This is a genomic window from Streptomyces sp. NPDC058464 (genome assembly GCF_042721035.1).
Lineage (GTDB): Bacteria > Actinomycetota > Actinomycetes > Streptomycetales > Streptomycetaceae > Streptomyces.
The window spans coordinates 111739-168111 of sequence record NZ_JBHXMA010000021.1 but is presented as its reverse complement, the minus strand read 5'-3'; the positions used below and the strand labels follow the sequence as shown (position 1 = coordinate 168111).

52 protein-coding genes (2 of these 52 cut by a window edge) are annotated in these 56373 nt (G+C 71.3%); 17 read left to right on the top strand and 35 right to left on the bottom strand.

What is annotated here, in order from left to right:
* From ACFWPQ_RS26920 to ACFWPQ_RS26890, 7 genes are all read left to right on the top strand, one after another.
* Positions 1-432 carry the 3' end of a protein meaA gene (locus ACFWPQ_RS26920; RefSeq protein WP_384039774.1) on the top strand. It extends 1617 nt beyond the left edge of the window, so only the last 432 of its 2049 coding nucleotides appear in the window; its start codon lies off the left edge, out of view; its stop codon occupies positions 430-432.
* Positions 429-1394 (top strand): HpcH/HpaI aldolase/citrate lyase family protein, encoded by a 966-nt coding sequence (locus ACFWPQ_RS26915; RefSeq protein WP_384039771.1) that lies wholly within the window; start codon positions 429-431, stop codon positions 1392-1394. The genes ACFWPQ_RS26920 and ACFWPQ_RS26915 overlap by 4 nt, the downstream gene beginning before the upstream one ends.
* 5 nt (positions 1395-1399) lie before the next feature.
* Positions 1400-1912: a MaoC family dehydratase gene (locus ACFWPQ_RS26910; protein ID WP_089104113.1), complete on the top strand. Its 513-nt coding sequence runs from the start codon at positions 1400-1402 to the stop codon at positions 1910-1912.
* 3 nt (positions 1913-1915) lie between these two features.
* Positions 1916-3121: an acyl-CoA dehydrogenase family protein gene (locus ACFWPQ_RS26905; RefSeq protein WP_384039768.1), complete on the top strand. Its 1206-nt coding sequence runs from the start codon at positions 1916-1918 to the stop codon at positions 3119-3121.
* Between the two features lie 169 nt (positions 3122-3290).
* Positions 3291-3947 (top strand): phosphatidylserine decarboxylase, encoded by a 657-nt coding sequence (locus ACFWPQ_RS26900; RefSeq protein ID WP_384039766.1) that lies wholly within the window; start codon positions 3291-3293, stop codon positions 3945-3947.
* A 22-nt stretch (positions 3948-3969) separates the two neighbouring features.
* Positions 3970-4794, top strand: coding sequence for a CDP-diacylglycerol--serine O-phosphatidyltransferase (gene pssA / locus ACFWPQ_RS26895; RefSeq protein ID WP_384039884.1), 825 nt, complete (start codon positions 3970-3972; stop codon positions 4792-4794).
* A 230-nt stretch (positions 4795-5024) separates the two neighbouring features.
* Positions 5025-6257: an alpha/beta fold hydrolase gene (locus ACFWPQ_RS26890; RefSeq protein ID WP_384039763.1), complete on the top strand. Its 1233-nt coding sequence runs from the start codon at positions 5025-5027 to the stop codon at positions 6255-6257.
* Between the two features lie 10 nt (positions 6258-6267).
* On the opposite strand, the gene ACFWPQ_RS26885 is transcribed toward ACFWPQ_RS26890, so the two are convergent.
* Positions 6268-7404, bottom strand: a complete 1137-nt coding sequence (locus ACFWPQ_RS26885; protein ID WP_384039882.1) for a glycerate kinase — start codon at positions 7402-7404, stop codon at positions 6268-6270.
* Positions 7405-7560: 156 nt separating this feature from the next.
* On the opposite strand from ACFWPQ_RS26885, the gene ACFWPQ_RS26880 reads away from it, so the two are divergent.
* Both ACFWPQ_RS26880 and ACFWPQ_RS26875 read left to right on the top strand, forming a co-directional pair.
* On the top strand, positions 7561-8664 hold the full coding sequence (locus ACFWPQ_RS26880; protein ID WP_384039760.1) for an ADP-ribosylglycohydrolase family protein: 1104 nt from the start codon (positions 7561-7563) through the stop codon (positions 8662-8664).
* A complete protein-coding gene (locus ACFWPQ_RS26875; protein WP_384039757.1) occupies positions 8661-9155 on the top strand; it encodes an NUDIX domain-containing protein in 495 nt (164 codons plus the stop codon). The genes ACFWPQ_RS26880 and ACFWPQ_RS26875 overlap by 4 nt, the downstream gene beginning before the upstream one ends.
* Positions 9156-9217: 62 nt before the next feature.
* Here ACFWPQ_RS26875 and ACFWPQ_RS26870 read toward each other — a convergent pair whose 3' ends face one another.
* Positions 9218-9958 carry a hypothetical protein gene (locus ACFWPQ_RS26870; protein WP_384039754.1) on the bottom strand — a complete coding sequence of 247 codons (741 nt, stop codon included), beginning with the start codon at positions 9956-9958 and terminating at the stop codon, positions 9218-9220.
* Positions 9959-10148: 190 nt separating this feature from the next.
* Here ACFWPQ_RS26870 and ACFWPQ_RS26865 point away from each other — a divergent pair, with 190 nt between their 5' ends.
* Complete coding sequence (locus ACFWPQ_RS26865) at positions 10149-10886, top strand: NAD-dependent deacetylase (RefSeq protein ID WP_384039751.1); 738 nt, start codon at positions 10149-10151, stop codon at positions 10884-10886.
* Here the strand turns inward: ACFWPQ_RS26865 and ACFWPQ_RS26860 are convergent.
* The 4 genes from ACFWPQ_RS26860 to ACFWPQ_RS26845 form a co-directional block, all read right to left on the bottom strand.
* Positions 10883-11647, bottom strand: a complete 765-nt coding sequence (locus ACFWPQ_RS26860) for a DeoR/GlpR family DNA-binding transcription regulator (protein ID WP_384039748.1) — start codon at positions 11645-11647, stop codon at positions 10883-10885. The two genes, ACFWPQ_RS26865 and ACFWPQ_RS26860, sit on opposite strands and share 4 nt — an antisense overlap.
* A 117-nt stretch (positions 11648-11764) precedes the next feature.
* Positions 11765-12247 carry a methylated-DNA--[protein]-cysteine S-methyltransferase gene (locus tag ACFWPQ_RS26855; protein WP_384039745.1) on the bottom strand — a complete coding sequence of 161 codons (483 nt, stop codon included), beginning with the start codon at positions 12245-12247 and terminating at the stop codon, positions 11765-11767.
* 20 nt (positions 12248-12267) lie between these two features.
* A complete protein-coding gene (locus tag ACFWPQ_RS26850; RefSeq protein ID WP_384039879.1) occupies positions 12268-13734 on the bottom strand; it encodes an AlkA N-terminal domain-containing protein in 1467 nt (488 codons plus the stop codon).
* Between the two features lie 96 nt (positions 13735-13830).
* A complete protein-coding gene (locus tag ACFWPQ_RS26845; protein WP_384039743.1) occupies positions 13831-14721 on the bottom strand; it encodes an SDR family oxidoreductase in 891 nt (296 codons plus the stop codon).
* Between the two features lie 145 nt (positions 14722-14866).
* Between ACFWPQ_RS26845 and ACFWPQ_RS26840 the strand changes: the two genes are divergently transcribed.
* The gene (locus tag ACFWPQ_RS26840) at positions 14867-15772 is read left to right on the top strand and encodes a LysR family transcriptional regulator (RefSeq protein ID WP_384039740.1); all 906 of its coding nucleotides are present in this window, start codon (positions 14867-14869) and stop codon (positions 15770-15772) included.
* 39 nt (positions 15773-15811) lie between these two features.
* Here the strand turns inward: ACFWPQ_RS26840 and ACFWPQ_RS26835 are convergent, their stop codons facing one another.
* The 11 genes from ACFWPQ_RS26835 to ACFWPQ_RS26785 all read right to left on the bottom strand — a co-directional run bounded on the left by ACFWPQ_RS26835 (position 15812) and on the right by ACFWPQ_RS26785 (position 28411).
* The gene (locus ACFWPQ_RS26835; RefSeq protein ID WP_361301887.1) at positions 15812-16255 is read right to left on the bottom strand and encodes a hypothetical protein; all 444 of its coding nucleotides are present in this window, start codon (positions 16253-16255) and stop codon (positions 15812-15814) included.
* Between the two features lie 33 nt (positions 16256-16288).
* Positions 16289-16759, bottom strand: coding sequence for an SHOCT domain-containing protein (locus ACFWPQ_RS26830; RefSeq protein ID WP_384039736.1), 471 nt, complete (start codon positions 16757-16759; stop codon positions 16289-16291).
* A gap of 126 nt (positions 16760-16885) precedes the next feature.
* Positions 16886-17083 carry a hypothetical protein gene (locus tag ACFWPQ_RS26825; RefSeq protein ID WP_361301881.1) on the bottom strand — a complete coding sequence of 66 codons (198 nt, stop codon included), beginning with the start codon at positions 17081-17083 and terminating at the stop codon, positions 16886-16888.
* A gap of 111 nt (positions 17084-17194) precedes the next feature.
* Positions 17195-19849, bottom strand: a complete 2655-nt coding sequence (locus ACFWPQ_RS26820) for a LuxR C-terminal-related transcriptional regulator (RefSeq protein ID WP_384039733.1) — start codon at positions 19847-19849, stop codon at positions 17195-17197.
* Positions 19850-19953: 104 nt separating this feature from the next.
* The gene (locus tag ACFWPQ_RS26815; RefSeq protein ID WP_384039730.1) at positions 19954-20835 is read right to left on the bottom strand and encodes a YhjD/YihY/BrkB family envelope integrity protein; all 882 of its coding nucleotides are present in this window, start codon (positions 20833-20835) and stop codon (positions 19954-19956) included.
* A gap of 375 nt (positions 20836-21210) precedes the next feature.
* The gene (locus ACFWPQ_RS26810; RefSeq protein WP_384039728.1) at positions 21211-21720 is read right to left on the bottom strand and encodes an O-acetyl-ADP-ribose deacetylase; all 510 of its coding nucleotides are present in this window, start codon (positions 21718-21720) and stop codon (positions 21211-21213) included.
* Positions 21717-23126 (bottom strand): phytoene desaturase family protein, encoded by a 1410-nt coding sequence (locus ACFWPQ_RS26805; protein WP_384039725.1) that lies wholly within the window; start codon positions 23124-23126, stop codon positions 21717-21719. The genes ACFWPQ_RS26810 and ACFWPQ_RS26805 overlap by 4 nt, the downstream gene beginning before the upstream one ends.
* Positions 23127-23210: 84 nt before the next feature.
* Complete coding sequence (locus ACFWPQ_RS26800) at positions 23211-24059, bottom strand: inositol monophosphatase family protein (protein ID WP_384039722.1); 849 nt, start codon at positions 24057-24059, stop codon at positions 23211-23213.
* A gap of 131 nt (positions 24060-24190) precedes the next feature.
* Positions 24191-26011 (bottom strand): gamma-glutamyltransferase family protein, encoded by a 1821-nt coding sequence (locus tag ACFWPQ_RS26795; RefSeq protein WP_384039719.1) that lies wholly within the window; start codon positions 26009-26011, stop codon positions 24191-24193.
* A gap of 106 nt (positions 26012-26117) precedes the next feature.
* A complete protein-coding gene (locus ACFWPQ_RS26790) occupies positions 26118-27821 on the bottom strand; it encodes an LCP family protein (RefSeq protein WP_384039716.1) in 1704 nt (567 codons plus the stop codon).
* 227 nt (positions 27822-28048) lie between these two features.
* Entirely contained in the window at positions 28049-28411 is a 363-nt protein-coding gene (locus ACFWPQ_RS26785; protein ID WP_217547931.1) for a metalloregulator ArsR/SmtB family transcription factor, read from the bottom strand.
* Between the two features lie 257 nt (positions 28412-28668).
* On the opposite strand from ACFWPQ_RS26785, the gene ACFWPQ_RS26780 reads away from it, so the two are divergent.
* A complete protein-coding gene (locus tag ACFWPQ_RS26780; protein ID WP_361301855.1) occupies positions 28669-28938 on the top strand; it encodes a GlsB/YeaQ/YmgE family stress response membrane protein in 270 nt (89 codons plus the stop codon).
* 260 nt (positions 28939-29198) lie between these two features.
* Positions 29199-29882, top strand: coding sequence for a hypothetical protein (locus ACFWPQ_RS26775; protein WP_384039712.1), 684 nt, complete (start codon positions 29199-29201; stop codon positions 29880-29882).
* A gap of 37 nt (positions 29883-29919) precedes the next feature.
* Here the strand turns inward: ACFWPQ_RS26775 and ACFWPQ_RS26770 are convergent, their stop codons facing one another.
* From ACFWPQ_RS26770 to ACFWPQ_RS26730, 9 genes are all read right to left on the bottom strand, one after another.
* The gene (locus ACFWPQ_RS26770) at positions 29920-31440 is read right to left on the bottom strand and encodes an NCS1 family nucleobase:cation symporter-1 (RefSeq protein WP_384039709.1); all 1521 of its coding nucleotides are present in this window, start codon (positions 31438-31440) and stop codon (positions 29920-29922) included.
* Positions 31441-31571: 131 nt separating this feature from the next.
* On the bottom strand, positions 31572-32591 hold the full coding sequence (locus tag ACFWPQ_RS26765) for a TIGR03842 family LLM class F420-dependent oxidoreductase (RefSeq protein WP_384039706.1): 1020 nt from the start codon (positions 32589-32591) through the stop codon (positions 31572-31574).
* An 11-nt stretch (positions 32592-32602) separates the two neighbouring features.
* Positions 32603-34006: a dihydropyrimidinase gene (hydA, locus tag ACFWPQ_RS26760; protein WP_384039703.1), complete on the bottom strand. Its 1404-nt coding sequence runs from the start codon at positions 34004-34006 to the stop codon at positions 32603-32605.
* Between the two features lie 120 nt (positions 34007-34126).
* Entirely contained in the window at positions 34127-34969 is an 843-nt protein-coding gene (locus tag ACFWPQ_RS26755; protein WP_384039700.1) for a nitrilase-related carbon-nitrogen hydrolase, read from the bottom strand.
* Between the two features lie 170 nt (positions 34970-35139).
* Positions 35140-36720 (bottom strand): PucR family transcriptional regulator, encoded by a 1581-nt coding sequence (locus tag ACFWPQ_RS26750; protein ID WP_384039697.1) that lies wholly within the window; start codon positions 36718-36720, stop codon positions 35140-35142.
* 190 nt (positions 36721-36910) lie between these two features.
* The gene (locus ACFWPQ_RS26745) at positions 36911-38194 is read right to left on the bottom strand and encodes an aspartate aminotransferase family protein (RefSeq protein WP_384039694.1); all 1284 of its coding nucleotides are present in this window, start codon (positions 38192-38194) and stop codon (positions 36911-36913) included.
* Positions 38191-39033, bottom strand: coding sequence for a nitrilase-related carbon-nitrogen hydrolase (locus ACFWPQ_RS26740; protein WP_384039691.1), 843 nt, complete (start codon positions 39031-39033; stop codon positions 38191-38193). Before ACFWPQ_RS26740 ends, ACFWPQ_RS26745 begins: the two co-directional genes overlap by 4 nt.
* Positions 39034-39235: 202 nt before the next feature.
* Positions 39236-40867, bottom strand: coding sequence for a hypothetical protein (locus ACFWPQ_RS26735; RefSeq protein ID WP_384039688.1), 1632 nt, complete (start codon positions 40865-40867; stop codon positions 39236-39238).
* Positions 40868-40993: 126 nt separating this feature from the next.
* The gene (locus ACFWPQ_RS26730) at positions 40994-41245 is read right to left on the bottom strand and encodes a helix-turn-helix transcriptional regulator (RefSeq protein WP_361301825.1); all 252 of its coding nucleotides are present in this window, start codon (positions 41243-41245) and stop codon (positions 40994-40996) included.
* 44 nt (positions 41246-41289) lie between these two features.
* Between ACFWPQ_RS26730 and map the strand changes: the two genes are divergently transcribed.
* Together map and ACFWPQ_RS26720 are read left to right on the top strand one after the other, a co-directional pair.
* Positions 41290-42069, top strand: a complete 780-nt coding sequence (map, locus tag ACFWPQ_RS26725; protein WP_384039685.1) for a type I methionyl aminopeptidase — start codon at positions 41290-41292, stop codon at positions 42067-42069.
* Between the two features lie 635 nt (positions 42070-42704).
* On the top strand, positions 42705-45263 hold the full coding sequence (locus ACFWPQ_RS26720; RefSeq protein WP_384039682.1) for an ATP-dependent Clp protease ATP-binding subunit: 2559 nt from the start codon (positions 42705-42707) through the stop codon (positions 45261-45263).
* A gap of 88 nt (positions 45264-45351) precedes the next feature.
* Here ACFWPQ_RS26720 and ggt read toward each other — a convergent pair whose 3' ends face one another.
* A complete protein-coding gene (ggt, locus tag ACFWPQ_RS26715) occupies positions 45352-47145 on the bottom strand; it encodes a gamma-glutamyltransferase (RefSeq protein ID WP_384039679.1) in 1794 nt (597 codons plus the stop codon).
* A 143-nt stretch (positions 47146-47288) separates the two neighbouring features.
* On the opposite strand from ggt, the gene ACFWPQ_RS26710 reads away from it, so the two are divergent.
* Both ACFWPQ_RS26710 and ACFWPQ_RS26705 read left to right on the top strand, forming a co-directional pair.
* Positions 47289-48053, top strand: a complete 765-nt coding sequence (locus ACFWPQ_RS26710) for a hypothetical protein (protein WP_384039676.1) — start codon at positions 47289-47291, stop codon at positions 48051-48053.
* A 116-nt stretch (positions 48054-48169) separates the two neighbouring features.
* Positions 48170-49738: a CocE/NonD family hydrolase gene (locus tag ACFWPQ_RS26705; protein WP_384039673.1), complete on the top strand. Its 1569-nt coding sequence runs from the start codon at positions 48170-48172 to the stop codon at positions 49736-49738.
* Positions 49739-49781: 43 nt separating this feature from the next.
* Here ACFWPQ_RS26705 and ACFWPQ_RS26700 read toward each other — a convergent pair whose 3' ends face one another.
* The 8 genes from ACFWPQ_RS26700 to pcaC form a co-directional block, all read right to left on the bottom strand.
* Entirely contained in the window at positions 49782-50630 is an 849-nt protein-coding gene (locus tag ACFWPQ_RS26700; RefSeq protein ID WP_384039670.1) for an amino acid ABC transporter permease, read from the bottom strand.
* Positions 50627-51271, bottom strand: coding sequence for an amino acid ABC transporter permease (locus tag ACFWPQ_RS26695; protein WP_384039667.1), 645 nt, complete (start codon positions 51269-51271; stop codon positions 50627-50629). The genes ACFWPQ_RS26700 and ACFWPQ_RS26695 overlap by 4 nt, the downstream gene beginning before the upstream one ends.
* Positions 51272-51282: 11 nt before the next feature.
* On the bottom strand, positions 51283-52233 hold the full coding sequence (locus tag ACFWPQ_RS26690; protein WP_384039664.1) for a glutamate ABC transporter substrate-binding protein: 951 nt from the start codon (positions 52231-52233) through the stop codon (positions 51283-51285).
* 18 nt (positions 52234-52251) lie between these two features.
* A complete protein-coding gene (locus tag ACFWPQ_RS26685; RefSeq protein ID WP_384039662.1) occupies positions 52252-52995 on the bottom strand; it encodes an amino acid ABC transporter ATP-binding protein in 744 nt (247 codons plus the stop codon).
* Between the two features lie 136 nt (positions 52996-53131).
* A complete protein-coding gene (locus ACFWPQ_RS26680) occupies positions 53132-53539 on the bottom strand; it encodes a DUF6278 family protein (protein WP_384039659.1) in 408 nt (135 codons plus the stop codon).
* A 16-nt stretch (positions 53540-53555) separates the two neighbouring features.
* Positions 53556-54335 (bottom strand): exodeoxyribonuclease III, encoded by a 780-nt coding sequence (locus ACFWPQ_RS26675; protein WP_384039656.1) that lies wholly within the window; start codon positions 54333-54335, stop codon positions 53556-53558.
* A gap of 36 nt (positions 54336-54371) precedes the next feature.
* Complete coding sequence (locus ACFWPQ_RS26670) at positions 54372-55007, bottom strand: MBL fold metallo-hydrolase (RefSeq protein ID WP_361301792.1); 636 nt, start codon at positions 55005-55007, stop codon at positions 54372-54374.
* Between the two features lie 65 nt (positions 55008-55072).
* Positions 55073-56373: the 3' portion of a 4-carboxymuconolactone decarboxylase gene (gene pcaC, locus ACFWPQ_RS26665; protein WP_384039652.1), read on the bottom strand. It continues 43 nt past the right edge of the window; 1301 of the gene's 1344 nt are visible here — the last part of the coding sequence; its start codon lies off the right edge, out of view — the gene reads right to left on this strand; its stop codon occupies positions 55073-55075.

Sequence of the window (56373 nt, the reverse complement as noted above, 5' to 3'; positions counted from 1 at the left end):
GGCTCCGGCAAGCTGAGGTTCCTCGTCGGCAAGCCCGGTCTTGACGGCCACTCCAACGGCGCCGAGCAGATCGCGGTGCGCGCCCGGGACGCCGGCTTCGAAGTCGTCTACCAGGGCATCCGGCTGACGCCCGAGCAGATCGTGGACGCGGCCATCGCCGAGGACGTGCACGCGGTCGGCCTGTCGATCCTCTCCGGGTCGCACGCCCAGCTGGTCCCGGACGTGCTGGAACGACTCCGTGTGGCCGGTGCCACAGATATACCGGTGATCGCCGGTGGCATCATCCCGAATGGTGACGCCGCGCAGCTCAGGGAAGCCGGAGTGGCCGCGGTCTTCACCCCGAAGGACTTCGACATCACCGGAATCATCGGCCGCATCGTCGACGAGATCCGGAAAGCGAACAAGCTCGACCCCCTGGAGGTCCCCGCATGACCACGCCCGTCAACCGGCTCCGCCCGCGGCGCTCCTGCCTGGCCGTGCCCGGCTCGAACCCCCGCTTCCTGGAGAAGGCGCAGGGTCTCCCGGCGGACCAGGTCTTCCTGGACCTGGAGGACGCGTGCGCGCCGCTCGCCAAGCCCGGGGCGCGGCACACCATCGTCAAGTTCCTCAACGAGGGCGACTGGACCGGCAAGACGCGCGTGGTCCGCGTCAACGACTGGACGACCGAGTGGACGTACCGTGACGTCGTGACCGTCGTCGAGGGCGCCGGCCAGAACCTCGACTGCATCATGCTGCCGAAGGTCCAGACGGCCCAGCAGGTGGTCGCGCTCGACCTGCTCCTCACCCAGATCGAGAAGACCATGGGCTTCGAGGTCGGCAAGATCGGCATCGAGGCGCAGATCGAGAACGCGCAGGGCCTGAACAACGTCAACGAGATCGCCACCGCGTCTCAGCGCGTCGAGACGATCATCTTCGGCCCGGCCGACTTCATGGCGTCCATCAACATGAAGTCGCTGGTCGTGGGCGAGCAGCCGCCCGGCTACCCGGCGGACGCCTACCACTACATCCTGATGAAGATCCTGATGGCCGCCCGCGCCAACAACCTCCAGGCGATCGACGGCCCCTACCTGCAGATCCGCAACATCGAGGGCTACCGCGCGGTCGCCCAGCGCGCCGCGGCCCTCGGCTTCGACGGCAAGTGGGTGCTGCACCCGGGCCAGGTCGAGGCGTCCAACGAGATCTTCTCGCCGTCGCAGGAGGACTACGACCACGCCGAGCTGATCCTGGACGCGTACGACTACTACACGTCCGAGGCGGGCGGCAAGAAGGGCTCCGCGATGCTCGGCGACGAGATGATCGACGAGGCCAGCCGCAAGATGGCCCTGGTCATCTCCGGCAAGGGCCGGGCCGCCGGGATGACCCGTACGTCGAAGTTCGAGATCCCGGAGGCCTGAGCGCGATGCAGTTCGGACGCACGTACGAGGAGTTCGAGGTCGGGGCGACCTACAAGCACTGGCCCGGAAAGACGGTCACGGAGTACGACGACCATCTGTTCTGTCTCCTCACCATGAACCACCACCCGCTCCACATGGACGTCAACTACGCCGAGAACACGACGGACTTCGGCAAGAACGTGGTGGTCGGGAACTACATCTACTCGCTGCTGCTCGGCATGTCCGTGCCGGACATCTCGGGCAAGGCGATCGCCAACCTGGAGATCGAGTCGCTCAAGCACGTGGCGCCGACCTTCCACGGCGACACGATCTACGGCGAGACGACCGTGCTCGACAAGTGGCCCTCCAAGTCGAAGAACGACCGCGGGATCGTCTACGTGGAGACCAAGGGCTACAAGCAGGACGGCACGCTGGTGTGCACCTTCCGCCGCAAGGTGATGGTGCCGACCGAGACGTACATCAAGGAGCGCGGCGGCGAGCAGCCGGGCCGCCCCGAGCTGAAGGAACAGGGGAAGTAAGCGATGGCCCGTCTCGCCCAGACCGCCGGTCTGACCGACGTCCAGCAGGAGATCCTCTCCACCGTCCGCGACTTCGTGGACAAGGAGATCATCCCGGTCGCCACCGAGCTGGAACACCGTGACGAGTACCCGCAGGCGATCGTCGACGGCCTCAAGGAGCTCGGCCTCTTCGGCCTGATGATCCCCGAGGAGTACGGCGGCCTGGGCGAGTCCCTCCTGACGTACGCGCTGTGCGTCGAGGAGATCGCCCGCGGCTGGATGTCCGTCTCCGGGATCATCAACACGCACTTCATCGTGGCGTACATGCTCAAGCAGCACGGCACGCAGGAGCAGAAGGAGCACTTCCTGCCGCGGATGGCGGCCGGCGACATCCGGGGCGCGTTCTCGATGTCGGAGCCGGGGCTCGGCTCGGACGTGTCGGCGATCACCTCGAAGGCGGTGAAGGACGGCGACGAGTACGTCCTGAACGGCCAGAAGATGTGGCTCACGAACGGCGGTACGTCGTCCCTGGTGGCCGTCCTCGTCCGGAGTGACGAAGGACACCCCGAGGGCACGGCCCCCCACAAGTCGATGACGACGTTCCTGATCGAGAAGGAGCCCGGCTTCGGCGAGGTCCGCCCCGGCCTCACCATCCCGGGCAAGATCGAGAAGATGGGCTACAAGGGTGTCGACACCACCGAGCTGATCATGGACGGGCTGCGGATTCCGGCCGATCGGGTGCTCGGCGGCGTCACCGGCCGAGGTTTTTACCAAATGATGGACGGGGTCGAGGTCGGCCGCGTCAACGTGGCGGCGCGCGGCTGCGGTGTCGCGCAACGTGCGTTCGAACTGGGTGTCCGGTACGCCCAGCAGCGTCACACTTTCGGCAAGGCGATCGCCCAGCACCAGGCCATCCAGTTCAAGCTGGCGGAGATGGCTACCAAGGTCGAGGCGGCACATGCCATGATGGTCAACGCTGCACGCAAAAAGGACTCTGGAGAACGAAACGACCTCGAGGCAGGGATGGCGAAGTATCTTGCCTCCGAGTACTGCAAGGAGGTCGTGGAGGACGCCTTCCGGATCCACGGCGGCTACGGCTTCTCGAAGGAGTACGAGATCGAACGTCTCTACCGTGAGGCGCCGATGTTGCTGATCGGCGAAGGCACCGCCGAGATCCAGAAAATGATCATCGGGCGAAGGTTGCTCGAAGAGTATCGATTCCAGGGCTGATTATCCCGGTACGGGGTGTTTTCTTCGAGAAGAAGATCACACCCCGTCAACGGTCTTCGGCCGCCGACTCGGCTTCCTGGCTTGCCCAGTTGTGGCCCGCGACCGGTACGATCCCGGAAAGCCGCCGTCCCCATTTCCTGCGCGGCATCATCCGCTACGAAGGTCATCCATGCCCCACAGCCAAACCTCTGCACATCGAGACAGCCTGGCCGGCGTACGCCTCGCGCGCGGAGCATCGCCGTGGCTTCTCCCGACCGTCGCCACCGCAGCCGTCAGCCTGCTCCGCGCCCGTCGCTCCGGCGCCGCCAAGGCCGTCGCCCTGCCCGCCACCGCGCTCGCGGCGGGCATGCTGTGGTTCTTCCGCGACCCCGAGCGTGAGATCGCCCAGGGCCGTGTCATCTCGCCTGCCGACGGTGTGGTGCAGAGCATCATGCCGTGGAAGGACGGACGCACCCGCGTCGCCATCTTCATGAGCCCGCTCAACGTCCACGTCAACCGCGCGCCCCTCTCGGGCCAGGTGACGTCGGTGGAGCACATCCCCGGTGGCTTCGTTCCCGCCTTCAACAAGGAGAGCGAGAACAACGAGCGCGTAGTCTGGCATTTCGACACCGAACTCGGCGACATCGAGATGATCCAGATCGCCGGCGCGGTGGCCCGCCGTATCGTCCCCTACGTCCCGCAGGGCACGAAGGTCGAGCAGGGCGACCGCATCGGGCTGATCCGCTTCGGCTCGCGCGTCGACATCTACCTGCCCGAGGGCGTGGAGGTCGCGGTCGAGGTCGGCCAGAAGACCGTGGCTGGGGTGACTCGCATTGACCGTGATTGATCCTGAGACCCAGGCGGGCTGGGTGCCCGAGGCCGACGAGATCGGCGAGGACGAGGAGGAGATGCCCCTCTCTCTCCGCCTGTCGATAGCGGACACCCTCACGCTGGGCAACGCCACGTGCGGCTTCATGGCGGTGTACTTCACCACCACCGGCATCCTGATCCCGCACCTCACCGGGGACGACCAGTCGGCCGGCATGGCACGCCACAGCGCCGCCACCGCGGTCATCCTCATGCTCTGCGCGGCGGTCTTCGACCTGTTCGACGGCCTGGTGGCGCGCAAGCTGCGCTCCTCCCCCATGGGCGCCGAGCTGGACAACCTCTCCGACCTGATCAGCTTCGGCCTCGCGCCGGCGTACTTCGTGCTCGTCTACGGCATGGTGGCCGACGACGCGTACCAGAAGGTGGCCGCGGTCGGAGCGGTGGTCGTTCTGCTGGCGGTGGTGCTGCGGCTGGCGCGCTTCAGCTGCGTGACACCGCCGAACGGCATGTTCCAGGGCATGCCGTCGCCGTTCGGTGCGCTGACGGTGGTCTCCATCGTCCTTCTGGAGCTCCCCTTCGTGGCGACGCTTCTCGCCATCCTGGGCACGGCCTGGCTGATGGTGAGCCGGGTGGAGTACCCGAAGCCGCGCGGCCGCCTCGCGGTCGCGATGCTCGCCTGGATCGTCCTCTCGATGGGCCTCCTGGTCTCCTGGGCCTTCGACGCGCCCAGCGGCCAGCTGCTCCTCCAGACCGGCTGCGCGCTGCAGCTGGTGATGGGCGCGGTGATCCCGCTGTTCGCCACGGCCCGCCGGGTGAACAACTTCCGCGACAACAGGCGCGAGGCGCGGGCGGCGCAGCTGCCCTGACGTTCCGCGTACCGCCGACGGGTGTGGCCCGAGCCTTCGAGGCTCGGGCCACACCCGTTTCGCGTTCAAGGGCGTACGGCGTTGGCCATTGACCGGTCAACCACCCCTGGCCGGGGCCGAGTTGCGCAGGGCGAGACAGGGGAGGACGGTGGAATTGGGCTGAACTTTACGGGGATTTATCCCCATTCGGGGATGGGGATCACTCCCGTCTTACGGATCGGAGGACGACCATGACCGCTGTCACACCGCAGGACCACCTGGTTCAGCACATCTCGAAGATTCCGGCGAACGAGGGCGAGTCCGTGAACCTGTTCGTCCGTGAGTACGACGGAACCCAGAACAACCAGCCGCGCGAGCCCGTGCTGATGCTCCACGGCAGGAGCGTGCCGGTCCTCGCCGGATTCGACTTGGACGTCCCCGGGGCCGACATCGACTACAACTGGGCACACCAGCTGGCGGCCAAGCACCACTACGACGTCTTCATGATGGATCTGCAGGGCAACGGGCGGTCGCCACGTCCGAAGATGGACGACCCTCGGAACGCCAACCCGGCGCAGCGGGACATCCTGGTCCCCAACCCCCTGCCGGAGCCGTACACCGGCCTGCCCAATTACCCGCACCAGCTGAGCAACACCGGCAGCGAAGAAGCGGAGCTGGCCACGGTGGTCGACTACATCATGGCTCAGCCCCGCATGACCACGCCCATCGAGTTCATCGGCTGGTCCGCCGCGGCAACGGCCATGGGACCCTACGCCCTGCAGCACCCCGAGAACGTCAAGAGCCTGTTCCTGCTCGCCCCGATCTTCCCGCCGCAGGGGAGGTGGTCGGGAGACGCCTCGAACCCCTTCGACCTTCCGCCGAGGACGCAAATGCCTGTCTCCGACCCGGCGGTCCTGTACGGCTTCCCCATGTTCGTCAACAGCAAGAGCGGCTTCACAGTCGGGTGGGACCGCGAGACGGGCAGCCCGCTTCAGCGGGATCCCGGTATGGGGGACAGGGCGTGGGCCGCCATGATGGAGAACGACCCCATTGGCAGCAAGTGGGGTCCCGAGACGTCTCCGGGCGTGTTCGAGGGCATCCACCGGTACCGGAACACCTTCGGATGGGGCTGGACCAACCAGACCGTGCCGCTCCGGGACCCGTCGGGCAACGCCATACTCGGTGACCGGGTGCCCACCATCATCGTCTACGGGGAGCTGGACAAGACGGCCAACACTCCGGCGACCACCCCCGTCCCAACGGCCCTGCGCTTCTCCGTCCCGGCCCTCTACACGGCCATCCACGGGCCGAACAAGCTGATGTTCCAGCTGGCCGGCGCGGGACACTCCGTGGTCTGGGAACGCCCCGCCAAGTATGTGCACGACATTTCATTCCAGTGGCTCCACAACAAGGGCAAGGTGTGGGGCCTCACCAGCGGCAGCTACTACCGGGACGCGTACGGCGAGGTGACCCCGCTGGAGTAGGTCCGCGTCCTCAGCTCAGGAAGTCCCGCGCGATCTGCTCCGCCACCCGCTCCAGGATCGGCCCGGCGTCCGCGATGCACTTCACCACGTCGGGTTCGACCTCGGTCAGCGGGTAGGCGCGGCGGATCCCGGCCCGGCCGAGCGCCGCCGGCGGCAGGGCGAGGCGGCCGCAGACCGCCACCACCTCCTTGTCGGCGGCGCGGGCCGCGGCCGCCACCCCGGCCGGTGCCTTCCCGTGCAGGGTCTGCTCGTCCAGCGAGCCCTCGCCCGTGATCACCAGCGACGCCCGCTCCAGCGCGGGCGCGAAGCCCAGGACGTCGAGCATCACCTCGATGCCGGGCCGGAAACGGGCGCCGAGCAGCAGGGCGCCGTATCCGATGCCCCCGGCCGCCCCCGCGCCCGGCGCGGTCGCGTACCCGGCGGTGCGCGGGCCGGCCTCGGCCTCCACGACCTTGGCGAAGTGGCTCAGCGCCTCGTCCAGGATCGCCACGTCGTCCGGCGAGGCCCCCTTCTGCGGGCCGTACACGGCGGGCGCGCCCTTGGGGCCGGTGAGCGGGTTGTCGACGTCGCTGGCGAGGACGAGGTCGACGTCGGACAGGCGCGGGTCCAGGCCGGACAGGTCCACGCGGGCCAGGTCGGCGAGACCGCCGCCACCCGGCGGAACCGGTTCGCCGTCCTCGTCCAGCAACCGCGCCCCGAGCGCCGAGAGCATCCCGGCGCCGCCGTCGGTCGTGGCGCTCCCGCCGACCCCGAAGACGATGGTGCGCGCACCCGCGTCCAGGGCGGCCCGCAGCAGCTCTCCGGAGCCGTACGTGGAGGCCGTCAGGGGTGCGAAGACACCGCGGGGCAGTCGCTGCAGGCCGCTCGCCTCGGCCATCTCCACGACCGCGGTGTCGCCGCGCAGCGCGAACGCGGCGGTGACCTCCTGCCCCAGCGGACCGGCGACCTCCCGCTCGTACCGTTCGAATCCGGCCGCGACGGCCGCGGCCACCGTGCCGTCCCCGCCGTCCGCGACGGGCAGCGCCTCGACGTCGACGCCGGGCACGATCCGCCTGAGCCCCGCCGTGACCCGCTCGGCGACCTGCACGGCCGTCAGCGAGCCCTTGAACTTGTCCGCGGCGATGAGCACGCGCTGTGTCACCTGTATCCCCTTGCTCTCCGGGCCTCGTGCACGTCAAGGCCAGTCGCGCCGCTGTGACCTTAACCGGAGGACACCCTCCCCGTCATGCCCAGCCCGAAGCCTGGGAAGGGGCTGGGAACCGGCTGGGAGGACAGGACGCCGGAAAACGGGTACACCACAGCCATGAGCAGTCTCGGACCTTTGGGACCCGAGTTCGCCGACCGTGTGCTCGGCGGCTGGCTCGGCCGGATCGCGGGCAACATGCTCGGCAAACCGGTCGAGCAGGGCGACGTGTGGACCCGGAAGCGCATCGACGGCTATCTGCGTCGGGCCGCCGCCCTGCCGCTCACCGACTACCTCCCCGAGCCCGCCGACGAGAGCGACGCCCGCGCGCTGCGCCCGGAGTGGCGCCAGTGCGTGCGCGGCCGGATCCACGGCAGCTGCCGCGACGACGACGTCGACTACGCGATCCTCGGCCTGCACCTCCTGGAGACCCACGGCTTCGGCTTCAGCACCGAGCAGGTCGGCGAACTCTGGCTGCAGAGGCTGCCGTACCTGCAGACCTTCACGGCGGAACGGGCCGCCTACCGCAACCTCGTCAACGGGCTGAGACCGCCCCTCACCGCCACCTACGACAATCCCTACCAGGAGTGGATCGGTGCCCTGATCCGTGCCGACGTCTTCGGCTGGACCTGCCCCGGCGACCCGCGGCGGGCCGCCGCCCTCGCCCGCCGCGACGCGGTGCTCTCCCACTCCGGGAACGGGGTGTACGGCGCGATGTGGGCCGCCGCGCTGATCTCGGCGGCGTTCACCGCGCCGACGGTGCGGCAGGCGGTCGAGACCGCGCTCACCGTCGTACCGGCGGGCTGCCGGCTGGCCAGGACCGTGCGCCGGGTCGTCTCCCTCCACGAGACCCGGCTGAGCTGGGAGGACACCCTCACCACCGTCTCGGCCGAGACCTCCGGCCTCGGCTGGATCCACACCGTCCCGAACGTGGCCGTCCTGACCGCCGGGCTGCTGTACGGCGACGGCGACTTCTCCCGGACCATCGCCCTCACCGTGCGCGGCGGCCTGGACACCGACTCCAACGGGGCGACGGCCGGTTCGGTGGCCGGGGTGCTGACCGGCGCGGCGGCCGTCCCGGACCAGTGGAAGGACCCCCTGGAGGACACGGTCCGCAGCGCCGTCTTCGGCTTCGACGGGGCCCGCGTCGGCGACCTGGCGGCACGCACCGTACGCGTCGCCCGGACCGGCAGCGAGTCCGCACTCGCTACGCTTCCCGAGTGACCACGACTGACGCCTACGCCGCGTACATCGCGAGCCTCCCCCGGATCCTCGCCGGGGCCGCCGCGCTCTTCCGGGACGCCGAGGGACGGGTTCTGCTCGTGGAGCCCAACTACCGGGAGGGCTGGGCGCTGCCGGGCGGGACCGTCGAGTCCGACGACGGGGAGACCCCGCGCCAGGGCGCCCGCCGGGAGACCCTGGAGGAGATCGGCCTGGACCGGGAGATGGGCCGGCTGCTGACGGTGGACTGGGTGCACGGCGCCGGACGTCCGCCGATCGTGGCGTACGTGTACGACGGCGGTGTCCTCGCCGACGCGGACCTCGGGGCGATCAGGCTCCAGGAGGAGGAGCTGCTGTCCTGGCGGCTGGTGCCGCGCGAGGAGATCACGGCCCACCTCCCGGGTTCGCTGGGCCGTCGCGTCCTGGTCGCCCTGGACGTACTGGCCGAGGGCACGGGCCCCGCCGAACTGGAGAACGGCAACCGCGTGGGGTGACCGGTGCCCGCCTGTTCCGGCGAGCCGGCGCGCGTGCGGTGCTTCGCCCTCCGAGTGGGCTGCTACGCGAGCTTCTTCAGCTGCGCGTCGACGATGTCCTGGGGGACGGTCGGGGGCTGGACGGGGTTGAGGGACAGGAAAGTGGCGACGGTGGAGTCCTTGCGGACGACCAGGACGGTGACGGGGACGCTGGGTCCCCCGCCGGCAAAGACCGTGGTGGCGTCGAAAGCGAGGGTCTCGTCGCCGTAGTCGGAGACGGACCGGGAGCGGGTATCGGAATACCCCATACCTGCATCGGGGTGGGCAGCGGACGGGCGTATCTCGGCGGTGGTGCACTTCGCAAGAGCCACGCGCAGTTCGGTCATCACCCTGCGGGCATCGGCAAGGGTGTAGGAGGACAGGCCGACACTCGCGTGCTGCCCGAGATCGTCGGAGGCCGACACCACGTCCTCACCGACCTGGGCCGTGAAGTCGTGCAGGCTGCCCAGCTCCGCGGCGGCGTAGACGGGCCGGCAAGGTGCGGGGGTGACGGCGCGGTAGGTCTTGAGCATGTCGTGGTCCACCGGGCTGCCCTTGCCGGTGACGGTGTCGACGGTGTAGCCGGGGACGTCCCGCGCGGTCAGCGCCAGGCGGTCGAGCCCCTTCTGGTCCAGCTGTGGGGACAGACCTGCAGGCGAGGCGGACCTGGCGGTCGCGGACTTCTTGTGCCCTCCGACATCGTCCCCGCCGGCCGCACCGCACGCGCCGATCAGCACCAGCACCGGCACAAGCCCAGCCGCCGCGACGACCCGTCTTCCGAGCACAGCAGCATCCATCATTCGCCCACCCCCCGATGCCCCGGCTGAGAGCACCCACGCGAGAAACCCGACGTGCGCCGGGACTGAAGTCAACGGGGAGCCTAACGGGAACAGACCTAACGGAGACACAGGGGGGGCAGAGAAGGTCGCCGATATCCGTTCGCCTCCGCTCGCGCAGGCGTCCTACTCTCGGCCCATGAACAAGCCTCTCGTCGCCATCCTGAGTGGCGCAGGCATCTCCACCGATTCCGGGATCCCTGATTATCGCGGTCCCAACGGGCTGTGGCGGAAGGATCCCGAGGCCGAGAAGCTCGTGACCTACGAGTACTACATGGGCGACCCGGAGATCCGGCGCCGGTCCTGGCAGATGCGGCGCAAGAACCGGACGCTGAAGGCCGAGCCCAACGCTGCGCACCGGGCCGTAGCCGAGCTGGAGCAGGCGGGGACACCCGTACGGGTGATCACGCAGAACGTCGACGGGCTGCACCAGCTTGCCGGGATGCCCGCCCGCAAGGTGCTCGAACTGCACGGTTCGGCGCGCAGTGTGGTGTGCACCAGGTGCCACGCCCGGGGATCGATGGCGGACGCGATCGCCCGCGTCGAGGCCGGCGAGGAGGACCCGCCGTGCCTGGAGTGCGGCGGCATCCTCAAGTCGGCGACCGTGATGTTCGGCGAGCGGCTCGACCCGGACGTCCTCGGCGAGGCCCTCGCCATCAGCAAGGCGTGCACGGTGTTCATCGCCGTCGGCAGCAGCCTCCAGGTGCAGCCGGCCGCCGGACTCGCGGGCGTGGCCGCCGACCATGGTGCCCAGCTGATCATCGTCAACGCGGAGCCGACACCGTACGACGAACTCGCCGACGAAGTGATCCGCGAACCCATCGGCACCGCGCTGCCCAAGCTGGTCCATCGGCTGAGCACGGAGAACGACTCCTAGGCTCCGGCGGGGCTCACCTGCATCACGACCACACCCGCTTCCGCCAACGCCGTCCGGGCCGTAGCGCTGCGCGGTGCGTTGGTCACGACGACATCCAGGTCCTCCGGACCGCAGATCTTCACCATGCCGGCTCCGGGGAACTTGGTGTCGTCCACGAGAAGGGCCACCTTGTCGCTGGCGGCGATCATGGCGCGTCTGGCCGGCACTTCGGCGACCGTGGTGTCCATGACCTGAGCGCCCGCGCGGATGCCGCAGGCTCCCATGAAGAGCCAGTCGGCGTGCACCTGGCGGAGGTTGTCCTCCGCCATGAAGCCGTCCAGCATGCGCGACTCTCGCCTGACCACGCCGCCGAGCAGCATGAGTTCGACGTTCTCGTCCTGGGCGAGTTCCTCGTACACCGCCAGGTTGTTGGTGATCACGGTGATCCTGCGCCCGTGCAACCGGCGGGCCAGCCGGTAGACGGTCGAGCCGGAGTCGAGGATGACCGACTGCCCGTCCTCGATCATCGTGGCCGCCCTGGCGGCTATGGCATCCTTCGCATCCACCTGGGCCTCGGCAGCCTCGGTGAACGGCGCGGGGTCCTCCTCGATGACCGCTCCGCCATGAACACGGGTGAGCAACCCGTCCTCTTCCAGCTTGAGGAGATCACGACGGACTGTCGCGGCACTGGCTTCCAGGCGACCGGCAAGATCCGTCACGGTGGCGGTGCCGCCGGATCTCAACGCCTGCAGGATGAGTTGATGTCGTTGTTCAGCCAGCACACGACAGGACACTACACGGCTACCGCTAGGCAACTCCCTTGCATTCAAGGGAGTTTGACCTGTGCAGCAGCCGTTCGAGGAGGGCCCCTCAAGCCCGCCGACCCGGTCGCCGGGCGGTCAGAAGAGGCCCTCTCCCCGTTCGAAGTCCAGCAGGCGCTGCTTGCGGGGCAGGCCGCCGCCGTAGCCGGTGAGGCCGCCGTTGGCGCCGATGACGCGATGGCAGGGCACGATGATGCCGACCGGGTTCTTCCCGTTGGCGAGGCCGACCGCGCGGGAGGCCTGGGGGTTGCCGAGGGCCTCGGCGAGTTCGCCGTACGAGCGGGTCTCGCCGTAGGGGATCTGGCACAGCTGCTCCCAGACGCTGCGCTGGAACGGAGTGCCGTTCAGGCGCAGTTCGACGGTGAACTCCTTCAACTCGCCCGCGAAGTAGGCGGAGAGCTGGTCCTGGGTCTCGGCGAAGAGGTCGTCGTCGCGGGTGCCGAAGGTCTCCTGCGGTGGGCGGTGGCGCTGGTCCTCCATGTAGAGGCCGCAGAGGGTGCCGTCCTCGGCGACCAGGGTGAGGGGGCCGTAGGGGCTGTCGGTCACGGTGTGGTTCTTCACGGCGATGTCCTTGAACGTGCTTACACGGGCAGGAAGTTGATCGGGTGGCTGTCGGTCGCCCACAGGTACTGGACGGCGTAGGCCCGCCAGGGGCGCCAGGCCGCCGCGCGTGCGGTGAGCGCGGCCGGGGTACCGGGCAGGCCCAACTCCTGGGCGGCGCGCCGGATTCCGAGGTCGGTGGGGAGGAAGGCGTCGGGGTCGCCGAGGGCGCGCATGGCGATGACGTCGACGGTCCACGGGCCGAAGCCGGGGAGGGCGAGGAGCCTGGCGCGCGCCTCGGCCCAGTCGCTCTCGACACCCAGGTGGAGGGTGCCGTCCGCGAGTTGGCCCACCAGGGTGGTGAAGGTGGTGCGGCGGGTGCGGGGCATCGCCAGGGAGTCCGGGGGCGCCTCCGCGAGCGCCTCCGGGGACGGGAAGAGGTGGGTGAGACCGCCCTCGGGGTCGTCCACCGGGGTGCCGTGGGCGGTCACCAGGCGGGCCGCGTGGGTGCGGGCGGCGGCCGTGGAGACCTGCTGGCCGAGCACGGCCCGGACGGCGAACTCCGCCTCGTCGACGGTGCGCGGCACCCGGCGGCCGGGCGCCTTGTCCACCAGCGGCGCCAGGAAGGGATCCGTGCGGAGCTGGTCGTCGATCGCCACCGGGTCGGCATCCAGGTCGAGCATGCGCCGGCAGCGGCTGATGGCGACGGGCAGGTCGCGCAGGTCGCTGAGGGTGAGCCGGCACGCGATGTGGTCGGGCTTCGGGGCGAGGGCGGCGATGCCGTGGCCGTAGGGCAGCCGCAGGGTCCGCCGGTAGGCGCCGTCCCGCCACTCCTCGACGCCGGGTACGGCGGTGGCCGCGAGGTGGCCGAAGAGGTTGTCGGGGTTGAGGGGGGCGCGGAAGGGCAGGCGGAGGGTGAGTGCACCCGGGGCGTGGTGCGCCGACCTGGGGCGCCGGTCGCGCAGTTCGCTCGGGGAGAGCGCGAAGACCTCACGGACGGTGTCGTTGAAGGTGCGGATCGAGGAGAAGCCGGCGGCGAAGGCGATCTCCGCCATCGGCAGGGCGGTCGTCTCGATCAACAGGCGGGCGGTCTGGGCGCGTTGGGCCCGGGCCAGGGCCAGCGGGCCGGCGCCGAGTTCGGCGAGCAGCTGGCGCTCCACCTGCCGGGCGCTGTAGCCGAGACGGGCGGCGAGGCCGGGTACGCCCTCGCGGTCCACGACCCCGTCGGCGATCAGCCGCATGGCGCGGGCGACCAGGTCGGCGCGCTGGTTCCACTCCGGGGAACCGGGGCTGGTGTCGGGACGGCAGCGCTTGCACGCCCGGAACCCGGCCTGCTGGCAGGCGGCCGCACTCGGGTAGAACGTCATGTTCTCGGGTTTGGGCGGTACCACCGGGCAGCTGGGCCGGCAGTAGATGCGGGTGGTCAGGACGGCCGTGAAGAACCAGCCGTCGAACCGCGCGTCCTTCGACTGCACGGCCCGTACGCAGTGCTCGCGGTCGTGGTGCATCCCTTTCTGCATGGATCCAGCATCGGCCACCGGGGGCGGCCGATGCTGGCGGAAATCCGACACGAAGGTGGGCTGGCCTCCGGGAGCCTGCGGCCCTCAGCCGAAGTAGTGGTCCTGGTCGAGGTCGGCCAGCAGCCCGGGCCGCTCGGGCTGCCAGTCGTACCGCTCCCGGGTGGCGGCGCTCGACGTGGGATTGTCGTTGCCGACGAAGCGGGCCAGCCAGCCGAAGTGGCCGGCCGCCTCCTCCGGTGCCAGGGACACCACCGGCAGGTCGAGTCGGCGGCCGATGACCTCGGTGATGTCGCGGAGCGCGACGCCTTCATCCGCGACCGCGTGCAGCACCGCGCCGGCCGGGGCCGTCTCCACGGCCCTGCGGTAGAGGCCGGCGGCGTCCAGGCGGTGCACGGCCGCCCAGCGGTTGGTGCCGTCACCGACGTAGGCGGCGACGCCCTTCTCGCGGGCGATGCCGATCAGGTGCGGGACGAAGGCGTGGTCGCCGGCTCCGTGCACCTGGGGGAGCCGGATCGCCGAGACCCGTACCCCCCGGTCGGCCAGGGCCAGGGCGGAGCGTTCCGCCTCGGCCCGGTGGACGCCGGGGCCCGCCTGGTCGGGCCCGTCCTCCTCGGTGCCGAGGCGACCCGGGGCGAGGAGGCCGGTCACGGAGGTGACGACGAGGGGCCGGCCGGACCCCGCGAGCGCGTCACCGAGGGCCTGCAGCACGCCGAGTTCGGTACGGAGAGCACCCGGCATGTCGGAGAAGTCGTGGTTGTAGCCCGTGTGGACCACCCCGTCCGTCGCGGCCGCCGCGATCCGCAGCCCGTCGACGTCGTTCAGGTCGCCCCGGTGCACCTCCGCCCCCACCTCCTTCAGGGCCGCCTCGGCCGCGTCCGAGCGGGCGAGGCCGAGCACCTGGTGGCCGGCGCCGAGCAGTTCGCGGACCACCGCGCTGCCGATGAAACCGGTGGCGCCGGTGACGAACACACGCATGACAGATCACCTCACGGAGAGTGAATGTGTTGGGATGACTCCAGCGTGCGCCCGGCCCGGACCCCGGGTCCAAGACCTGTTCCGCACCCGGTGATGCCCGTCCGGTCATGACCGCAGCTCACGGCTGCCGGAGTAGAGTCGACGGGTGCCCGATTCCCTCGTACCGCCGGTGGACCTGGAGCTGCGCCTGGTGCGCTACTTCACCGTGGTCGCCGAGGAGTTGCACTTCGGCCGCGCCGCCGACGCACTGCATCTCGCCCAGCCGTCGCTGAGCCGTCAGATCCGGCGCCTGGAGAACCAGCTGGGCGCCCGGCTGCTCGACCGTACGCCGCGCGGGACCCGGCTCACCGAGGCCGGGGCGGTCTTCCTGCCACAGGCCAGGGAGCTGCTGCGGACGGCGGGCCGGGCCGCCGCGAGTGCGCGCTCGGCGGCCGCGCAGGGCACGTTCACCGTCGGCTACACCACCAACATGATCGTCACCCCGGCCGTGCGCGAGCTGCGCCACCGCCACCCGGCGGCCGACGTCCGCACCCTGCACGTGGACTGGAACGAACCGCGGGACGCACTGCTCGACCACCGGGTCGACGTGGTGGTCACGCGGCTCGTGTTCTCCGCCGACGACCTGGACATCACGGTCCTCTACGACGAGCCGCGCGTCCTCCTGGTGCCGCTCGGCCACCGGCTGGCCGGCCGGGAGTCGGTCACCCTCGCCGACTTCGCCGACGAGCCGCTCCCCCGCTTCACCGGCTCCGACCGGATCGGGGCGAATCCCCCCGGCCACACCAACCTGGGCCCGGTGGTGGAGACCCTGGAGGACAAGCTGGAGCTGGTCGCGAGCGGTGAGGTGGTGTCCCTGGCGCCGGCCGGGTTCCGCGGCAACGTGCGGCCGGACATCGCCCTCGTCCCGGTCGTGGACGCAGGCCCCGTCCAGGTGGTGCTGGCCACGCGCGCGGGCGACCGCCACCCGCTGGGCACGGCGTTCCGCCGCGCGGCCGAGGCACGTCTGGTGCCCGACGGGAGAGTCACGCCGCGCGTGCGGGACTCGGTGTGAAGCGAGTCCCGCACGCGGGATACGGCACCGGCCGCGCCGTCAGCCCAGGTCAGTGCCCGTGTCCGCCGAGTCGTCGCGCGCCACGCACAGCGCCCAGATGATGAACCCGGACAGCGCGATCATCACGACGGACCAGACCGGGTAGTACGGCAGGGACAGGAAGTTGGCGATGATCACCAACGCGGCGATGGCCACACCGGCGCCGCGTGCCCACGCGGCCGGCTGGAAGAGGCCGATGCTGACGACCACGGCGATCACGCCCAGGACCAGGTGGATCCAGCCCCAGCTGGTGAGGTCGAACTTGAACACGTAGTTGGGGGTCGTGACGAAGACGTCGTCCTGGGCGATCGCCATGATGCCCCGGAACACGGCGAGCAGTCCGGCGATCAGGAGCATGACGCCCGCGAAGGCGGTCAGTCCGCCGGCCCACGCCATCTTGGCGGTGTGCTGGTGCGGGTGGTGCGCGGGATGTGTGGCGGTCATAGGGCTGCCTCGATTCGTTCTCGGAGGGGGTGCTCAGCGCCCGTGGGCGGTGGGCACCGAGCCGGAGCTCTCGGCCGGCGGGTAGTCGCTCAGGACCAGTGCCTTGGCCTTGCGGAACTCCTCGTCCGAGATGTCACCGCGGGACTTCATCTCGGAGAGCTTGGCCAGTTCGTCGACGCTGCTGGTCTGGCCGGGGCCGCCCTGGGCGGTCTGCCGGATGTACGACTCGAACGCCTTCTGCTGGTCGCGGGCCTGGGCGATCTCCCGTTGTCCCATGCCCTTGCCGCGGGCGATCACATAGACGAGGACGCCCAGGAAGGGGACCACGATGCAGAGGGCCAGCCAGCCGGCCTTGGCCCAGCCGCCCATCGAGTCGTCGCGGAAGATGTCCACGATGATCCGGAACAGCAGGACCAGCCACATGATCCACAGGAAGAGCCACAGCATCGTCCAGAAGGCGCTCAGCAGCGGATAGTCGTATGCGAGGTAGGTCTGCGCGCTCATGTACGTCCTCCGTCCACGGCGCCGGCCGGTCGGCCGCGCCCTGCGGTCCCAGCGTGCGCACGGCGGGCGCCGGGGTTCCTCACCCGATGCGGGTGATCGTGCGCCGCTCGCGTGCCGGCGGCCCTGTCACTCCGGCAGGCGCCGCATCTCAACGACCCGCAGCCCCAGCGACAGACAGCGGTTCAGCAGGCCGTACAGATGCGCTTCGTCGACGACGGGACCGAACAGGACCGTCTCGCCGGACATCGTCACGTGTTCCATCTCCGGGAAGGCCCGGGTCAGCAACTCCGACATGGTCCCTTCGACGCGGATCTCGTAGCGCATGAGCCGTCTCCCGCCGCGGGTCTGCTGCGGTCTGTCCCGTGATCCTGCCCCTCGCGGCCGCCCGCCGGCCTCACCCGGCGCAGGTGAACCGGGGGCCGGGGCGGGTGGCGGTCACAGCAGTCCGCGCTCGCGGGCCCGGCGCACCGCGTCGCCGCGCCGGCCCACGCCGAGTTTCCGGTAGATGCTCTTGAGGTGCGTCTTCACCGTGTTCACGGAGACGTACAGATCGGCGGCGATCTCCTGCGTGGACATCATCTGCGCCAGCCGGCCGAGCACCTCGCGCTCCCGGCCGCTGAGCTCCTCGACGAGCAGCGGCGCGGAGTCGGCGCCGCGGCCGTCGCCGTGCAGCCAGCCCGCGGCCAGGCCGTGCAGCGGCGGGGTGTCCAGGAGGCGGCGGATCCCCGGCCCGGCGTCGAGGAACGGGCGCCGCAGCCGGTCCCGGCGTGCCTCCAGCAGGGCTCTGGCGAGCAGCTTGCGGGCGGTGCCGGTGTCCCCCGCGTCGGCCGCGGCGCGGGCCCGTACCAGGGTGGCCCGGACCGTGACCCCGGGGCCGGTCCCGTCCTCCGCGCACAGCCGGTCGGCCGTCTCGACGGCTTCCTCGCACCGGCCGGCGACGAGCCGTGCCCACGCGACGTCCGCCGCGCACAGGGGTGCGCCGGGGTGATCGATCCCGTCCAGCACCTCGGCGGCCGGGCCGGGCCGTCCCTCGGCGAGCAGGGCGGCCGCGGCGGCCAGGGCCGCGTTGGCCCGGGCCCAGGGCGAGGTCACCTGGGTCCGTACGGCCGGGTCGGCGGCGTGCGCGGCGGCATCCGGGTCGCCGAGCGCGAGGTGCAGGCGGCTCGTCGCCAGGGCGCGGCACGCCTCGGTCACCGGGTCGGGTACGCCGGGTCCGGGACCGTACTCGGCGGCCTCGGCCAGCAGGGCCCGGGCCCGCCCCAGCTCGTCGCGGTCGACGGCCACGGCGGCCAGCACCAGCTGTCCGAGCCCGGCGCCGGGGAACGGGCGTCCGCCGCAGTGCCGGGTCACGTCCGTCGCGGCCAGGGCCCGGCTCTCCGCGCGGTCGGGCCAGCCGTCGAGGTAGTCGAGCAGTGCCAGATGCCCGAGACAGTCCTCCCGGGGCAGTTCGGTCAGGGCGGCGCCGGGGAGGTCGGCCACCTCGGCCAGGGCGGCGCGGGCCGCCTCGAAGTGCCCTGCCCACACCCGGGCCGAGCCCAGCTGGGTGAGGAGCAGGGCGGTGAGTTCGGGATGCCTGTCGAGGAGGTGGGCGGGCACCTCGCGGCGCAGTCGCGCGGCCGCTGCCGTCGCCTGTTCGGCGCGGTCCGGGGAACCGGTCAGCCTGGCCGCCAGGGATTCCAGGAGCTCGCAGCTCAGCCGGCCGGCGGCGGTGGTCGCGCCGGGGTTCAGGCTCTCCTCGGCGCGGCCGAGGTGGGCCAGGCCGTGGTCGAGGTCGTGCTCGGACAGCTCACGGGCCGCGCGCACCAGGTCCACGTCCGCTCCGCCGGCCTCCGGGCCCATCCCGGAGAACAGCTCGGTGAGGTCGTCGGCGCGCGGGCCCGTGAGAAGCCGGCCGATCGCCAGGTCGTCGACGAGGGCGCCCGCGGCGCACTCCCAGTCGGCCGCCGCCGCGCCGTGGGCCAGCGCCTCGGGCACCGCGCCGTGGGCCCGCAGCCACCAGGCGGCGCGCCGGTGCAGTTCTGGTTCCAGGCCCGGGGCGCGCGCCCGCAGATGGACCCGGAGGATCTCCCCGAACAGCGGATGCAGCCGGTAGCAGGAGTGTCCGAGGTCCTCGACGAAGGCGTTCTGCCGGCACAGTCCGGCCAGCAGCGGCCCGGCGTCGGGGCGGCCGGTGAGCGCCTCCGCCAGCTCGGGGCCGAACCGGTCCAGGACGCTGACCCGCAGCAGCAGGTCCCGCGTCCGGGACGGCTGCCGTCCGACCACCTCGGCGAGGAGGAAGTCGGCGATGGTGCTGTGCCCGGCCTCGAACTCCTTCAAGTACGTCTCCGGATCCGTGCTCTGCTGGGCGGCCAGGGCGCTCAGACGCAGTCCGGCCGCCCAGCCCCGGGTGCGCTCCACCAGGGCGCGGGCGGCGTCGGCGGGCAGCCGCAGGCCGTGCCGGGCCAGCAGGTCGGCCGCCTCCTCGGGGGTGAAGGCCAGCTCGTCGTTCCTGATCTCGGTCATGGCCGCCGCCGCCCGGTAGCGATGCAGGGGCAGCAGGGGTTCGGTGCGGGTGACGAGGATCAGCCGCAGTCCCCGTCCGGCGTGGTGGAGGACGAACTCCAGCTGCTCGGCCGTCTCCGGGGCGGTCTGCCGGTCGAACTCGTCGAGGACGAGGATCGCGGGCCGGTCGCGGCCGTTGAGCTCGTCGGCGAGGCGGCCCAGCAGTCGGTGGTCCACCATGCGGACGCCGCCGGGAGAGCCGCCGATTCCGGCGGGCAGCGGTGTTCCGGCGGTGTGCAGGGCGTGCAGGACATGGGCCCAGAACATGCCGGATCCCTGGTCGCCCGCCTCGTTGGTGAGCCAGGCGACCGGTTGGCCGAGCCCGGCCGCCCAGTCGGCGACGAGGAGGGTCTTACCGGCTCCGGCGGCGCCGTTGACCATGGTCAGCGGGGTGTCGAGGGCCTGGCCGAGGTGGGCGGTCAGCCGGGGCCTGCGGACGAAGGTGGCGGGTCTGGCCGGGACGGCGAACCGGGTGCGCAGAAACGGCTCCCCCAGTGGATCGGCGTACCCGACGGCCGGTCCCCGTGTGCTGTCGTCCCTCGCGGTCACAGAGATCACCTCCCGGGTCCGGTCGGCCGTGGTCGGCGCTCCACACGATCAGGATCCCAGTGTCGGCGCCGCCGCGCAGGGCGCACGGGGCCCACGGCCCGGCATCAGGGCAGCTGCGCGTCCGGATCCCGGCCGGGCGGCGGGCTGCCGAGGCGGGTGGCGAGGAACGGCTCCTGGGCGAGGACCGCCCCGGTGCTGATGCTGACGGTGGCGGTCAGGCAGATCACGATCAGCCAGGACAGCAGCACGAACACCGAGCCCACGGGGCCGTACTCGGCGACGGTGCGGTCGAGCGTCCTCGGCATGTACAGCTGGGCGGTCGCGGCCAGGGCGGTGAGGGCGGCCGCCGTGAGCAGGGCGCCGGGCAGCAGGGGCCGCCAGGTGACCCGGCCGCCGAGGAGCAGGTGTTGCGTCCACCACCACAGGCCGGTCTGGCAGACGAGGGTGACCGGTACGCCCAGCCAGACCCCCAGACCGAAGCCGTTGCGCAGCGTGCCCTGCACGAGCAGGGCGGCGATCCACAGGGCGAGCCAGGCCACCCAGCGCCAGGGGGCGATCCGGATGCCGCCCCGGGGGATCTCCCAGGCGCGTTTGCACAGCCGCTGCACGGCCCGGCTGACGGCGGTGGCAGAGATGAGCACCATGAGTCCGCCGACCACGCCGGTGGTCTGCCGCAGGCTCTCGTCCGGCGGCTGCATCAGCTGCTGGACTCCGGTGTCGATCGGGCCCGACAGTCCGAAGACCGAACGCATGGAGTGGAGCAGCTGGTCCCGGACGACCGGCGGGGCGTACGCGGCGAAGACGAAGAGCAGCGGAACGGCGGTCAGGAAGCACTGGGCGGCCAGGCGGGTGGCGGTGTCGAAGATGTTCACGGACACCATGCGGTCGGCGAGGTGCGTGACGACCGGGAAGCGGGTCTCCGCCCGCCGGTGCGCGGCCTTCGCGGCGGCGACCAGACGCGCGGTCCGCTCACGCCACCGGGACACACCGGACCCGCCGGACACGCCGGACCCGGACGCGCTGGACCCGGACGCGCCAGACCCGGACGCGGCGGACCCAGACGCGCCAGACCCGGACGCGGCGGACCCGGACCCGCCAGACCCAGACACGCCAGACCCAGATGCGCCAGACCCGGACGCGCCAGACCCGGACTGGCCCGCCCCGGACCCACCGGACCCGGACACGCCAGACCCGGACTCGTCAGCGCGGGACCCACCGGCTCTGGCCCCACCGGACCCGGACGCGTCGGCCCGGGACCCGCTGTGCGGTCTGCGCCCGCTGGTCGGCATCGCCTGCTCCTTTCCCTGCCGTCCAGGGTGCGGGGCGGGCGGTGCGACGGCACCCCGTGCCGTGCGGTGCCGTCAGGGCAGCTGCTGGGCGAACGCCTCGTAGGCCCGCTCGTCGAAGAGCACGAACCGCACCTCCTCGACGGCGGTGTCGGCGTCCCGGACGGTCTCGACCGCGATCCGGGCGCCGTCGTCCATCGGCCAGCCGTAGACGCCGGTGGAGATGGCGGGGAACGCGACCGTGCGGGCGCCGAGTTCGTCGGCGCGTCGCAGGGACTCGCGGTAGCAGGAGGCCAGCAGCTCGGAGCGGTCCAGGCTCTGGGAGTGGACGGGGCCGACGGTGTGGATGACCCACCGGGCGTCGAGGTCGCCGGCCGTGGTGGCGACGGCCTGTCCGGTGGGCAGGCCCTTGCCGTAGTGCGAGGCGCGCAGCTCCCGGCACTCCGCGAGGATGGCGGGGCCGCCGCGGCGGTGGATGGCGCCGTCGACGCCTCCGCCGCCGAGCAGGGAGGAGTTGGCCGCGTTGACGATGGCGTCGACGCTCTGCCGGGTGATGTCGCCCTGGACGAGGGTGATACGGGTCATGACTGTCGCAACCTCCTCCACACGGCCTTCGCCGCGTTGTGCCCCGACATGCCGTGCACGCCCGGTCCGGGCGGGGTGGCGGACGAGCAGATGAAGACGGCCGGGTGCGGGGTGCCGTACGGGTGCAGGGACAGCTTGGGGCGCAGCATGATCTGCAGGCCGGAGACCGCGCCGGTGCCGATGTCGCCGCCGACGTAGTTGGCGTTGCGGGCGGCGAGTTCGGCGGGTCCGGCGGTGGCGCGGGCCAGCACGCGGTCGCGGAACCCCGGGGCGAAGCGCTCCAGTTGACGCTCCATCACCTCGGTGAGGTCGCCGGTCCAGCCGCTGGGCACATGGGCGTAGGCCCAGAACACCTGCTTGCCGTCGGGGGCGCGGCCCGGGTCCACGACGCTCGGCTGCACTGTGATCATGAACGGCCGGTCGGGGGCGCGGCCCTCGCGGGAGGCGGCGCGCAGGGCGGTGCCGATCTCCGCGCTGTCCGCGCCGATCTGCACGGTCCCGGCGCGGCGGGCCTCCGGCGCCGTCCAGGGGACCGGCCCGTCCAGCGCGTAGTCGATCTTGAAGACGCCCGGGCCGTACCGGTAGCCCTGGTAGTAGGTGCCGAAGCCGGCGATACGGGCCAGGGCGGTGGGCGAGGTGTCGAAGATGTACGACCGCGCGGGCGGCAGGTCGTCGAGGCGCTTGACCTCGTAGTCGGTGTGGATCGCACCGCCGAGGTCCTCGAGATACGCGGCGAGGGCGTCGGAGATGGCCTGGGAGCCGCCTCGGGCCACCGGCCAGCCGCGGGCGTGCGCGGCGAGCGCGAAGACCAGGCCGACCGCGCCGGTGGCGAAGCCGCTGAGCGGGGCCATGACGTGGGCGACGAGTCCGGCGAAGAGGGTGCGGGCCCGCTCGTCGCGGAAGCGGCGCAGCAGCAGGGTGGCGGGCGGCAGCCCGGCCAGGCCGAACCGGGCGAGGGTGACCGGGTCGCGCGGCAGCGCGGTCAGCGGCAGGGACATGAAGTCCCGGGCCAGGGTGTCCCACTTGGGCAGGAACGGCTCGACCAGCCTGCGGTAGGTGCCCGCGTCACGCGGCCCGAAGGAGGCCGCGGTCTCGGCGACGGAGCGGGCCAGCACGGCCGCGCGGCCGTCGGGGAACGGGTGCGCCATCGGCAGGTCCGCGTGCAGCCACTCCAGGCCGTACCGCTCCAGGGGCAGGGCGCGGAACGCCGGCGAGTTGATGCCCAGCGGGTGGGCCGCGGAGCACGGGTCGTGCCGGAAGCCGGGGAGGGTGAGCTCCTCGGTGCGGGCGCCGCCGCCCACGGTGTCCTTCGCCTCGAAGAGCGCCACGGAGAAGCCGCGCCGGGCCAGCTCCACGGCGGCCGTCAGGCCGTTCGGCCCCGCCCCCACCACGACCGCATCGAGCATCGACGGCACCTTGGGACCCCTTCGTCAGCCGATGGCCACTCGGGTTCAGGATATGCCGGGGGACTGACACTCCCCTCGCTCGGGTTACCAGTGCGGGTTCAGCAGCAGGTCCACGATCCGGTGGGCGGTGGCGGCGTCGCGGGCCGCGGTGAACGGCAGGGCGTTGTCGCCCGTGATCCGGAAGGGTTGGCCGGCGATCGTGAGGTGGGCGCCGCCCGCCTCCTCGACCAGCAGCAGCCCGGCCGCGTGGTCCCAGGCGGCCTCCCAGGAGAACGCGGTGGCGTCCAACTCGCCCCGGGCGACGGCGAGATACTCAAGTCCCGCCGAACCGCAGGCCCGCGGGGCCACGCCGTCGGTCCACAGGGCGTGCAGCGCGCGCTTCTGCGCGTCGGTCGTGTAGTCCGGGTGGGAGGTGGCTATGCGCAGGTCGCGGCCCGCCTCGGGCGCACCGGCGAGCAGCCGCTCGCCGTCGAGGAAGGCGCCCTTGCCCCGTACCGCCGTGGCGAGTTGCTCGCGGGCCGGGGCGTAGGTCCAGGAGGCGAGCAGGACGCCCCGGTGGGCGAGCGCCACCAGCGTGCAGAAGCCGTCCTCGCCGCGGACGAACTGGCGGGTGCCGTCGACCGGGTCGACGATCCACACCGGCGCGTCGCCCTGGAGCGCGTCGTACGTCTCCGGGTCGGCGTGCACCGCCTCCTCGCCGACGACGACGGAGCCGGGCAGGAGGGCGCCGAGCTCCGCGGTGAGATACCGCTCGGCGAGCCGGTCGGCGTCGGTCACCAGGTCGTGCGGGCCGCTCTTCTGGTCGACCTCGTGGTCGGCGAGCCGGCGCCAGCGGGGCAGGATCTCGGTCCGTGCGGCCTTGCGGACGGCGTCCTCGACGTCACCGGCGTGCTGGAGGAGAAACTCGTCGATGGTCTCCGTTGCTTCGATCATGCCTCCATGAGAGCACGCGCCACTGACAACAATCCCCAGGGGTTCGATGTACGGCGCATGGAATACGGACGAACAGGCGGTGCCGACGTCCGGCGGGCCGTCGCCGGACGTACCAGGTCAGCGCGTCGGCGTCAGCGTCCGACCGCGTAGCCCTGCATCCCGCGCGGGTTGGCCGCCGCCGACAGCACCCCTGTCTCCGGGTCCCGCGCCACCGCGCACAGCCGCCCCTCCGACCAGCCCGGCCCGACCGTCACGTCGTGGCCGCGCCGCCGCAGCTCCGCCACGGTCTCCGGGTCCGTGCGCGACTCGACGGTCAGGCTGCCGGGGCGGCGGCCGCGCGGGTAGAAGGAGCTGGGGAAGCTGTCGTTGTGCCAGTTCGGGGCGTCGATCGCGCCCTGGAGGTCGAGGCCGCCGCGGACCTGGTCGCGCAGCGCGACGGCGAGGAAGAAGTGCAGCTGCCACTGGTCCTGCTGGTCGCCGCCGGGCGTGCCGAAGGCCAGCGCCGGGACGCCGTCGCGCAGGGCGATCGACGGGGTGAGGGTGGTGCGGGGGCGCCGCCCGGGCGTGAGGGAGTTGGGCAGTCCCTCCTCCAGCCAGGCCATCTGGAGCCGGGTGCCCAGCGGGAAGCCCAGCTCGGGGACGACCGGGTTGGACTGGAGCCAGCCGCCGCTGGGCGTGGCCGCGACCATGTTGCCCCAGCGGTCGACGACGTCCAGGTGGCAGGTGTCGCCCCGGGTGGTGCCGTCGGCGGCGACCTGGGTGGTGCCGTCGGCGGCGACCTGCGCGACGGTCGGCTCACCGGCACCCAGCGGGTCGAAGGCGCCGCTCCTCCCGGCCTCCACGCGCGCGTACCCGGGCAGCCGGGGCACGCGCCCGCCGGGGCTGCCGGGCCGCAGCTCGTCGGAGGCCTTGGCGCCGATCAGGTCCCGCCGCCCGGCGTTGTACGCGTCGGAGAGCAGGTCCGCCAGCGGCACCTCGGCCGCGTCCCCGTACCAGGCCTCGCGGTCGGCCATGGCCAGTTTGCAGCCCTCGACGAGGAGGTGGACGTAGTCGGCGGAGCCGTACGCGGGCAGGTCGGGCGGCAGCAGGGCGAGCTGCTGGAGGAGGGCCGGGCCCTGGCTCCAGGCGCCCGCCTTGCACACGGTCCAGCCGTTCCAGTCGTACGACACCGGGCGCTCGTAGCTCGCGGACCAGGCGGCCAGGTCGGCGGCGGTGAGGGTGCCGGTGTGCCGGGTGCCGCTGGTGTCCATGGTGGGGCGGGCGGCCTGCCGGACCAGTGCCTCGGCGATGAAGCCGGTGCGCCACACCTCGCGGGCCGCGTCGATGCGGGCCTCCCGGTCCCCGGCGCCCGCGGTCTCGGCGAGCAGCCGTTTCCAGGTGGCGGCGAGGGCGGGGTTGCGGAGGAGCTCACCGGTGCGGGGCGCCCGGCCGCCGGGCAGGTAGAGCTCGGCCGAGGACGTCCACTCGGTCTCGAACAGCTTGCGGACGCTCTCCACCGTCGCGCCCACGTTCTCCACGGGCGGGTGCCCGTGCTCGGCGTACCCGATGGCGTACGCGAGGACCTCGTCCAGCGGCTTGCTGCCGTGGTCGCGCAGCAGGAGCAGCCAGGCGTCGAAGGCGCCGGGGACGGCCGCGGCCAGCGGGCCGGTGCCGGGGACGAGGTCCAGGCCGAGCGCGCGGTAGTGGGCGACGGTGGCGCCGGCCGGGGCCACGCCCTGGCCGCACAGCACCCGTACCTCGCCGCCGGCCGGGGCGAGCAGGATCGGCACCTCGCCGGCCGGCCCGTTGAGGTGCGGCTCGACCACGTGCAGGACGAAGGCGCCGGCGACGGCCGCGTCGTACGCGTTGCCGCCGTTCTCCAGGACGGCCATGGCCGACTGGGAGGCCAGCCAGTGCGTGGACGACACCATGCCGAAGGTGCCCTGGAGGGTCGGACGGGTGGTGAACTGCATCTGTCACCTCGCTGTGCGCACGGCCGGGCCAGGTGTCTGGCTGTTACATGCTTTCACGGCCGTGGCGAGGCGAACCCCCTGCCGGGGGCTCGCCTCTCCCCCGTCCCTACTTGTCCGAGTCGGGCTTGTTGGTCGCCGCCGCGTACGCCTGGGCCGGTGTCATCGCGATCCCGTTGAGGCTGACCGTCTTGTACTGGCTGACCTTGGCGCAGGTCTTGGAGTCACTGGCCGTCGAGGCGTTGGCGTTGGCGACGGCCGCCTTGGTGTCGCCGGCGCTCGCCGGGAAGGAGGTGCCGGTCGTCCAGTCGCTGCCGATCACGAGGGTGACGCCGGTGCCGCTGCCCGACTTGACGTGCGAGCTGGGCAGGTCGAGGGCCTTGGCGACGGTCTGTGCCTCGGCCTTGTCGCCGCTGCCGTAGGTCAGGGTGGTGGTGGTCGCGGAGTTCGGGGCGTTGGCCGTGCTCGTGCCGGTGCTGAAGCCCTGCGAGATCAGGGAGTTGGCGATGGCGGAGGCGCGGCCCGTGATGTCGGTGCCGTTCTCGACGGTCACGGCGATCTGGGACGCGGGGACGGTCGCGGTGGCCGTCGGCTCGGCGCTCGCGGTCGCCGAGGCCGCCGACGACTTCTTGCCCGAACTGGTGGTCAGCGACTGGTCGTTGGCCATGGTGGCGAACAGGTCCTTGGCGCCCTCGCCGACCACGACCCGGTTGCTGTTGTTCGGGTCGGGCGCGGTCTGCATGGTGGTGAAGGTCATCCGCTTGGTGGGGACCTTGTTCACGTCGGCCGCGAGCGAGATCAGCTTCTTGACGCTGCCCAGTTCGTCGTCCACGGTGAGCGCCTTGGTGGCGGCGTCCGCGAGGTTGTATACGGCGGTGGGGTCGGTGAGGGTGCCCGCGCTCTTGAACTTGCGGATCATCGCGCTGAGGAAGATGTGCTGGGAGATGGTGCGGCCGAGGTCGCTGCCGTCGCCGAAGCCGTGCCGGGAGCGGACGAACTCCAGTGCCGCCTCGCCCTTGAGGGTGTGGGTGCCCTTGGACAGCTTCAGGTGCGAGTAGGTGTCGTACACGTTGGAGTTGACGCACACCGAGACACCGCCGACCGCGTCGGACATCTTGACCACGCCGGAGAAGTCCAGCTTGACGAAGTGGTCGATGGGGATGCCGGTGAGCTGGTGGATGGTGTCGACCTGGCAGGCGGGCCCGTACTGGAGGGCGCTGTTGACCTGGCCGTAGTAGCCCGACGTGGAGGTGTTGTTCTCGGTGTCCTTGCAGGCCGGGACGTCGACCATGGTGTCGCGCGGGATGCTCATGACCGTGGCGTTGGAGCGGTCGGCGGATATGTGGACGACCATCTCCACGTCCGCGTTGCCGTTGCCGCTCTGTACGCCGGTCTCCTTGCAGCCGCCGCCGAGCTTGCAGTCGGTCTTGCTGGTACGGGCGTCCGAGCCGATCACCAGGATGTTGATCGGGGTCCGGCCGAAGGCGTCGGCCTTCTCGGTGCCGCCCTTGCCGTCCAGGGAGACGCTGTTGATGTTGCCGTTGAGGTGCTGGTAGAACCACCAGCCGGCGCCGGCCGTGACCAGGACCAGGACGGCCGTGACCAGGCCGAGGATCTTCATGACCCGCTTGCCGCGGCCCGCCGGTCTGGCCCGCCGGGAGCCCCTGCTGCCGCGGGTCTTGGCCGCCTGCCGGGCGGCGGCCCGGCCGCCGGTCGGCCGCGTCCCGTCGGGCAGGGAGCCACGCTGTCCGGGCACCCGGTCGGTGCGGCTGCGTGTGGCCTGGCCTCCCGGGCCGTCCCACGGGTCGGTCATCTTCCACTCCCATGAACGGTCGGGTCCGTCTGCGGGTACGGTCGGGCGTACGCGGCGGGACACTGGCCACCGCGAGGTGGGCCCTCTTGGGTTGCGTGATTGCGCAATCTAACAAACCCACAGCCCCGACAGCACAGACCCCACCCGAATTCACAGGTGAGGGATCTCATGAAACCTCCGGGACACACACACCGTCCGCCCTCGCGCACCGCTCCGTGTCCGCGCGGTCAGACACCGGCCTCGTACAACCGCCGCACCGGCGCCGGGGCCTGGTGCGAGCGCGCGGTCAGCTGCCCGACGGCGACCCGCACCACGGTCACGATGTCCGGATCGTCCACGTAGTAGACCTGCCGCCGCCCCTCCCGCCGGGACCGCACCAGACCGGCCAGCTTGAGCTTGGCCAGATGCTGGCTGACCGCCGGCAGGGCGCCGCCGACCCGGTCGGCGAGGCGTGTCACGTCACTCTCGCCCTGGGACAGCGCCCACATGATGTGCAGCCGGGCCGGCGAGGCGAGCAGCCCGAACACCGCGGCCGCCTCCGCCAGCACCCCGTCGGAGGGATCCGTGAAGCCCCCGATGTCCTCCCCCACAGCCCGCTCCCCCCATCACAGCCTCCGCACAGACGCCCACTCAGTGTAGGCGTGCGGTCACCGTCCCCGGCACGGCCTCCCCGCAATGTCCGCCACGTGTTCCCCGCATTGTCATGAGCGGGTGACAGATCATCGACGGCTCGACGTCAGGCATGGCCCGCGGCCACCGCCGTTCATAAGCTTGCGCAACAACGCAACTCAGCGGAGTAGCACCCGTAACGCGGCAGACGCGGCATTCGCACTGGAGGACAACGAACGTGGGCATCATCGGCTGGATCGTCCTGGGTCTCCTCGCCGGAGCCATCGCCAAGGTCCTGCTGCCCGGCCGTGACCCGGGCGGCCTGATCGGCACCACCCTCATCGGCGTCGCGGGCGCCTTCGTCGGCGGCTGGCTCTCGGCCCGCTTCCTCGACCGCCCGGTCGAGAACCACTTCTTCGACCTCTACACCTGGGGCGCCGCCATCGCCGGCTCCCTGGTCCTGCTGATCGGCTACCGGATCCTGTTCGGCGACTCGCGCCGCGCCTGAGACACCGGACCGGCACGGCGGTGACTCCCGTCACCCTCGAAGGCCGGCTGCAGTCACGACATTCCGGATGTACAGGGACCGCGGACGCACGACATTCCGGATGTAGGGGGACGGCCCCCGGCCACCGTCAACCAGGCGCCGGGGCCGCCCCACAGGCAAGGCATCGATTTCACTTCCGCCCCACAGGGACTCGTGTGAAACTGGCGTCCCGTCCGCAGTGTGGACTCCTCCGCACACCGTCCCCCAGCGAGAAGTGCGACTTGCGTTCTCTTCCACTGCCACTCGCCCTCACCGCGCGCCTGACGCCGGTCGCCGTGCTCGCCTGTGCGGGCTGGGTGATGGCGTCGGGCCCGGACACGACGACGTCCACCAGCGCCTCCGGTGACACCTCCGCCCAGCAGACGGCCGGCCAGTCGGGGAGCGACTCCCCCTCGACGTCCTCCGCTTCGACGGCGGCCACCAAGACGTACTCCGCCGCCCCCGCCCCCTGCGGGAGCATCCCGGTGGCCACCATCAAGTCGCTGGTGCCCGGCGCGAAGACGGCCGGCAAGGAGATTCCCTCCACGGACACCAAGCTGCGCCGCACCTGCTCCTGGAACGCGCTCAAGGGGTACGACTACCGCTGGCTCGACGTCTCCTTCGAGATCATGGACACGAACGCGGCGGCCGCGAAGGAGTACAAGGACCGGGTCGCCGAGAAGAGCGGCGGCGGGGCGGTGCCGGGGCTCGGCGACAACGGCTACTCGGTCGTGAACCTGACCACCGAGGACAAGCAGCAGACCCGTGAGGGCGTGGTGCTGGCCCAGGTCTCCAACGCGCTGGTGGTCGTCACCTACAACGGCAGCGACTTCGAGTCCAAGAAGGCGCCCAGCACGGACGTGATCAACAAGGGTGCCATCCAGGCGGCGAAGAGCGCGGTGACCGCGCTGAAGGGCAGCCAGTGACCGGACCGGCCGCCCTTCGCGCGTTCACTGCTCGCCCTCACGCCTCCTTGGGCGGCACCAGCAGGGTCAGCCCCAGGTACAGCACCAGGGACGTGCCGAGGCCGACCGCCCAGCCGTAGTCGGCGAGCGAGGACAGGGCCGGGATGGGACGGCCGTCGATCAGCGGTTTGAAGCTGGCGCCGCCGATCGCGAGGATGCCGCCGACGAGGAAGGCGAAGACCGCCCGCCAGTTCCAGCCGCCGTCGTACCAGTAACGGCCGCCCGTGCGGTACAGGTCGGTCAGGTCGAGGCCGGTGCGGCGCAGGATCCAGTAGTCGGCGATGAGGATGCCGGCGACCGTGCCGAGCAGACCGCCGACCAGACCGAGCCAGGTGAAGATGTAGCCCTGCGGGTCGGAGTACAGCTTCCACGGGAAGATCAGCACGCCGAGGACGCAGGTGGCCAGCGCGCCGGTGCGGAAACTGATCTTCCGGGGCGCGATGTTGGAGAAGTCGAAGGCGGGCGAGACCAGGTTGGCCGCGATGTTCACGGACAGGGTCGCCACGAGGACGGTGACCAGGGCGTAGAGCAGGCCGACCACGTTGTCCGTCTTCGCGGCGAGCTGTACCGGGTCCCAGATCGGCTGCCCGTACACGGCCTGCGAGCCGGAGGTCACCAGGACGGAGAGGAAGGCGAAGAGGGTCATGGTGGTGGGCAGGCCGAGGGCCTGGCCCCAGGTCTGCGCCTTCTGGCTCTTGCCGTACCGGGTGAAGTCGGGGATGTTCAGCGACAGCGTCGACCAGAAGCCGATCATGCCCATCAGGGACGGCCAGAAGATCTTCCAGAAGCCGCCGCCCCAGCCGAGCTTGGAGGGCTGGTCGAAGAGCGGGCCGAGGCCGCCGGCCTTGTTGCTCATCCAGATCAGCATCACGACGGCGCCGACGATCACGAAGGGCGCGGCCCAGTTCTCGAAGCGGCGGATGGTGTCCATGCCCCGGTAGATGATCGCGACCTGGAGCACCCAGAAGAGCGCGAACGACAGCCACATGGTCCAGGCGTAGCCGCCGATGTGCGAGGCGTTGGCCCAGCTGTCGCCGATCAGCTTGCCGGCGAGGAAGTAGATGGCCTCGCCGCCGATCCAGGTCTGGATGCCGAACCAGCCGCAGGCCACCAACGCCCTTACGACAGCGGGGAGGTTGGCGCCGCGCACACCGAAGGAGGCGCGGGCGAAGACCGGGAAGGGGATGCCGTACTTCGGTCCGGCGTGCCCGGTGAGCAGCATCGGGACGAGGACGATCAGGTTGGCGAGGGCGATGGTGAACACGGCCTGTTTCCAGTCCATGCCGACCGCGATGAGCCCGGAGGCCAGGGTCCAGGACGCCGTGTTGTGGGCCATGCCGACCCAGAGCGCGGTGAAGTTGTACGTGGTCCAGGTGCGCTTCTCGACGGGGACCGGCAGCAGGTCCTCGTTGGCGTACGGACCGCTCGGCGGCGGAGAGCCCGGGGTGAGCTCGACGCGCCCGTCGGGGAGGGAGACTTGACCGGAGATGGGTATGGCCGAGGGAGCGGTGTCGGTCATGGGCAGGCCAATCGTGGTGAGGTGGGACGGGAAAGGCCGTGCGGGCGGGGCGGGGGGGTACGCGGGTGGGGCGGCGCCCTGACCCCCTTCCCGGGACGGCGGGAAGGGGGAGACCAACTGCCAGGTGTGGGCTAGCCGTTGACGGCCGGGATGACCTTCGTCCCGTACGCGTCGATGGTGGCCTCCTGGGCGTCGTGCATGTCGTAGACGGCGAACTGGTCGACGCCCAGCTCACGCAGGGCGTTCAGCTTCTCGATGTGCTTCTCCGCCGGGCCGATGATGCAGAAGCGGTCGACGATCTCGTCGGGTACGAACTCGGTGTCCGGGTTGTCCGCGCGACCGTGATGCGAATAGTCGTACCCCTGGCGGGCCTTGATGTAGTCGGTGAGTTCGTCGGGTACGGCGGCGGAGTGCTCGCCGTACTTGGAGACGAGGTCGGCCACGTGGTTGCCGACCATGCCGCCGAACCAGCGGCACTGGTCGCGGGCGTGGGCGAGGGCCTCGGGCGAGTCGTCCTCGGTGACATAGGCCGGGGCGGCGACACAGATGGTCACCTCGGACGGGTCGCGTCCGGCGGCCACGGCCGCGTCCTTCACCGCCTTGACCATGTACTCGGTGAGGTAGAGGTCGGAGAGCTGGAGGATGAACCCGTCGGCCTCCTCACCGGTCATCTTCAGGGCCTTCGGGCCGTACGCGGCCATCCAGACCGGGAGTTGGGCACCCGGCTTGATCCACGGGAACCTGATCACCGTGCCGCCCAGGTCGGCCTCGCCGCCGCCGCCGAGGGCGCGGATCACCTTCATGGCCTCGCTGATCCGGGCGAGGGTGTTGGGCTTGCGGCCGGCCACCCGCATCGCGGAGTCGCCGCGGCCGATGCCGCAGACCGTGCGGTTGCCGAACATGTCGTTGAGGGTGGCGAAGGTGGAGGCGGTGACCTCCCAGGTGCGGGTGCCCGGGTTGGTGACCATCGGCCCGACCGTCAACTTGCTGGTGTTGGCCAGGATCTGACTGTAGATCACGAACGGCTCCTGCCAGAGCACGGCGGAGTCGAAGGTCCAGCCGTAGCGGAAGCCGTTGCGTTCGGCCCGTTTCATCAGGCTGACGACCCGGGAGGCCGGCGGGTCGGTCTGCAGGACGAGTCCGAAGTCCATGGGCGCCTCTCCTAGTTGAGGTACTGACAGGTGGAGCGCGGGGTGTAGACGCCGTGCCCGGCGCGTCCGGTGTACTCCCGCTCGGTGATGACGAGTTCGCCGCGCGAGAGGACCGTCTCGACCCGGCCGGTCAGGTGCTTGCCCTCGTACGCCGAGTAGTCGACGTTCATGTGGTGGGTCTCGGCGGAGACGACCTGCTCCGCATGCGGGTCGTAGATGACGACGTCCGCGTCGGCACCCGGGGTGATGGTGCCCTTCTTCGGGTACATGCCGAACATGCGGGCCGGGGTGGCACAGGCGATCTCGATCCAGCGGCGGCGCGAGATGTGCCCGTCGACGACGGCCTGGTGCAGCAGGTCCATCCGGTTCTCGACGCCGGGCAGGCCGTTGGGGATCTTCGAGAAGTCGCCGCGGCCCAGCTCCTTCTGGCCGACGAAGCAGAAGGGGCAGTGGTCGGTGGAGACGACCTGGAGGTCGTTGGTCCTGAGGCCCTGCCAGAGCTTGGCCTGGTGCTCCTTGGGGCGCAGCGGGGTGCTGCACACGTACTTCGACCCCTCGAAGTCGGGCTCGGCGAGGTTGTCGGTGGAGAGGAAGAGGTACTGGGGACAGGTCTCGCCGAAGACGGGGAGCCCCTCGTCGCGGGCGCGGGCCAGTTCGGCGACCGCCTCCATCGCGGAGACGTGCACGACGTAGAGGGGCGCGCCGGCGACCTGGGCGAGCTTGATGGCGCGGTGGGTGGCCTCGGCTTCGAGGAGGGCCTTCCGCACCTCCCCGTGGTACCGGGGGTCGGTCTCGCCGCGCGCCAGCGCCTGCTCCACCAGCACGTCGATGGCGATGCCGTTCTCGGCGTGCATCATGATCAGGCCGCCGTTCTCGGCGGAGCGCTGCATGGCGCGCAGGATCTGGCCGTCGTCGGAGTAGAAGACGCCGGGATAGGCCATGAACTGCTTGAAGGAGGTGACGCCTTCCTCGACGAGGAGGTCCATCTCCTTGAGCGTCTCCTGGTTCACGTCGGAGACGATCATGTGGAAGCCGTAGTCGATGGCGCAGTTGCCCTCGGCCTTGGCGTGCCAGGCGTCCAGGCCCTCGCGCAGGCTGTGGCCGACGCTCTGCACGGCGAAGTCGACGATGGTGGTCGTGCCGCCCCAGGCGGCGGCCCGGGTGCCGGTCTCGAAGGTGTCGGAGGCGAAGGTGCCGCCGAACGGCAGCTCCATGTGGGTGTGGGCGTCGACACCGCCAGGGATGACGTACTTGCCGGTGGCGTCTATGGTCCGCTCGGCGGTGAAGGCCTCGGCGGCGGGGGTGCCGGTCGCCGCGAGGGCGGCGATGCGGCCGTCCTCGATCAGGACGTCGGCGTGGATCTCGTCGGACGCGGTGATGACGAGTCCGCCACGGATTACTGTCCGGCCGGTCATGGGGTCCTCTCCTTCGTGGTCACGTGCGGGTCCGACGTAGCTGGTCGCGCCCACGCGGCGGCAGCCGCAAATTCAACACAGCCCCGCGCCCCTGACGGGACGCTTTCAGCGGGGGCGCGATCAGGGAGCCGTCAGTGGGGCGTACGCGTCCGGGCGGCGGTCCCGGAAGAACTGCCAGCGGTCGCGGACCTCGCGGAGCTTGGCCAGGTCCAGGTCGCGGACGACCAGTTCGGTCTCCTTGTCGGAGGCGACCTCGCCGACGAACTGGGCTTCCGGGTCCACGAAGTAGGAGCTCCCGTAGAAGTCGTTGTCGCCGAGCTCCTCCACGCCGACCCGGTTGATCGCGCCGACGAAGTACTCGTTGGCGACGGCCGCCGCCGGCTGCTCCAACTGCCAGAGGTAGCGGGAGAGTCCGCGCGAGGTGGCCGACGGGTTGAAGACGATCTCGGCGCCCGCGAGGCCCAGCGCCCGCCAGCCCTCCGGGAAGTGACGGTCGTAGCAGATGTAGACGCCGATCTTCCCGACGGCCGTCTCGAAGATCGGCCAGCCGGCGTTCCCCGGGCGGAAGTAGAACTTCTCCCAGAATCCCGGGACCTGGGGGATGTGGTGCTTGCGGTACTTGCCGAGGTACGAGCCGTCGGCGTCGATCACGGCGGCGGTGTTGTAGAGGACGCCGGGCTGCTCCTCCTCGTACACCGGCAGGATCATGACCAGGCCCAGTTCGCGGGCGAGCGCCTGGAAGCGCTGGACGATCGGGCCGTCCGGGACCTGTTCGGCGTACTCGTAGAAGGCCTTGTCCTGGACCTGGCAGAAGTAGGGCCCGTAGAACAGCTCCTGGAAGCACAGGACCTGGGCGCCCTGCGCGGCCGCGTCGCGGGCCGCCTGCTCGTGGACCTGGATCATCGACTCCTTGTCGCCGGTCCAGGCGGTCTGGAAGAGGGCGGCACGGATCACTCGGCTCATCGGGACCTCCGGTCGCTCGGGCGTGTGTCGCTCGATGTGCGAGGAGCCTAGAAAGCCCGAAAGCAGGCTTTGAGTGCCATCGTGTCACGTCTGCGGGCGCCCGGCGTTGCACCGTGTCACGCTGCCGTTGGCCCATGTTTCACCGCCGTTTTCCCAGGTCGTCGCATGTTTCACTGCTGTTGCGCGTCGTGCGCGAGGAGTGCGATGTGCACGGAGGCGGCCTGCTCGAAGTCGTCGAGGTCGACGCCGAGCCGGGTCTGTATCGCCTCCAGGCGGCGGTACAGCGCGGGCCGGGAGACGTGGTGGAGCTGGGCGGTGCGGGACTTGTTGCGGCCGGTGGCGAGGTAGGTCCGCAGGACTCCGAGGAGGTCCTGGTCGGTGCCGACCGGACACAGCAGTCCGTCCAGCTCGCGCTCGGCGAAGGACTGGACGTGCGGGTCGTCGCGCAACAGCCGGATCAGGCCGCGCAGGTGGACGTCCTTGAGGCGTACGACGGCCGGGAGGTCGAGGGCGGCGGTGGTGTCGGCGACCGCGTCCGCGACGTGCTGGGCCTCGCGCAGCCCGACGGGCACGTCGTCCCAGACGGTCCGGGCGCCCGCGGCGGCGACCACCGCCCGGGGCCCCGCCGACTCGTCGTGCAGCCGGGCGGCGAAGTGCGCGGCAAGGGCGTCGGCGTCCTGGTCGCGGGCGAGGCTCAGGAGCACGGCGGTGGTGCGCTCGGTGAGTTCGGCGACGAGTCCGGGCAGGCCCAGCAGGCGCAGGATCCGCTCCAGTTGGGCCGGTTCGGCGTCCCGTACGACGAGCGGGACGAAGGTCCGCCGGTTGACCGGGAGCCCGGCCGCCCGCGCCCTGGGCAGGAGTTGGCGTGCCGGTACGACGCCGGAGACCAGGTCGGTCAGCAGGCTCTGCGCGGACTGTTCCTCCCAGGTGTGGGCGGAGCCGCCGCCGAGCATGCGGTGCAGGACGAGGGCCTCGGCGGCTCGGTCGGCGAGCAGCCGGCCGGTGGCGGTGTCGCCGCGGTGGCCGCAGAGCATGATCTGGCCCCAGCGCTCGCCCCGGCCACCCAGTTCGGCGCGGATCCACCCGTCGCCGGTGCCGCCGCCGGCCTGCCGGGCGATGCGTTCCCAGTCACGCAGCACGTCGTCCACCGCGGAGCGCTCCCCCGCGGTGGCGAGGACCCGGTGCGCGAGGTTGGTGACGACGACCGGGCAGGCGCTGTGCACGGCGACTTCGTCGAGGAGCCGTTGGAGGGGGGCGCCGGCCGTGATGAGGCCGGTGAGGGCGGTGCGGACCGACTCGGAGAGGCTGACGGCGGCGAACTTCCGCCGGACCAGGCGGGACTGGACCTCCTCAGTCAGTTCGGCGAAGGGGAAGGGGCGGTGCAGGACCACCAGGGGGAGGCCGCAGCGGTCCGCTGCGCGGCGCATGGCGTCGGGCGGGGAGGGGAAGGCGCGGCCGAGGCCGAGGACCACGGCGGCGGCCTCGGAGCGGTGCAGGGACTGGATGTACTCGGCCTGTTTGTGCTCGTCGCCGGCGAGCAGGACGCCGGTGGTGAGGACCATTTCCCCGCCGGTGAGCATGACGCCGACGTCGGGGGCCTCGGCGACGTGCACCCAGCGGACGGGGCGGTCGAGGTGGGTGGCGCCGGCGACCACCTCGGGGTCTCCGGCCAGGACCCGTTCCAGGGCAAGGATCTGACGGACCGACAGTATGGGGTCTGTGGTGTTCGGGGGGTCCCAAGTGGCGGTCATCTTGCGTGTCCCTTGGTCGGGTGCGGTGCGATGGGAACTGCGGGCCGGTGGGGGCTGGTCGCGCAGTTCCCCGCGCCCCTAAAAGCAGGGGGCTGCACGGCGCCCCTTTAGGGGCGATGGGAACTGCGCGACCGGCCACGACGGCGCCGCAGTCGGCACACGGCATGTCGCGGCACTTCCGGCGGAGCCCCTAGTAGGCACTCCGCAGCGCCTGTTCAAGAATCGCCGCGCCCTCCTCCGCCTCCGTCACCGTCAAGGACAGCGGCGGTGCGATGCGCAGCGCGCTCGTGTTGTGGCCACCGCCCTTGCCGATCAGGAGGCCGCCCTCGCGGGCCGCTTCCAGGATTGCCGAGGCGGACTTGGGGTCGGCCTCGTCGGTGCCGGGCTTGACCAGTTCGACGCCGATCATGAGGCCGCGACCCCGGACCTCGCGTACGCCGGGCAGTTGGGCGGCGACCCCGCGGAGGCGTTCGATGAGGAGGCCGCCGACGCGGCGGGCGTTGCCCTGGAGGTCGTGTTCCAGGAGGTACGACAGGTTGGCGAGGCCCGCCGCCATGGTGATCTGGGTGCCGCCGAACGTCGAGATGCTGTTGGAGTCCAGGCAGTTCATGATCTCGGCGCGGGCCACCACGCCGCCGATGGAGCTGCCGTTGCCGATGCCCTTGGCGAAGGTGAGGATGTCCGGCGGGCCGCTCTGGCCGTGTGCCTGCCAGCCCCAGAAGTGCTCGCCGGTGCGGCCCCAGCCGGTCTGCACCTCGTCGGCGATCCAGAGGATGCCCTGCTCCTGGAGGACCTTGCGGAAGGCCGCATACAGCCCGTCGGGCGGGGAGGTGAAGCCGCCGACGCCCTGGATGGGTTCGGCGATCAGCGCGGCCGGGGGGCGGGTGTGGCCGAGGAGGTCGCGCAGGTCGTCGACGCAGGCCGCGATGAAGTCGCGGTCGTTCAGCTCGGCGAACGGGCCGCGGGTGCGGACGCCGCCGTGCACGTACAGCGTCTGCAGCGGGGAGAGGGAGGTCGGGGACCAGCCCTTGTTGCCGGTGATGCCGACCGCGCTGAAGGAGCGGCCGTGGTAGCTGTTGCGCATCGCCAGGACGGTGTTGGTCCGGCGGTAGGTCGTCGCGAGCAGCAGGGCCGTGTCGTTGGCCTCGGTGCCGGAGGTGGTGAAGAAGACCCGGGCGTCCGGGATGCCGCTCAACTGCGCGATCCGCTCCGCCAGTTCGACCATGGGGCGGTTGAGGTAGAGCGTGGAGGAGTGGATGATCCGGCCGGCCTGCTCGCTCACCGCCTTCGTCACCTCGGGGAGCGCGTGCGCGGTCATCGTGGTGAGGATGCCGCCGAAGAAGTCGAGGTAGCGGTTGCCGGCCGCGTCCCAGACGTGCCGACCCTCGCCGTGGGTGATCTCCAGGGGCTCGTCGTAGTAGAGCGCGAGCCAGTCGGGCAGGACCTGGCGGTGGCGGGCGAAGAGGTCGTTCACGGCTGTACCAGCCCTTCGTAGGCGTCGGGACGGCGGTCGCGGTAGAAGGCCCACTGCTGCCGCACCTCGTCGATCAGGTCGAAGTCGAGGTCACGGACGACGAGTTCCTCACCCTTGTCGCTCGCGACCTCCCCCACGAACTGCCCACGTGGATCGACGAAATAGCTCGTCCCGTAGAAATCGTTGTCCCCGTACTCCTCCTGGCCCACCCGGTTGATGGCGGCGACGAAGTACTCGTTGGCGACGGCGGCGGCCGGCTGCTCCAGCTGCCAGAGGTAGGCCGACAGGCCGCGTGAGGTGGCCGACGGGTTGTAGACCAACTGGGCGCCGTTGAGGCCGAGTTGTCGCCAGCCCTCCGGGAAGTGGCGGTCGTAGCAGATGTACACGCCGACCCTGCCGACGGCGGTGTCGAAGACCGGCCAGCCGGCGTTCCCGGGCTTGAAGTAGTACTTCTCCCAGAAGCCCTTGACCTGCGGGATGTGGTGCTTGCGGTACTTGCCGAGGACGGTGCCGTCGGCGTCGATCACGGCGGCGGTGTTGTAGTAGAAGCCGGACTGCTCGACCTCGAAGACCGGGACGACGATCACCATGCCGGTCTCGCGCGCGAGTTCCTGCATACGACGGGTGGTGGGGCCGTCCGGGACCGGTTCGGCCCAGCGGTAGTGCTCGGGTTCCTGGACCTGGCAGAAGTAGGGGGCGTTGAAGACCTCCTGAAATCCGATGATCTTCGCGCCTCGGCGGGCCGCCTCGCGTGCGTACACCTCGTGTTTCGCCACCATGGACTCGGTGTCGCCGGTCCAGGTGGCCTGGACCAGAGCGGCGCGTACGACGTTGGCCATGAGCTGCTCCTTCTACGCCCGTAGAGGGTCGAAAGTAAGCCTCCTCCGAGCCCTTGCCAAGACCATCGTCGTTAAGCCGCCGAGTCGATCGCGTTTCCTACCTGGCTGGCGGATGCGGAGCCGTCCCGGAAGCGCCGATTCAGCCGGGCTCCGTTCCCGACTGCGGGTGCGTGGGGGCTGGTCGCGCAGTTCCCCGCGCCCCTCAAGAAGCGAGGCCGGCCACCCGCAGTGCGTGCAGCAGGTCCCACTGGCGCTGGTCCGAGACCGACTGCGCCGAACGGAGCAGCAGGGGCACCAGGCGCTGGGGGTCCGGTTCCGCGCTGTGGGCCGCCTCTTCCGGGGTGCGGACCTGGACGTAGGTGTCCAGCAGGGCCCGGGCCTCCCGGTGCCGGCCCTCCGCGTCCAGGACGAGGACGGCCTCGCCGATCTCCGTGGCGGGGCGGGCGACGCCCTGGCGCAGGATCTGCCGGCCGTCGTCGGTCCGGCCCGCGGCGGTCAGGGCGTCGGCGGCCGCGACGAGCCGGACGGGCGGCAGCGAGGCCGCCTCCCAGAGCAGCGTGGCCCAGTCGGCGCCGAGCCCGGCCCGCTGGAGGGCGTCCGCAAGCAGCGGGAACCGGGCGGCGGCCCACTGCGCGGCCTCGGCCAGGAGTGCGTGCGCCTCCCCGGTGCGGCCCTCCGCCCGCAGCTGTACGAGCCGCTCCACGGCGGCCGTCACGGCCCGCCCCGCCTCCTCGTCGGGCTGGGCCACCGCCGGCTCCGGCCGCGCCGGCGCCTCGGTGGCCCCGGCGAACCGGGCGCCGCGCGGGGTCCGGCGGCCGGTGGCGGCCGCGGGCGCGGACGCCTCGGGCGTCTGCGGTACGACGGTGGGCGCGGCCTCGTCCTCGGCCATGCCGGCGAACCGGGCGCTGCCCCGGCGCCGCTTGCGCTGCTTGGCCGGGGCGGAGCCCTCCGGGACCGGGGCGGGGTCCGGCTCGGGAGCCGCGGCCGGGGTCCGCGCCGTTGGGCCCTCGTCGGGCGTGGTCCCGTTCGGGTGGCCGAGCGACGCGGGGCCTGCCTCGCGCGCGTCCACGGCGGTGTACGCGTCCACGGCGGTCGCGGTGTGCGCCAGCGGTTCGGCCGGGCCTGGCCCGGAGGGCTCGCGCGCCGACGGGGTCTCCCCCGACGGTCCGCCCGGGTGCGCGCCGTCCGTCGCCGCCGGCGCCGGATCTCCGGCCCTGCCGGCATCGCCCGACCCGCCGGCCGAGAACGCCTCGCCGGCGCGGAACAGCTCCCTGCCGCCCCCGAGCTGCGTCGTCCGCGCACTCCGCAGGCGTCCGGCGAGTTCGGCCCGGTGCTCCATCCGCCCGATCCGGGCCCGGAGTTCGGCACACCGGGCGGTCGCCCGCTCGTGGTCGTCGCGGGCCCAGGCAAAATCGATGCTCAGGGCCTCGGCCTCCTCGCGGGAGTGCGCGGCGTCGAGGGCGCGGCCCAGCTGGGCCAGCCGTTCGGCGGCGTACCGTTGTTCGCGGAGCGTGCCGTCGAGGCGGTCGCTCAGGTCCTCGCGGGCGCCCGGCCGGGAGTCGTACGCGGTGAGCGCGTCCGCGTGCAGCAGCCGGGCCTGCTGGGCCTCGTGTGCGGCGGCGTCGGTGCCGTACACGGTCGCGAGGTCCTGGAGCAGCGCCTCCACGACATCCCAGGGCGGCACCTCGCGCCCGCCGAGGCAGGCCTGCATACCGTCGGGGTCGCGCTGCCAGAAGACGGCGCACCAGCCGCCGCCCTGGTCCAGGCGCGCCAGCAGGCCGTTCAGGTAGTTTGCGAACTCCCGCACCCGGCCGGGGAGTTGATCCACAGTCATCGCTCGACTCCCGCCAGACCGGAACACTCCGGCTCCGTAGGCAACACCAGTTGTGTTACGGGATTGCTACAGGGGGTTTTCAGCGGGGGCGCAGAGCCCTCATTGCCCGATCTTGACCGATGCGTGTCACACGGCGAGCAGGGCGCACCGCTCCACCAGGTCGTCCATCGACAGGCCCAGGGCGCGGGCCAGCGCGGCGACGGTGAAGAAGGCGGGGGTCGGCGCCCGCCCGGTCTCGATCTTGCGGAGGGTCTCGGCCGAGATGCCCGCCGCGGCGGCGACCTCGGTCATGCTCCGGCCGCCGCGCGCCTCGCGCAGCAACCGGCCGAGCCGCTCGCCGCGTTCGCGCTCTTCCGGGGTGAGAGGGGTACGTACCATGCCGTCATTCTAACCCGGTCGAGAAAACCGGTATATTAATTGGCATGGTGGAACTGAAGACAGACACATCGCTCGATGCCATGTACGCGGCGGGGCAGGTCGTCGGGCGAGCCCTGACGGCCGTACGCGAGGCCGCCGACGTCGGCGTCTCCCTCCTCGAACTGGACGAGGTGGCACGGGAGGTGCTGCGCGCGGCCGGGGCCTCCTCCCCCTTCCTCGGCTACCGGCCCTCGTTCGCGCCCACCCCGTTCCCCGCCGTCATCTGCGCGTCCGTGAACGACGCGATCGTGCACGGCATCCCGACCGCGTACCGGCTGCGCGACGGCGACCTGGTCTCCATCGACTGCGGCGCCGAACTGGACGGCTGGGCCGGCGACTCGGCGATCAGCTTCCCGGTCGGCGAGCCGCGCACGGCGGACGTACGGCTGATCGAGACGGCGGAGCGGGCGCTGGCGGCGGGCATCGCGGCCGCGGTGGTCGGGAACCGCACCGGCGACATCGCGCACGCGGTCGGGCGGGTGTGCCGCGAGGCCGGCTACGGCATCCCGCAGGGCTTCGGCGGGCACGGCATCGGCCGCCGTATGCACGAGGACCCGGAGGTGCCGAACGAAGGCCGCCCCGGGCGCGGCTTCCCGCTCCGGCACGGCATGGCCCTCGCGATCGAGCCCATGCTGATCAGCAGCGGCCGGGACGGCTACCACGAGGCTCCCGACGGCTGGACCCTGCGCACGAACGACGGCTCCCGGGCCGCTCACGTGGAGCACTCGGTGGCGATCACGGAGGCGGGACCGCGGGTCCTCACCGCCCGGAATTCAAAGAACTGACACAGGCTTTTCCTGAGCATTTCTTATCGTGATATGCGGGCCGGTGGAGCACAAATGAATTCTCCAGAACACTGAACAACGGCGGCGGTCCCCCCGTATACATATCCGTGACGGGCGGAGAAACAGCCGCCCAATCAGCGAAGGAGTTCTCATGGAAAACGTGCGCATGCGAGTTCCGTTCCCCCGGCCCACGCGACGCCAGCCGGTCCCTCCGCCGCCTCCGCCCCAGGGTCGGCGGCGGCCCCGGCCGAATACCAACGGCCGCTGATCACCTGACATAACGCGCCGCAGGCGTACCGGCCGGATTCCGGGTCCGGCCGGTACGCCGCAGGAAAAGTGTGTCTATTACCGCGGTATCGCGTCCGGAGTGGCTCCGGTGCTGAATTCTTTCCGGCGGGCAGGGCGGCCGTAGTCCCTGAAATACACGACGTGAAATACGCACAGTGTGAAATACGCACAGCGTGAAATACGCAGTCGCCAGGCGGCCCGCCGCCCGGACGGCTGGACGTGCCCCCCTCCGGCGGGCGTGCGAAGGTGGTGTGACCGGGCCCTGCAGGGGCACCCGCGTGGACCGGCACGTCGACCAGCGAGCGCGTCCCCCAAGGCGCCGGGACGCCGGAACGGAACGAACGCTCATGAACAGCGGCTACCCCGGACCGGGCGACTACGGACAGGATCCCTTCGGGGAGTTCCTCGCGCGCTTCTTCGGTGGCGGCGGAGCCCGCCAGGGTCCCCGGCAGATCGACATCGGCAGGCTGCTGAGCCAGCCGGCCAGGGAACTGGTCAAGGGCGCCGCCCAGTACGCCGCCGAGCACGGCAGCCGGGACCTCGACACCGAGCACCTGCTGCGCGCCGCGCTCACGGCGGAGCCCACCCGCTCCCTGCTGAGCAGGTCCGGCGCCGATCCCGACTCGCTGGCCACGGAGATCGACGGCCGCGCGGGCCCGGTCCAGCACCCGCCCGGCGAGGCGCCCCCACCGACCTCGCTGTCCCTCACCCCGGCCGTGAAGCGCGCCCTGCTGGACGCGCACGACCTGGCCCGGGCCGGCGGGGCCGGATACATCGGCCCCGAGCATGTCCTGGGCGCCCTCGCCGCCAACCCGGACTCGGCCGCCGGGCACATCCTGAACGCCGCCCGGTTCGCCGCCGCCGGCCTGCCGCCGGACACCGCCGAGACCGACCGCTCGCACGCCGGACCGGACACCCGGCGCCGTACGAGCAGCACGCCGAACCTCGACAAGTACGGCCGCGACCTGACCGAGCTGGCCGGGGAGGGCCGCATCGACCCGGTGATCGGCCGCGACGACGAGATCGAGCAGACCATCGAGGTGCTCTCCCGGCGCGGCAAGAACAACCCCGTGCTGATCGGTGACGCCGGCGTCGGCAAGACGGCGATCGTCGAGGGGCTGGCCCAGCGGATCGCCGACGGCGACGTGCCGGACGGGCTCGCCGGGCGCCGGGTGGTCGCCCTCGACCTGTCCGGCGTGGTCGCGGGCACCCGCTTCCGGGGCGACTTCGAGGAGCGGCTCAACAACATCGTGGGCGAGATCCGCTCGCACTCCGACCAGCTGATCGTCTTCATCGACGAGCTGCACACCGTGGTCGGCGCCGGGGGCGGCGGCGAGGGCGGCGCCATGGACGCGGCCAACATCCTCAAGCCCGCGCTGGCCCGGGGCGAGCTGCACATCGTGGGCGCGACCACCCTCGAGGAGTTCCGCAAGATCGAGAAGGACGCGGCGCTGGCCCGCCGCTTCCAGCCGATCCTGGTGCCGGAGCCGACGGTCCCCGACACCATCGAGATCCTGCGCGGCCTGCGCGACCGCTACGAGGCCCATCACCAGGTCCGCTACACCGACGAGGCGCTGGTCGCCGCCGTGGAGCTCTCCGACCGCTACCTCACCGACCGCAGGCTGCCGGACAAGGCGATCGACCTGATCGACCAGGCCGGCGCCCGGGTCCGCCTCGGCGCCCGCACCAAGGGCAGCGACGTGCGGGCTATGGAGCGCGAGATCGAGCGGCTCACGTGCGACAAGGACCAGGCGGTCGCCGACGAGCAGTACGAGCGCGCCACCCAGCTACGCGACCGCATCGGCGAGTTGAAGACCCGCACCACCGAACTCTCCGGCGAGGACGAGGTGGACGAGGGGATGAACCTGGAGGTGACGGCCGAGGCGATCGCCGAGGTGGTCTCGCGCCAGACCGGCATCCCGGTCAGCAGCCTCACCCAGGAGGAGAAGGAACGGCTGCTCGGCCTGGAGGCCCATCTGCACCAGCGGGTCATCGGCCAGAACGAGGCGGTCGCCGTCGTCTCCGAGGCGGTCATGCGCTCCCGCGCCGGGCTCGCCAGCCCCCAGCGCCCGATCGGCAGCTTCCTCTTCCTCGGCCCGACCGGCGTCGGCAAGACCGAACTGGCCCGCGCGCTCGCCGAGGTGCTGTTCGGCAGCGAGGACCGGATGGTCCGCCTGGACATGAGCGAGTACCAGGAGCGTCACACCGTCTCCCGCCTGGTGGGCGCCCCGCCCGGCTACGTCGGCCACGAGGAGGCGGGCCAGCTCACCGAGGTCGTCCGCCGCCACCCGTACTCCCTCCTCCTCCTGGACGAGGTGGAGAAGGCCCATCCCGACGTGTTCAACATCCTGCTCCAGGTCCTGGACGACGGCCGCCTGACCGACTCCCAGGGCCGCACGGTGGACTTCACCAACACGGTCATCGTGATGACGAGCAACCTGGGCTCGGACGTGATCACCAGGCGCGGCGCCGGCATCGGCTTCGGCCCCGGCGGCGAGGAGGCGACGGAGGAGGCCCGCCGCGAACGCGTCCTGCGCCCGCTGCGGGAACACTTCCGCCCGGAGTTCCTCAACCGCATCGACGAGATCGTCGTCTTCCGCCAGCTCACCGGCGAGCAGCTGCACCAGATCACCGAGCTCCTCCTGGAACACACCCGCCGCATGCTGCACGCCCAGGGCGTCACGGCCCACTTCACGGACGCGGCGGTCAACTGGCTGGCAGAACACGGCTACCAGCCGGAGTACGGCGCCCGACCGCTACGGCGGACCATCCAGCGGGAGGTCGACAACCAGCTGTCCCGGCTGCTCCTGGACGGCACGGTCGCCGAGGGCAGCAGGGTGACGGTGGATGTAGAGGGCGAGCGCTTGGTGTTCAACAAGCAGAACCAGTCAAGCGCCCCTGCCTGAGGCGCACCCCAAAGGGGCGCGGGGCTGTATCGATTTGCGGCTCCGCCGCGTGCGCGCGACCAGCCCCCACGCGCCCGCAGACCGCGAACTACGGAGCCGGATCCACCACCTGCGCGGAACCCCCACCCCGCCGCACGGTCTCAGCCGCCGCCAGCCACTTCCCGCCCGGCAGCCGCTGCACACCCGTCGCCGCCCCGATCTCGGGATTCAACGAGAACGAGTGCCCGATGGCCTCCAACTTCCCCCGCAGATCGGCGTCGTTGTACAACGCCGGTTCCAACTCGGTCTTCGCCGCGTTCCGCTGCGACGCCCGGGGCGCGGCGATCGCGTCCACCAGCGGCAGATGCCGGTCGAGGAACTCGGTCAGCACCTGGAGCACGGTGGTGATGATGGTCGCCCCACCGGGCGAACCCACGGCGACCACAGGCTTGTTCGCCTTGTCGAGCACGATCGTCGGCGAGATCGAGGACCGCGGCCGCTTCCCGGGCCCCGGCAGGTTCGGGTCGTGCACCGCGGGGTTCGCCGGGGCGAAGGAGAAGTCGGTCAGCTCGTTGTTGAGCAGGAACCCGCGCCCGGGCACGGTGATCGCGCTGCCGCCGGTCTGCTCGATGGTCAGCGTGTAGGAGACGACGTTCCCCCACTTGTCGGCGACCGTGAGGTGCGTCGTGTTCTCGCCCTCGTACGTGGTCGGCGCCGCCGTGCCCGTCGACCCGGGGTTGTTCGGGTCACCCGGCGCGACCGGGCTGGTCAGCACCGCGTCGTCGCTGATCAGCTTCGCCCGCTCGTCGGCGTACCGCTGCGACAGCAGCCCCTTCGTCGGCACGTCCTCGAACGCGGGGTCGCCGACCCAGCGCCCCCGGTCGGCGAAGGAGATCCGGCTCGCCTCGATGTAGTGGTGCAGGTACTGCACCTCGCTGGCGTTGGAGAGGTCGGTGTTCTCCAGGATGTTGAGGGCTTCCCCGACCGTCGTCCCGCCGGACGACGACGGCGCGATGGAGTACACCTTCAGCCCGCGGTACCCGGTCTCGGTCGGCGCCTGCAACTTGGCCCGGTAGGCGGCCAGATCCTTCGTGGACAGCTTGCCCGCCCGCGCCTTCCACCCCGAAGCGGGGTCCACCGGCGGGTTGTCGACCGTCGACACGATGTCCTTGCCGAGGTCGCCCTGGTAGATGTCCGCGACCCCCTTCTTCCCCAGCTCCTTGTAAGTCCGCGCGAGTTCCGGGTTCTTGAAGGTGGAGCCCACCACCGGCAGCTGCCCGCCCGGCAGGAACAGCTTCGCCGTGTCGGGGAAGTACCGGAACCGTGTCTCGTTCGCGGCGGTCTGCGTCCGGAAGGTGTCGTCGACGACGAACCCGTTGCGGGCGATCCGTTCGGCCGGTTTCAGCACCGTGGAGAGCCGCTCGCTCCCCCACTGGTTCAGCGCCGTCTGCCAGGTCGCCGGCGTCCCCGGCGTCCCGACGCTCAGTCCGCTGCTCACGGCGTCGGCGAAGGCCAGCGGCTGGCCGTTCTCCACGAACAGGTTGGAGTCGGCGGTCAGCGGCGCGGTCTCGCGGCCGTCGATCGTGTGCACGGTACGGGACTTGGCGTCGTAGTAGACGAAGTAGCCGCCGCCTCCGATGCCGGAGGAGTAGGGCTCGGTGACGCCGAGTGCGGCGGCGGTCGCGACGGCCGCGTCGACCGCGTTGCCGCCCTTGCGGAGCACCTCGATGCCGGCGGCGGTGGCGTCCGCGTCGACGCTGGCGACCGCACCGCCGTAGCCGACGGCCACCGGGGTTTTCGCGGCGGTTGCGGCGCCGGGGGCGGGAGGCGCTGCCGCCCCCACCGACACCACCGCGGCCGAGACCGCCAGGACCGTCAGTTTCCGCGCGACAGGGCGACGCATCCGCACCTCCAGTTCCGGAACGTCCGCGCAGCGTATCGACGGGGCCGCAGCCCCGACAGCCACATTCAGGGCACTGTCATATGACTGCCACACTTCGAACACGGGTACGTTCCGGCCACCTGTGACCGCTAGCATGCGCGCCCATGAATGACGACCTGCGCAACATTATCCTCGGCGTCGTGGCGGCCGGCATCAGCGCGGCGCTCGGCTGGCTGGCCCGTACCTCGCTGTGGCGTCGCAGCCTGCGCCGCAAGCAGGCCTTCTTCGGGCTGCCGGAGAACTCGGAGTCCCTGCTGGTCGTCAACCGCGATCCGGCCACCTCCGAACCGGCGGTCCACCGTTTCGACGTCTTCGCCCTCCTGGAGCTGGCCGCGCTGATCAAGGACTGCGGCGCGAACCTGCAGATGGTGACCCAGGACAACGTCCAGCAGGGCTTCGGCGAGCGGACCGAGTTCTGCGTCGGCGGTCCCGGGTCGAATCGCCGGATGCTCGCCCACATGTCGGCGATGCTGCCCGGCGTCCGCGTCAACATCGACCCGGAGCCGGGCCCGGACCGCGGCGCCTTCCAGATCGGCACCGAGCGCTACCGGCTGGATCCGGGCATCACGGAGTACGTGCTGCTGGCCCGCCTGACCGCCGGCCAACGCCCGGACGCGCGCCCGGTGTTCCTCTTCTGCGGACAGCGCGCGATCACCAACCAGGCGGCCACCCGCTACCTCGCCCGCAACCACCAGCGGCTCGCCCGCAAGCACGGCAACAACTCCTTCGTGCTGCTCCTCAAGGTCGTCAACTCGCAGGCGTACGGCCCTGACGTGGTCGAACTCGTCGAGGACGTCACCCGTGCCGCCCAGGCGCCGCTGCCGCCCGCCGCGACCGAGACCGCACCCGCCTCGCACCGCGCGTCCTGACTACCTGCACCCTTCAACAATCGTTACTCGCACGTAACTTACCGACGGGTTACTTGCGGTAAGAGGTCGCGGTTACCGTCGGGTCACTTTGCATTGACACGTATGGGGAGTGACCTGTGGGAACCCAGCGCAAGGCCCTGCGCACGACCGCCGTGGGCGCCGTCTCCGCGACCCTGATCGCCGGAGGCGTCCTCGGGTTCACCCCCGCCGCCCAGGCCGCCACGAACGGCGTCCGCTTCGTCGACATCACCGGCGACGGCGGTACGACGCTCAAGGCGAACGTGGTCACGCCCGCGAGCGCCGACGGCACGCACCGCTACCCGCTGCTCGTCATGCCCACGAGCTGGGGCTTCCCCCAGGTCCAGTACCTGGCCCAGGCCCAGAAGCTCGCCGACTCCGGCTATGTGGTGGTGGCCTACAACGTCCGGGGCTTCTGGCAGTCCGGCGGCGAGATAGAGGTGGCGGGTCCGCCCGACGTGGCCGACGCCTCCAAGGTGATCGACTGGGCGCTCGCCAACACCCCGTCCGACGCCGGGCACATCGGCATGGCCGGCGTGTCGTACGGCGCCGGCATCAGCCTGCTCGCGGCCGCACATGACCAGCGCATCAAGGCGGTCGCCTCGCTCAGCGGCTGGGCCGACCTGATCGACTCGATCTACTCGGGCCGCACCGAACACTCCGAGGCCACGGCCGTGCTGGACGGCGTCGGCCTCGTCACCGGGCACCCGAGCGCGGAGACCAGCCAGGCCCTCAAGGACTTCTTCGCCGCCGACCTGTCCAAGGAACAGGAACTGATCGACTGGGGAAAGAAACGTTCCGCCGCGACCTATGTCGACCAGATCAACAAGAACGGCGCGGCGATCATGCTCGCCAACGCCTGGGGCGACACGATCTTCCCGCCCAACCAGATCGCCGACTTCTACGGCAGGCTGACCGGCCCCAAGCGGCTCGAACTGCGCCCCGGCGACCACGCCACCGCCGAGCTGACCGGACTGTTCGGGCTGCCCAACGACGTGTGGACGGACACCGAGCGCTGGTTCGACCACTACCTCAAGGGCGCGGCCAACGGGATCGACCGCGAGCAGCCCGTGGAGCTCAAGTCCCGTTCCACGGGCGGCTACGAGGGCTATCCGGACTGGAAGTCGGTCGGCGCCACGCGGCGGAAGATCGATCTCGCGGGCACGGCCACCGTGCACGCCAACGTCGACTCGGGCGCGGACGGCGGGACCGTCTTCCTCTCCAGCATCCTCGACCAGGTCGCCCAGCTGCCCCCGGTCGCCTCGATCCCGCTGCTGCCCCGGCGCTGGGCCGCCGTCTGGCAGTCCGAGCGGTACGGCAGCGCCCAGCAGGTGCGCGGCACCGCCCGGTTGCACGCCACCCTCACCCCGACCGCCGAGAGCGGCACCCTCGTCGCCTACCTCTACGACGTGGGGCCGCTCGGCCTCGGCAAGCTGGTCACCCACGCGCCGTACACCTGGCACGGCCGGACGCCCGGCAGGGCGTTCGGCGTGGACCTGGACCTGTTCGCCACGGCCTACGACGTGCCCGCCGGGCACCGGCTCGCGCTGGTGGTCGACACGGTGGACCCGCTCTACATCGAGCACAACCCGTCCGGCGCGCAGCTGACCTTCTCCTCGCCGGTGGACGACCCGTCGTACGTGTCCGTTCCGCTGCGCGAGCAGTGATCTCCGGCTGCCGCCGGCCGGGCCTGGCCCTGGCTGCTGCCCCCTACGGCAGCAGCGTCCCCGGTTCGGCCGGGGCCACCTCGGCGGCCCCGGTCCTGGGACTGTGCTGCTCCCGCCTGGCCACCCAGCCGGCGAACCACGAGAGCAACATGCACATCCCGATGTAGATCGGCGAGATCACCATCACCACAGGGATGAAGGGCAAATCGTAGTCGAGGTTCGAGGCGATCAGTTTCCCGGCATGGAGGAACTCCTCGTAGGTGATGAGATAGCCGAGCGAGGTGTCCTTCAGGGCCACCACGAGCTGGCTGATGATGGCGGGCAGCATGGCCCGTACGGCCTGCGGCACCAGGACGTACGACATGACCTGTGTCTTGCGCATGCCGAGCGCGAACGCGGCCTCCCGCTGGCCGCGTTCGACGCTGTTCACCCCGGAGCGGAGAACCTCCGCGAGCACCGAGCCGTTGTAGAGGGTGAGTCCGGCGACCAGCGCGGGCAGGGGCTGGACCTTCAGCGCCACGAAGACGAAGAAGATCATCACCAGGACGGGCATGGCGCGGAAGAACTCCACGACGACGGTGGCCGCCCAGCGCACCGGGCGGTGCTCGGAGAGCCGTCCGGTGGCCAGCAGCCCGCCGAGCACGAGGGAGAGGACGGCCGCCGCCGCGAAGGCCTTGAGCGTGTTGCCGAGGCCCCGCAGAAGGAGTTCCTGGATTCCCTGGTAGGCGAAGGGCATCCACTTCGTGGAGGTGAACTGGCCGGTGTCGAAGAGGAGATACAGGATCCAGGCGAGCAGGGCGAGGAGGACGGCCGTCGCCAGGACTCCGTACAGCTTGTGCCGTCTCCTGGTGGCGGGCCCCGGGATGTCGTAGAGCGCGGTGGCCTCGCTCATCGGGCGACTCCCCAGGTGCGCTCCATCAGGTTGAACAGGGCGCTGATGGCGAGGGTGATGACCAGGTAGCCGACGGCGATCCAGACGAAGGTCCAGACGATGTTGTAGCCGAGTTCGCTCAGCGTCCGGTAGGTGCCGAGGAGTTCGGTGACGCTGAAGGCGCCCGCGATCGCGGAGTTCTTGGCGAGCGCGATGAGGGTGGAGCCGACCGGCGGGATGACCGACCGGAACGCCTGGGGCAGGATCACCAGTTGGAGGGTCTGCCCGAAGGTCATGCCGAGACTGCGGGCCGCCTCGCCCTGTCCCCTGGGCACCGTGTTGATGCCGGAGCGCAGCGCCTCACAGACGAAGGCGGAGGTGTAGCAGCCGAGGGCGAGGACCGCGAACACCTGGAAGGGCAGCACCAGTCCGAACCGGGGCAGGCCGAGCAGCACCGCGAAGAACAGCAGCGTGAGCGGGGTGTTGCGGAGCACGGTGACCCAGGCCGTGCCGAAGATCCGCAGGGAACCGACGGGCGCCACCCGGAAGGACGCCATCAGGAAGCCCAGGAGAAGGGCCAGCACCGAGGAGTAGACGGTCAGTTCGAGTGTGCCGAGGAAACCCTGGGCGTACGTGTGGAAGTTGTCTGTCAGTACGTTCATGCCGTCCTCGCTCAGCTCGCGGGATAGCGGTCGATCGGGGGCGGCGTGGGGGCGGGTACGCCGGACAGGCCGAGCGTCGCCTCGTACGCCTTCTTCCAGTCGCCGTTCTTCTCACGTGCCTCCAATGCGTCGTCCATCGCGAAGCGCAGGGCGGTGTCGCCGCGGGGGACGCCGATGCCGTACGGCTCCTCGGAGAAGGGCCTGCCGACGACCTTGAGTTCGTCAGGCGCCTTCGCCGCGTAGCCGATGAGGATGGCGTCGTCGGTGGTGACGGCGTCGACCTGGTAGGTGAGCAGGTTGTCGACGCACACGGAGTAGGTGTCGTAGGCGACCAGGACCGCCTTCGGGTAGTCGGCCTTGATCCGCTGGTACGGCGTGGAACCGGCCGCCGAGCAGACGCGTTTGCCGGCGAGGTCCTGGGGGCCGTGGATGTCGTTCTCGTCGCGGCGGACCAGAAGGGACTGGCCCGCCATGTAGTACGGCCCGGCGAAGCCGACGAGCTTCTTGCGGTTGTCGTTGATGGTGTAGGTGCCGACGTAGTAGTCGATCTGGCCGTTCTGCAGGGCGGTCTCGCGGTTGGCGGAGGCGATGGTCCGGAAGCGGATCTTCTTCGGGTCGAGGCCGAGGGAGGCGGAGATCATCCTGGCGATCTCGATGTCGAAGCCCGAGTAGACGCCGGTGGCCGGGTCCCGCTCGCCGAGGTAGGGCTGGTCCTCCTTGACGCCGACGACGAAGTACCCGCGTTTCTTCGCCCGGGTCCAGGTCGGGGAGTCCGGCAGCCGGAAGTCCTGCGCGACCTCGTAGTCGGGGAGCCGGTCGGCCGCGGGGCCCTTCCGCGGCGGGCTGCCCTCCTTGCCGCAGCCGGCGACGCCGAACACGGCGCCGGCGCCGACGAGCAGCGCGGTGAGCAGAGTCAGGACGGCGGGCAGACGGGAGCCGGGCGTACGGGTCGTACGGACCATGGGTGGTGTGCTCCCCGCTCAGTGCTTGAGGATCTTGGACAGGAAGTCCTTGGCGCGCTCGCTGCGCGGGGCGGTGAAGAACTCCTCCGGGGCGCGGTCCTCGACGATGCGGCCGTCGGCCATGAAGACGACGCGGTGGGCGGCGGAGCGGGCGAAGCCCATCTCGTGGGTGACGACGACCATGGTCATGCCGTCCCGGGCGAGCTGCCGCATGACCTCCAGGACCTCGTTGATCATCTCGGGGTCGAGGGCGGAGGTGGGTTCGTCGAAGAGGAGGGCCTTGGGCTCCATGGCCAGGGCACGGGCGATGGCCACCCGCTGCTGCTGGCCGCCGGAGAGCTGTGCGGGGTACTTCTCGGTGTGCGCCAGCAGGCCCACGCGGTCGAGGAGTTCACGCGAGCGCCGGTCCGCCTCGTCCCTCTTGCGTCCGCGGACCTTGATCTGGGCGAGGGAGACGTTCTGCAGGGCGGTCTTGTGGGCGAACAGGTTGAAGGACTGGAAGACCATGCCGACCTCGGCGCGGAGCGTCGCGAGGGCCTTGCCCTCCTGGGGCAGCGGCCGCCCGTCGAGGGTGATCGTCCCGGACTCGATGGTCTCCAGGCGGTTGATCGTCCGGCACAGCGTCGACTTTCCCGACCCCGAGGGGCCGATGACCACGACCACCTCTCCCCTGCCGACGGTGAGGTCGATGTCCTGGAGGACATGGAGCTCGCCGTAGTACTTGTTGACGTCCCGCAGTTCGATCAGAGGATCGACGGCCATCCGCAGCCCTACCCGCTCTCAGCTGTGTCGTGGTTGCCGCAAACTATCCAGCCGTGGGCGGGCTCGATGCACGACACGCACTTTTCGGGCATTAGCCGTATTTACGCCGTCTCTGTCGCGCGCGGGGCGCCGTCGTTCAGGCCTCGGCGACCTCCGCGTAGAGCTGCGAGAGCTCGGGGACCCCGCTCGCGGCCCAGTCGTGTCCCGACTCGACGACCTCGAACTCCCGCCCGGACGCCAGCCGTACGACCGGCTCCCCGTCCGCCCGGATCTCCCACTCGGCGCCGGGCACGGTCCGGATCAGGACGGTGCCCAGATACAGGCCCGCGTCGGTGCCGAGCCAGATCAGGGTGTCCTCGTCGTCCCGCCAGCGCGGGAGCAGCTGGTCGAGGGCCTCCAGCGAGGCCGGGGTGTCGTCGAGCGCGACACCCTCCTCGGCCGCCTGGGCGCGCAGGAGTTCGCACTCGGCGAGCAGATCGGGGTCGGCGACGTGCGGGACGTCACCGGGCTTGCCGTGCCTGTTACCCAGAAAGGGGATGTTCATGGTCCCAGGTTGACACTCACACCTCCAGGTCCACCACCACCGGGGCATGATCGGAAGCGCCCTTTCCCTTGCGCTCCTCGCGGTCGACGTAGGAGTCCTTCACGGCTTTGCCGAATGCTTCGTTGCCGTACACCAGGTCGATACGCATGCCGCGGTTCTTGGGGAAGGCGAGCTGGCGGTAGTCCCAGTAGGTGTACGGGTGGTCGTACTTCAGCGGGCGCGGGACGACGTCGGTCAGGCCGGTCCCGCGCAGGGCGGTGAGCGCGGCGCGCTCGGCCGGGGTGACATGGGTGAGGCCCTCGAAGGCGGCCGTGTCGTAGACGTCGTCGTCGGCCGGTGCCACGTTGTAGTCGCCGAGGACGGCGAAGGGGCGGCTGCCGGCCGCGTCCCCGGCGACGGCGGCCTGCAGCGCCTCGAACCACTGGAGCTTGTAGGCGTAGTGCGGGTGGTCCACCTCGCGGCCGTTGGGCACGTACACCGACCAGACCCGGACCGGGCCGCAGGTCGCCGAGATCGCGCGGGGCTCCACACTGCCGTCGTAGCCGGGGTCGCCGGGCAGCCCCTTGACGACGTCCGCCAGGCCGACCTTCGACAGCACGGCCACGCCGTTCCACCGCCCGGTGGCGTTCACCGCCGCCTCGTAGCCCAGCTCGCGCAGCGGCTCGAACGGGAACTGCTCCTCGGCGACCTTGGCCTCCTGGAGGCAGAGCACGTCGGTGCCGCTGCTCTCCAGCCAGGCGAGGAGCCTCGGCAGGCGGGCGGTGATCGAGTTCACGTTCCAGGTCGCGATGCGCATGCCCCACAACCTACCGGGCCCCTCTGACAACCGGCCTCAGACGTCCGCCGAGGCCCCCGGCGCGAGCCGCTGGTGGTCCGCGCCGCCCAGGGCGCCAATCTGGCGGTCGTAGATCGGCCGGGCCAGGTCGGTGAGCAGGGCGTCGTGGATGTCGTAGGCGCGCCGCGGCTTCACCTCGCGGACGTAGTCGATGACCTCGGAGATCTTGTTCCAGGGGGCCATCACCGGGAGCATCAGCGTCTCGACGGGGTGGTCGGGGACGGTGAGGGCGTCGCCCGGGTGGAAGACCTTCCCGCCGTCGACGAGGTAGCCGACGTTGGTGATGCGCGGGAGGTCCGGGTGGATCACCGCGTGCAGCTCGCCGTGCACCTGGACGTCGAAGCCGGCGGCGGTGAAGGTGTCGCCGTGGCCGACGGTGTGCACCCGGCCCGGGAAGGCCGCCGCGAGCTGGTCGGCGACGGACTTCAGGGTCCAGATCTCGGCGGCCGGGTCGGCGTCCAGAGCGGCCCGCAGCCGGCCCTCGTCGAAGTGGTCCGGGTGCTCGTGGGTGATCAGGATCGCGTCCGCGCCGACGGCCGCGTCCTCCTCGCTGAACCCGCCGGGGTCGAGGACGAGTGTGCGCCCGTCCTTCTCCAGGCGCACGCACGCGTGGGACTTCTTGGTGAGCTTCATGGTCACCATCCTGCCCCCGACCCACCCTCCGGTCCTCGGCGAACCCCCCGATGCCGGGCAGTCCCTCAGCCCTCGGGGGTGGTCTCCTCGCGGATGATCTGCTGGGCCACCCGGAACGCGCTGTTCGCGGCCGGCACCCCGCAGTACACCGCCGCCTGCAGCAGCACTTCCTTGATCTCGCCCGGGGTGAGGCCGTTGCGCAGCGCGGCCCGGACGTGGAAGCCCAGCTCCTCCAGGTGGCCGCCCGCGACCAGCGCGGTGAGCGTGACACAGCTGCGCGAGCGCCGGTCGAGTCCGGGCCGGTCCCAGATCTCACCCCACGCGTAGCGGGTGATGAACTCCTGGAAGTCGCCGGAGAACTCGTCGGCCTGCGCCAGCGCCCGGTCCACGTGCGCGTCCCCGAGCACCTCCCGGCGGACCTTCAGACCCGCGTCGTACGGGTCGGGCCGCCCGAGCGGCTGGGGCGGTACGACGGCCGGCGCGATCTCGGCGATCGGCGCGACCTGGGGAGCGACCTGCGGCACGGCCTGGGGCACGGCCTGGGGCACGGCCTGGGGCGCCGCGAGCAGGACCGGCTTGACCGGAGCGGCCGGGATGGCGATCTGCCCGGTGGTCGAGTCGTAGGCGGGCTGCCAGGCGGCGGAGAAGTGCCGCACCAGCAGCTCGGTGACGGCCGCGGGCTGCTCGACCGGGACCAGGTGGGAGGCGCCCGGTACCACCGCGAGCCGGGCGTCCGGGATCCCGGCGACCAGGGTGCGGGCCTCGGCGGGGCCGGTGACCTGGTCGTCGGAACCGACCAGGACGAGCGTCGGTACTCCGATCCGGGCGAGCTCGTGCCGTACGTCGAAGCCGGCCAGGGCCTCGCAGGCGGCGATGTAGCAGCCGGGGTCGGTGGTGCGGACCATCTGGACGGCCCACTCGGTGATCGCGGGCTGGGCGGCGGCGAACCCGCCGGTGAACCAGCGGTCGGGCGAGGTCCGGGCGATCGGGTCGAGGCCGTTCGTCCGTACGATCACCCCGCGCTGCCGGAACTCGTCGGCCGTCCCGAACCGGGGCGAGGTGGCGACCAGCGCCAGCGAGGCGATCCGCTCCGGGTGCCGCAGGGCCAGCTCGACGCCGACGGCACCGCCGAGCGCGCAGCCCGCGTAGCCGAAGCGCTGCACGCCGAAGGAGTCCAGCGTGGCCAGCAGCCGCGCGGTCAGCTCGGCCACGGAACCGGCCGGGTGCGCCGGGGCACCGCCGTGCCCGGGCAGGTCGTAGCGGAAGACCCGCCACTGCTGGATCAGCTCCGGGATCTGCCGGTCCCACATGTGCCAAGTGGTGCCCAGGGACGGGCCCAAGACCAGTACGGGGGCCTCTTCCGGCC

Excerpts from the sequence above, each read along its gene's own strand:
- ACFWPQ_RS26915 (WP_384039771.1), top strand. The coding sequence starts at position 429 with ATGACCACGCCCGTCAACCGGCTCCGCCCGCGGCGCTCCTGCCTGGCC.
- ACFWPQ_RS26910 (WP_089104113.1), top strand. The coding sequence starts at position 1,400 with ATGCAGTTCGGACGCACGTACGAGGAGTTCGAGGTCGGGGCGACCTAC.
- ACFWPQ_RS26905 (WP_384039768.1), top strand. The coding sequence starts at position 1,916 with ATGGCCCGTCTCGCCCAGACCGCCGGTCTGACCGACGTCCAGCAGGAG.
- ACFWPQ_RS26900 (WP_384039766.1), top strand. The coding sequence starts at position 3,291 with ATGCCCCACAGCCAAACCTCTGCACATCGAGACAGCCTGGCCGGCGTA.
- ACFWPQ_RS26890 (WP_384039763.1), top strand. The coding sequence starts at position 5,025 with ATGACCGCTGTCACACCGCAGGACCACCTGGTTCAGCACATCTCGAAG.
- ACFWPQ_RS26880 (WP_384039760.1), top strand. The coding sequence starts at position 7,561 with ATGAGCAGTCTCGGACCTTTGGGACCCGAGTTCGCCGACCGTGTGCTC.
- ACFWPQ_RS26865 (WP_384039751.1), top strand. The coding sequence starts at position 10,149 with ATGAACAAGCCTCTCGTCGCCATCCTGAGTGGCGCAGGCATCTCCACC.
- ACFWPQ_RS26850 (WP_384039879.1), bottom strand. The coding sequence starts at position 13,734 with ATGCACCACGACCGCGAGCACTGCGTACGGGCCGTGCAGTCGAAGGAC.
- ACFWPQ_RS26845 (WP_384039743.1), bottom strand. The coding sequence starts at position 14,721 with ATGCGTGTGTTCGTCACCGGCGCCACCGGTTTCATCGGCAGCGCGGTG.
- ACFWPQ_RS26835 (WP_361301887.1), bottom strand. The coding sequence starts at position 16,255 with ATGACCGCCACACATCCCGCGCACCACCCGCACCAGCACACCGCCAAG.
- ACFWPQ_RS26830 (WP_384039736.1), bottom strand. The coding sequence starts at position 16,759 with ATGAGCGCGCAGACCTACCTCGCATACGACTATCCGCTGCTGAGCGCC.
- ACFWPQ_RS26825 (WP_361301881.1), bottom strand. The coding sequence starts at position 17,083 with ATGCGCTACGAGATCCGCGTCGAAGGGACCATGTCGGAGTTGCTGACC.
- ACFWPQ_RS26810 (WP_384039728.1), bottom strand. The coding sequence starts at position 21,720 with ATGACCCGTATCACCCTCGTCCAGGGCGACATCACCCGGCAGAGCGTC.
- ACFWPQ_RS26805 (WP_384039725.1), bottom strand. The coding sequence starts at position 23,126 with ATGCTCGATGCGGTCGTGGTGGGGGCGGGGCCGAACGGCCTGACGGCC.
- ACFWPQ_RS26800 (WP_384039722.1), bottom strand. The coding sequence starts at position 24,059 with ATGATCGAAGCAACGGAGACCATCGACGAGTTTCTCCTCCAGCACGCC.
- ACFWPQ_RS26795 (WP_384039719.1), bottom strand. The coding sequence starts at position 26,011 with ATGCAGTTCACCACCCGTCCGACCCTCCAGGGCACCTTCGGCATGGTG.
- ACFWPQ_RS26790 (WP_384039716.1), bottom strand. The coding sequence starts at position 27,821 with ATGACCGACCCGTGGGACGGCCCGGGAGGCCAGGCCACACGCAGCCGC.
- ACFWPQ_RS26770 (WP_384039709.1), bottom strand. The coding sequence starts at position 31,440 with ATGACCGACACCGCTCCCTCGGCCATACCCATCTCCGGTCAAGTCTCC.
- ACFWPQ_RS26765 (WP_384039706.1), bottom strand. The coding sequence starts at position 32,591 with ATGGACTTCGGACTCGTCCTGCAGACCGACCCGCCGGCCTCCCGGGTC.
- hydA (WP_384039703.1), bottom strand. The coding sequence starts at position 34,006 with ATGACCGGCCGGACAGTAATCCGTGGCGGACTCGTCATCACCGCGTCC.
- ACFWPQ_RS26755 (WP_384039700.1), bottom strand. The coding sequence starts at position 34,969 with ATGAGCCGAGTGATCCGTGCCGCCCTCTTCCAGACCGCCTGGACCGGC.
- ACFWPQ_RS26750 (WP_384039697.1), bottom strand. The coding sequence starts at position 36,720 with ATGACCGCCACTTGGGACCCCCCGAACACCACAGACCCCATACTGTCG.
- ACFWPQ_RS26740 (WP_384039691.1), bottom strand. The coding sequence starts at position 39,033 with ATGGCCAACGTCGTACGCGCCGCTCTGGTCCAGGCCACCTGGACCGGC.
- ACFWPQ_RS26735 (WP_384039688.1), bottom strand. The coding sequence starts at position 40,867 with ATGACTGTGGATCAACTCCCCGGCCGGGTGCGGGAGTTCGCAAACTAC.
- ACFWPQ_RS26730 (WP_361301825.1), bottom strand. The coding sequence starts at position 41,245 with ATGGTACGTACCCCTCTCACCCCGGAAGAGCGCGAACGCGGCGAGCGG.
- map (WP_384039685.1), top strand. The coding sequence starts at position 41,290 with ATGGTGGAACTGAAGACAGACACATCGCTCGATGCCATGTACGCGGCG.
- ACFWPQ_RS26720 (WP_384039682.1), top strand. The coding sequence starts at position 42,705 with ATGAACAGCGGCTACCCCGGACCGGGCGACTACGGACAGGATCCCTTC.
- ggt (WP_384039679.1), bottom strand. The coding sequence starts at position 47,145 with ATGCGTCGCCCTGTCGCGCGGAAACTGACGGTCCTGGCGGTCTCGGCC.
- ACFWPQ_RS26710 (WP_384039676.1), top strand. The coding sequence starts at position 47,289 with ATGAATGACGACCTGCGCAACATTATCCTCGGCGTCGTGGCGGCCGGC.
- ACFWPQ_RS26700 (WP_384039670.1), bottom strand. The coding sequence starts at position 50,630 with ATGAGCGAGGCCACCGCGCTCTACGACATCCCGGGGCCCGCCACCAGG.
- ACFWPQ_RS26695 (WP_384039667.1), bottom strand. The coding sequence starts at position 51,271 with ATGAACGTACTGACAGACAACTTCCACACGTACGCCCAGGGTTTCCTC.
- ACFWPQ_RS26690 (WP_384039664.1), bottom strand. The coding sequence starts at position 52,233 with ATGGTCCGTACGACCCGTACGCCCGGCTCCCGTCTGCCCGCCGTCCTG.
- ACFWPQ_RS26685 (WP_384039662.1), bottom strand. The coding sequence starts at position 52,995 with ATGGCCGTCGATCCTCTGATCGAACTGCGGGACGTCAACAAGTACTAC.
- ACFWPQ_RS26680 (WP_384039659.1), bottom strand. The coding sequence starts at position 53,539 with ATGAACATCCCCTTTCTGGGTAACAGGCACGGCAAGCCCGGTGACGTC.
- ACFWPQ_RS26675 (WP_384039656.1), bottom strand. The coding sequence starts at position 54,335 with ATGCGCATCGCGACCTGGAACGTGAACTCGATCACCGCCCGCCTGCCG.
- ACFWPQ_RS26670 (WP_361301792.1), bottom strand. The coding sequence starts at position 55,007 with ATGAAGCTCACCAAGAAGTCCCACGCGTGCGTGCGCCTGGAGAAGGAC.